The following is a 56,404-nucleotide window of genomic DNA, read 5'->3' on the forward strand; positions in this document are numbered from 1 at the left end:
ACCGGGGTGTGCGTCCCCGGGCCTGGCCACGGGTGGTTTCCCGGCCCGGCCCCGGGGCCCCCCGCCCCCCCCCCAACCGGGGCGGGGGGCCCGGCCCGGTCCACGAGGGACGGTCCGGCCACCGCGACGGTGGAGCTGATCGGTCAGGCGGGCAGGCTCGCCGCTCCGCGCGGCAGGAACCGCTTACCGGTGACCCGCTCGGAGGTGCCGGTGCGGTCCAGGTACGGCGTGACGCCGCCCAGGTGGAACGGCCAGCCGGCGCCCAGGATCATGCACAGGTCGATGTCCTGTGCCTCGGCGACCACACCCTCGTCCAGCATGAGCCGAATCTCCTGCGCGAGCGCGTCGAGGGCGTTCTGCCGTACCTGCTCGGCGGTCAACGGCTCATCGCCCACCACCAGCAGCTTGGCGACCTCCTCGTTGACCTGGTCGTCGACCACGAGCGGCTGACCCGAGTCGGCGATGCGCTTGAGGTTCTCGCTGACGCTGTACCGGTCCGGGTACGCCGCGTGCAGGGTGCCGCCCACGTGGTACGCCACGGCCGGCCCGACGAGCTGGAGCAGCGCGAGCGGCCGCATCGGCAGGCCCAGCGGGTCCAGGGCGCTGTCCGCGACGTCCAGCGGGGTGCCGGCGTCCACGGCGGCGAAGACGGTGCCCAGGAAGCGGGTGAGCAGCCGGTTCACCACGAACGCCGGGGCGTCCTTGACGAGCACGCTCGACTTCTTGAGCTGCTTGCCCACCGCGAACGCGGTGGCCAGGGTGGCGTCGTCGGTGCGTTCGCCCCGGACGATCTCCAGCAGTGGCAGCACCGCCACCGGGTTGAAGAAGTGGAAGCCGACCACCCGCTCCGGGTGCTCCAGCTCCGCCGCCATCTCGGTGATCGACAGCGAGCTGGTGTTGGTGGCGAGCACCGCCTCCGGGGAGACGATCTTCTCCAGCTCGGCCCACACCTGCTTCTTGACGCCCAGGTCCTCGAAGACCGCCTCGATGACGAAGTCACAGTCAGCGAACGACGTGAGCTGGCCCGGCGTCGACGCCGCGAAGGCCTCTGCCTTCGTCGTGCCGCTGACCAGGCCGTACAGCTTGGCTGCCGTGCCCTTGTCCATCCGGCCCTTGGTGACGGCCTTCTCGATCTGCGTGTGCACGTAGCCGACGCCCTTGTCCACCCGGGCCTGGTCCAGGTCGGTCATGACAACCGGCACCTGGAGGCGGCGGGCGAACAGCAGCGCCAACTGGCTGGCCATCAGGCCGGCCCCGACGATGCCGACCTTGGTGACGGGGCGGGCCAGGCCCTTGTCGGGCGCGCCGGCCGGGCGCTTGGCCCGCCGCTGCACCAGGTCGAAGGCGTACAGGCCGCTGCGCAGCTCCTCGGAGAAGACCAGGTCCGCGAGGGCCTCGTCCTCGGCGGCGGTGCCGGCGGCGAAGTCGCCGTCCTTCGCGGTCTCCAGCAGGTCGAGGGCCTTGTACGCGGCCGGTACCGCGCCGTGCAGCCGCTGGTTCAACGTCTCCCGGGCGAAGTAGAGCACCCCCGCCCACATGTCCTTGTCGACCTCGGGCCGGGTCACCGTGACCTGGCCGCGCACCACACCCGCGGCCCACTCGAGCGAGCGCTCCAGGAAGTCGGCCGGTTCCAGCAGCACGTCCGCGATGCCCAGATCGGCGGCCTGCTTCGGCTTGAGCATCTTGTTCTGCATCAGCGGGTTCTGGATGATCACCTGCGTGGCGGCGGGGATGCCGATCAGGTTCGGCAGCAGTTGCGTGCCGCCCCAGCCGGGCACCAGACCGAGGGAGACCTCGGGCAGGGCCAGCGCGGCCGCGCCGCCGGAGAGCGTCCGGTAGTGGCAGTGCAGCGCCAGCTCCAGGCCGCCACCCATGGCCGCGCCGTTGACGAACGCGAACGTGGGCACGCTGCTGTCCTTGAGCCGGGCGAAGACCCGGTGACCGAGCCGGCCGATCTCCAGCGCCTGCGCGCGGTCGGCGAGCTGCGGCAGGCCGACGATGTCCGCGCCCACGCAGAAGATGTACGGCTTACCGGTGACCGCGATGAACGCCGGGTCGGCGGCGAGCGCGGCGCTGATCGCCTCGTCCAGGCTCGCCAGACCGGCCGGGCCGAAGGTGTTCGGCTTGGTGTGGTCGAAGCCGTTGTCCAGGGTGATCAGGGCGGCGGGACGGTCCAGCCCCGGTACGTTCACCTGACGCAGCAGCGCCTTCGTGACGACCTCGTTCGGCGCCTTCACAGTGCCACCTTCGGTTCGCGGCTGCGGGGCTCGCAGGCCCGGCTCACTCCTCGCGCTCACTTGTCGCCGCCTTCCCAGTTCGGGTTCTCCCAGATGACCGTGCCGCCCATGCCGATGCCGATGCACATCGCGGTCACGCCGTAGCGGACCTCGGGGTGCTCGGCGAACTGGCGGGCCAGCTGCGTCATCAGCCGTACGCCGGACGAGGCGAGCGGGTGGCCGATGGCGATCGCGCCGCCCCACGGGTTGACCCGCGGGTCGTCGTCGGCGATGCCGAAGTGGTCGAGGAAGGCGAGCACCTGTACGGCGAACGCCTCGTTCAGCTCGAACAGGCCGATGTCGTCGATGCTGAGCCCGGCCAGGCGCAGGGCCTTCTCCGTCGACGGGATCGGGCCGACGCCCATCACCTCCGGCTCCACCCCGACGAAGCCGAACGACACCAGCCGCATGGCGACCGGCAGGCCCAGCTCGCGGGCGGTCGCCTCATCGGCGAGCAGGCTCGCGGTGGCGCCGTCGTTCAGGCCGGCCGCGTTGCCCGCGGTGACCTTGCCGTGCGGGCGGAACGGGGTCTTCAGGGTGGCGAGCTTCTCCAGCGAGGTGTCCCGGGGAGCCTCGTCCACCGTAGCCAGGCCCCAGCCGCCCTCGGCGTCGCGGATGGACATCGACACCAGGTCGTCCTGGACCTTGCCGTTGGCGTACGCCTTGGCGGTCTTCTGCTGCGAAGCCAGCGCGAACGCGTCGGTGCGTGCCTTGGTGATGTGCGGGACCAGGTCGTGCAGGTTCTCCGCAGTCGCGCCCATGACGAGCGCGGACGGGTCGACCAGCTTCTCGGCGATGATGCGCGGGTTGGGATCGACGCCCTCACCCATCGGGTGGCGGCCCATGTGCTCGACGCCGCCGGCGATGGCGACGTCGTACGCGCCCATGGCGATGCCGCTGGCCACGGTGGTCACGGCGGTCATCGCGCCGGCGCACATCCGGTCGATGGCGAAGCCGGGGACGGTCTTGGGTAGGCCGGCCAGCAGCGCGGCCGTACGGCCGATGGTGAGGCCCTGGTCGCCGATCTGGGTGGTGGCAGCGATGGCGACCTCTTCGACCCGCTCCGGCGGAAGCTGCGGGTTGCGGCGCAGCAGTTCCCGGATGCAGCGGATCACCAGGTCGTCGGCGCGGGTGTTGGCGTACATGCCACCCGCCTTGCCGAATGGGGTACGGACGCCGTCGACGAAGACGACATCCCGAACTTCACGGGGCACTTGAGCCTCCTAATCGACCACAATTCGGCCTCCGCACCGCTGGGCGGCGCTCCGGACCGAACGAGCGTCGGCCGGGCGGGGCACGTCACCCGGAATGCTACTCGCCAGTAACCAACCCCGTCCCCACGCCCCACTGTGGCCCACCCCACAACCCCCCGCACCCAACCCCATCCACCTCCACCCCGCTTCGCCTCGTTGATCATGAAGTTGTTGTCACGACACGCCGACGGCGATGGCAATAACTTCATGATCAACCAGGTAAAGCAGGGGAGGGGGTGGGTTAGGGGATGGGGTTGGGGGCCAGGGCCTCGGTCAGGTGTGCGTTGAGCAGGGCGATCTGCCACTCGCGGGCGTTGAAGCCCCGGAGTGCCTCTGCCACTGTGGCCTCGGTGATCTCCTCCGGAGGAGTCCAGGCCAGACGACGTACCGAATCCGGGGTGATCAGATTTTCCGGGGGCAGGTTGTGCTCGCCCGCGAGACGGACCACCACCTCCCGGCAGCGGGCCAGGCGTCCGGCCGCCACCGGGTCCCGCTCGGCCCACCGGTGCGGTGGGGGTGGCCCCTCCACCGTCGGGGTGACCGGTAGAGCGTCGTCCGGCAGCTCCCGGGCGTCGTCGAGCGCGGCCAGCCAGGTACGGGCCAGCCGGCGGACCGATCGGCCGCCGAAACCGGGCAGCGTCAGCAGCGTCTTCTCGTCCTTCGGGTCCAGCTCGGCTGCCGCGACGATGGCCGAGTCGGGCAGCACCCGGCCGGGCGCGGCGTCCCGTCGGGAGGCGATCTGGTCCCGGGCGTACCACAGGGAGCGGACCCGGGCCTGGGCCCGCGCCCCTCGCACGCGGTGGATGCCGGACGTGCGCCGCCAGGGTTCGGCGCGCACCCGGGGCGGGCGTGCGCCGGTACGGACCAGGGCGGCGAACTCCTCGGCGGCCCAGGCCGACTTGCCCTGCCGTGCCAGTTCGGCGTCGAGCGCGTCGCGCAGATCGGTGAGCATCTCCACGTCGAGCGCGGCGTAGGTCAGCCACGACTCGGGCAGCGGACGACTCGACCAGTCGGCCGCCGAGTGGTGCTTCTCCAGGGTGTAGCCGAGTAGCTGCTCGGTCAGCGCGGCCAGGCCGACCCGCTCGAACCCGGCCAGCCGTGCGGCCAGTTCCGTGTCGAACAGCCGGCATGGGCGCAGCCCCACCTCGGCCAGACACGGCAGATCCTGGCTGGCCGCGTGGAGCACCCACTCGGCCTCGCCGATCGCCGCTTCCAGCGTGCTGAGGTCGGGCAGCGGCAGCGGGTCGATCAGCGCCGTGCCGGCGCCCGCGCGGCGTAGCTGCACGAGGTACGCGCGTTGGCTGTAGCGGTAGCCCGAGGCGCGTTCGGCATCGAGGGCAACCGGGCCGGTGCCCGCCGCGAAACGGGCCACGACCTCGGCGAGTTCGGCCGGGGTGGCCACCGGTTCGGGGGTGCCGTCGCGCGGTGCGGTCAGCGGAACGGGCCCACCGTCGGTCGGGTCGGGCCCCTCGCCCGCCGGCTGCGGCTGGGCCGACGGCGGGTGCTGGGGTGCGTGTCCCGGAGGTTCTGCGGTGGGCCGACGGCGCAGGGGTGGTTCGTCGGTCACCTGCCAACCCTAGTGCGCGCGCCGATCCCGCGTGCGCAGCCGGTCCGGCGTGTGTCGACCAGGTGTCCGCAAGGTGTCCCTTCGGATGCCGGACATCGGGGGAGACAAAGCCCTTTCGCGCAGGTACGGTCCATCGAGCCGTCGGCCCCGATCAGGTGACATCCGGGATCACGGCCGCACGGGGAGACCACGGGGAAGGGCAAGACGATCATGACGGCTGGTTTCGCCACGGGCGACGGGCGACCGATGGGCGCCGACCCGGACGGCATGAGCGGTTCAGCCGTCGAACGGCCCGGTCCGCTGCCCCCGCGCATCGAACCGCATCCACCGGTTGGCGCCACCTGGTCCGGCATGCCGGGCGGCACCGAGCAACCCATGGCCGTCCCGACACCCCGTACCGGATGGTCGGCGCCGCCCAACAGCGGGCAGTGGGGCCAGGGTCCGGTTCCGGCCGGCCCGCCGGGACAAGCGCCGCCGGGACAAGCGCCCTACCCGCCGGGACAAGCGCCCTACCCGCCGGGACAAGCGCCCTACCCGCCGGGACAAGCGCCCTACCCGGCAGGGCCCGCGCCGTACGCCCCGGTCGCTCCCGCGTCGTACGGCGGCGGCTACCCGCCCGCCGGTGACCTGGCCAGCGCGCCGCCGTACCCCGCTGGCCAGCCCGGCTGGCCGGGCGTCACCCCGCCGCCGGTGCGACCCACCCGACGCCGCTGGCCGGTCGTGCTGGCCACGGTGCTCGTCGTCGCGTTGGCCGCCGTGGTCGGTGTGCAGGCGTACCAGCTCGACCGCCTCGGTGACCGGCTCGCCGCCACCGACGGCCGGCTGGCGCAGGCCCAGGACGGCGACGGCACCCGCCTCGACGGCCTGGAGAAGCGCGCGGACGCCCTGGAGAAGCAGGCCGGCGCCGCGTTCAACCCGGAGGCGGTGGCCAGCGCCGTGCTGCCCAGCGTGTTCCGGGTACGGGCCGGCCAGTTCACCGGCAGCGCGTTCGCGGTGGGCAAGCCGGCGGCCGGCGGCGGCACCAACCTGTTCACCAACTTCCACGTGGTCGAATCGGTGTGGGAGGGCGGCGGACGCGAGGTCTTCCTGGAGCGCACGGACCAGCGCTTCCCGGCGACCATCGTCAAGGTCGACAAGACCAACGACGTGGCGCACCTGCGTACCACCGGCAAGTTCACCGGCCTGGTCACCGCGCCCACCGCCGTGAAGTCCGGTCAGCAGATCGTCGTCGTCGGCGCTCCGCTCGGCCTGGAGGACAGCGTCACCACCGGTGTGGTGAGCGCGTTGCGCGCCGCCCAGGGTGGCTCCGGCCCGGCCATCCAGTTCGACGCGCCGATCAACCCCGGCAACTCCGGCGGCCCGGTGATCAACGGCAGCAAGCAGGTGGTCGGCATCGCCACCGCCAAGGCGCGCGACGCCGAGGGCATTGGACTGGCCGTACCGATCAAGGTCGCCTGCGACGGTTTCAAGATCTGCTGACCCGCGGCCTCGGCCGCTCGCGCCACCCCACGGCCCTCCCGGCCGTCCCCAACCCCGTCCGGGTCTTCGGCCCTGGACGATCCCGACGCTGCATCCGGTCCGTCGCGCCCACCGGCGGAGGACCCGCTCACCTGGAGGAAGAAACATGTCCCAGCCACCGACCGGCCCGGAGGGCACCCCGCCCGCCGCGCCGACGCCGCCGGCCGCCACCCCGCCGGCCGGTGCGCCCGACGCCGACGCGACGGTGCCGCACGCGGCGGTGCCCCAGCCGACCGGCACCGAATCGACCGCGCAGTTCCCGACCGGTCAGCCCGCCCCGCAGCAGTACGCCCCGGGCCAGGCGATGCCGCCGCAGCAGTACGCCCCGGGGCAGGCGATGCCGCCGCAGCAGTACGCCCCGGGGCAGGCCGCCCCGCAGTACGGTGCCGGCCAGACGGCCGCCTACCCGGCCAGCGCCCCGCCGTACGCCGGGCAGCCCATGTCGGCGCCCCCGGTCTCCGGCCCGGCGTACGGGCAGCCCATGTCGGCGCCGCCGGTCTCCGGTCCCGCGTACGGGCAGCCCATGTCGGGCCCGCCCGGGATGGCGCCGTACGGCGCTGCGCCGGCCCCTCGACGGAGCCGTGCCGTGCTGGTGCTGGCTCTGGTGGCCACGCTGCTCTTCCTCGTCAGCGGGGTGATGACCGGGCTGTTCGTGACCAAGAACAATGAGCTGAACCGGACCGAGAAGCGCCTCAACGCCCAGGTCAGTCAGCGCGACGGCACCATCGCGGCCAACACCACCGAGATCGGCAAGCTCAAGACCGAGCTTCAGGTCATGCAGGACAAGCTCGACAACACCGAGCAGGATCTGACCGGTACCCGGAACGACCGTGACGAGCAGGCCCGGCAGAAGAAGGTCATCGCCAGTTGCCTGGACAAGCTGACCACGGCGCTGGGCGCGGCGGCGGCCGGCAACAAGAGCAAGTACGACGCGGCGATGAAGGGCCTCGACAAGGTCTGCGACGAGGCGGAGAACTACCTCTGATCCGCCGCGCCGCCCGCCGCCACCCCCGCCCTCAGGCGGTGGCGGCCGGGCGGCGGTCGGCGAGCGTGGTGACCCCGGGCGGGGGCAGGCCGGCCGTCGAGGCGAGCAGCGTGCACCACCCGAGCAGGTGGGGGGCCAGGTTGTCGTCGACGGGTGTCCAGGAGGCGCGGATCTCGATGTCGCCGGCCGTCGGTGGGCCGGCCAGGTCACCGAACCGGGTCGACATGGTCTGGGTGACCGTTCCGCCGATCGCGCGGTGACGGGCGTCCTGGGTGTCGAGGGCGTCGGTCAGCCACGTCCAGCCGACCCCGGGTAGCAGCGGGTCGGCGGCGAGGTCGACCTCCAACTCGGCCGTCACGTAGGTGACCAACCGCAGGGTGCCCTGCCACGCCTCGTGCCCGGCGGGATCGTGCAGCAGGATCAGCCGACCGGTGGCCACCTCGTCGCCGTCGCGCAGCACCGTCGCGGAGAGCGCGAACGTGTACGGCGCGAGTCGTTGGGGCGCGCCGACCTCCTCCAGGGTGATCTCCGGCCGGGGCGCCGGCGACCGCAGCCCGGCGACCGCGCGGGCGAAGGTCTCCGGGAGCGCGATCGGGGGGGCCATGTCGGCAGCCTATGCCGCCGCGTGGTCGCCCGCTTCGACGGCGCGCCGACACTCGCGAGAGGCGTCCGGGTGTGGAACGTGCCCTTCCTCTCACCCCCACCCGGTCCGGGGCGGGCGGCGTGGCACGATTGCGGCGATGACCACGGATACCACGGGCACTGCCGCCCGAGACGGACACCCGCGCCCCGGCGGCCCGGCCGACTCGCCCTTCATCCGGGCGTGCCGGCGTCGGCCCGGCCCGCACACGCCGGTCTGGTTCATGCGCCAGGCGGGACGCTCCCTTCCGGAGTACCGGGAGATCCGGGCCAACGTGCCGATGCTGGAGTCGTGCCGCCGCCCGGAGCTGGTCACCGAGATCACCCTCCAGCCGGTGCGCCGGCACGGGGTGGACGCGGCCATCCTGTTCAGCGACATCGTGGTGCCCGTCGCCGCGGCCGGGATCGACCTGGACATCGTGCCGGGCACCGGCCCGGTGGTCGCCGAGCCGATCCGTACCGCCGGCGACGTCGAGCGGATCCGCCCGATCAGCCGCGACGACGTCCCATACGTGGACGAGGCCGTCCGGCAACTCGTGGTCGAGCTGGGCGACACCCCGTTGATCGGCTTCGCCGGGGCGCCGTTCACGCTGGCCAGCTACCTCGTCGAGGGCGGTCCGTCGCGGACCCACGCCAAGACCAAGGCCCTGATGTACGGCGACCCCGAGCTGTGGCACGCGCTCTGCGCCCGGCTGGTCGAGGTGACCCTGGCCTTCCTGCGGGTGCAGATCGAGGCCGGGGTGTCCGCCGTGCAGCTCTTCGACTCGTGGGCCGGCGCGCTCTCCGAGGCCGACTACCGCCGCTACGTGCTGCCGCACTCGACGGAGGTGCTCAGCGGGTTGGCGGACGCCGGTGTGCCGCGCATCCACTTCGGGGTGGGCACCGCCGAGCTGCTGGGCGCGATGGGCGAGGCCGGCGCGGACGTGGTCGGCGTCGACTGGCGTACGCCACTGGACGTGGCCACCGGTCGGATCGGGCCGGACAAGGCGGTGCAGGGCAACCTGGACCCGGCCGTGCTGCTCTCGCCGTGGCCGGTGGTCGAGGCCGAGGTGCGCCGCATCCTGGAGCAGGGCCGGGCCGCCCCCGGGCACGTGTTCAACCTTGGCCACGGTGTGCTGCCGGAGACCGACCCGGACGTGCTGACCCGGGTGGTCGCGCTGGTGCACGAGGTGTCCAGCCGCCGGGCCGACCAGGGCTGACAAGGCGATGCGGCAGCCCTGGCGGGTGGCGGTGGTCGGCGGCGGGATCGCCGGGTTGGCCGCCGCGGTCCGCTTGCGCGACCACGCGCCCGAGGGCACCGAAATCACCGTGTACGAGCAGTCCGGCGCGCTGGGCGGCAAGCTGCGCACCGGAACGCTGGCCGGTGGACCGGTGGAGTTCGGCGCCGAGTCGTTCCTGATGCGCGACCCGACCGGGGCCGAGAGCGCGGCGGTGGCGCTGGCCCGCCGGCTCGGGCTGGCCGAGGAGATCGTGCACCCCACCGTCGGGCAGGCCGCGTTGGTGGTCGACGGAGGGCTGCGCCCCATCCCGGGCGGGACGCTGGTGGGCGTACCCGGGGATCTTGATCAGGTGGCGGCGGTCGCCCGCCCGGCGGCGGACGCCGACCTCGACGGCGGTCGGCCGCTGGTCGGGCCCGACGCGGACGTCTCGGTGGGCGCGCTGGTCCGCTCCCGCTTCGGTGACGAGGTGGTCGACCGGCTGGTCGACCCGATGCTCGGCGGCGTGTACGCGGGCCGCGCCGACGATCTCTCCCTGGTCACCACGATGCCGGCGCTGGCCCGCACGGCGTGGGTGGAGCACACCCTGGTCGGCGCGGTCCGGGCCGCGCAGGCCGCCGCCCCGCGCGCGCCCGGCGCCCCGGTCTTCGGCACCCTGGCCGGCGGCCTGGGCACCCTCATCGAGGCGGCGGCGACGGCCAGCGGCGCGACGATCCGACGGGACGCCGCCGTGCGCGAGGTGACCCGGACCGACAGTGGCTGGCGGCTCACCGTCGGCCCGACCCGCGACCCGCAGAGCGTCGACGTGGACGCCGTGGTGCTGGCGGTGCCGGCCCGCCCGGCAGCCCGCCTGCTCGCCGGCCCGGCCCCGCAGGCCGCGTCGGTCGTCGGCGAGCTGGACTACGCGAGCGTCGCGCTGGTCACCCTGGCGCTGCCACAGCCGCCGCTGCCCGAGCTGTCCGGCTTCCTGGTGCCGAGCACCGAAGGGCTGCTGATCAAGGCGGTGACGTTCTTCACCACGAAGTGGGGGCACCTGCGGCGGCCGGACGGGCTGGCGCTCGTGCGCGCCTCGGTGGGCCGCTACGGCGAGGAGGCGCAGCTCCAGCGCCCGGACGCCGACCTGGCCGCGACGGTGCACCGGGAGTTGTCGGCGGTGCTCGACACTCCGCTGCCCGCTCCGGTCGACGGGCACGTGCAGCGGTGGGGCGGCGCGCTGCCGCAGTACACCCCGGGGCACGCCGACCGGGTCGCCGCCGCGCGGACGGCGCTGCGGGCCGCGTACCCCACCCTGGTCCTCGCCGGCGCCGGCTACGACGGTGTCGGCATACCGGTCTGCGTCCGCTCCGGCGAGACGGCGGCCGACGAGATCATCACAGCACTGGGAGGATCGGCGAGATGACCGAGCAGACCAACGCGGCCCGGCTACGGGAGCTGAACGACAGCATCCGCTACACGATGTGGTCGGTGTTCCGGGCCAGCGCCCCGCTGCCGTCGCTGCGGGACAACGTCACCGGCGAGGTCGAATCCCTCTTCGAGGAGCTGGCCGGCAAGGACGTGGTGATCCGGGGCGTGTACGACGTGGCCGGCCTGCGCGCCGACGCGGACGTGATGATCTGGTGGCACTCGGCGTCGAGCGACGCCCTCCAGGACGCGTACCTGCGGTTCCGGCGCACGACGCTGGGCCGGGCGCTGACCCCGGTGTGGTCGCAGATGGCGCTGCACCGGCCGGCCGAGTTCAACAAGAGCCACATCCCGGCGTTCCTGGCCGGCGAGGAGGCCCGCGGATACCTGTGCGTCTACCCGTTCGTGCGCTCGTACGAGTGGTACCTGCTGCCCGACGCCGAGCGGCGTGAGCTGCTGGCCGAGCACGGGAAGATGGCGCGCGGCTACCCGGACGTACGGGCCAACACGGTCGCCTCGTTCGCGCTGGGCGACTACGAGTGGATGCTCGCCTTCGAGGCCGACGAGCTGCACCGCATCGTGGACCTGATGCGGGACCTGCGCGCCTCCGGGGCCCGCCGGCACGTCCGCGAGGAGGTCCCGTTCTACACGGGCCGCCGCCGCTCAGTAGCCGAGATCGTCAACTGCCTGGTCTAACCCCCACCGCGCCGCCGCCCCGGGTGCGGCCCGCCCCGCTGCGGCCCCCGCCCTGCCCCTGCCCCCGCCCGGATGCGCCCCGCCCCCGCCCCCGCCCTCGCGATCTTGTACTTTCTGTGCCGACGAAAGGGGCATAGGCCGCGATCTGGCAACCGAAAGTGCAAGATCGCCGCACTGGCTGCCCGACCTCGTCGATCATGGAGTAGTGGTGCCTGGTTTGCCCGTCTGTGGGTGCTTTGTCGACCACCACAACTCCATGATCGACGAGGCGCCGCGGGGGTGGCGCGGGGGTGGCGGGGTGGTGCGGGGTCGACGGGGCGCCGCGGGGGTGGCGGGGCGGCGCGGGGGTGACGGGGTGGTGCGGGGGTGGCGACGCCGGGTGGGTCAGTCGTTGGGGTGAGCTTCAGGATGTCGATCATGCGGAGGTGGTGCCCGGACGGATCGCCGGGCACCACCGCATTCCCGCCGTCCGGCGCCGCGCCCCCGCCCGGGTGCGGCGCCGGACGGGGATCAACTGGTCGCCGTGCAGGAGACCAGCGGAACCGGGTTGCTGCCGTTCCAGGAGCCGAGCAGACCGAATGTCGTACTCGCTCCGGCAGCCAGCGTGCCGTTGTAGTTGACGTTGCGGGCGGTGACCAGCGTGCCGTTCGTGGTGACGGTGGCGCTCCACGACGAGGCGACCTGCTGGCCGTTGTTGTAGTTCCAGCTCACCGACCAGCCCTTGGTGGGTGAGCCACCGGCGGTGACCTTCACCTCGGCCTGGAAGCCTCCGCTCCACTGACCCGTGACCTGGTACGTCGCCGTGCAGGCGCCGGCCGGCGGCGGGGTGCTCGGCGGGGGAGTCGTGGGCGGGGGCGTGGTGGGCGGCGGCGTCGTCGGCGGGGGCGTGGTGGGCGGCGGCGTCGTCGGCGGTGTGGTGGGCGGCGGCGGCGTGGATCCGCCACCGAAGTCCACGTCACTGCACAGGTAGTACGACTGGTCCAGGTGGCTCGCCTGCCAGATGGTGTAGACGATGTGCCGCCCGGTCCGTCCCGTCGCGTTGACCGGGATCTGGATGGAGACGCCGCCGGTGTCCTTGTCCCACTGCGACGCCGGGGTGTTGCCGATCTGACCGGCCAACTCCAGGTCGTTCCAGCCCAGCGGCTGGGTGGCCGAGTTGAAGCCCTGCTTCGTCACGTACACCCGGATGTAGTCGGCGCCGTGGCTGGCCTGGTCGAAGAAGCGCAGCCGGAAGTTGTTCGCCACCGACGTGGTCTTCCAGGCGCCGACCGTGTCCATGGCGTTGTAACGGCCGTTCTGGGTCCGTCCGCCGCTGCACAGTTGGCCGTTCGGGATCGCGCCCTGGTGGTTGCCGGCCACACCCTCCCGGAACAGGCCGTTCCAGTTCCACATGGCCTGCGGGTCGGCCTGCCAGGCCTGCCAGCACATCGGGTCCTCGGTGGCCATGCGCGGGTTCTGGAAGTCACCACCCCAGCGCTGCCAGCAGCTGTAGCTGCGCGAGGGTGGGTCGACGACCGAGCCGTGCGCGGAGGCGGATGGGACCAGCGAGACGCTCAGCGCCGTGGTTAACAGGAGCGTGGCGGCTGCCGCGATGGCGAGCGGCCGGAGCACGCGTGGTGTTCGGGCGATTGTGGACATGGAGCCCCCGGGGGGATGAGGTCGGACGTCGACACCCGGACTGCCGGGAGTTGCCCGCTCCCGTGCCTATTCGCTGGCTCCCGCGATGGCTCTACCCGGCACGATGCCAGGTTGATCGTCGGACGTCAATGGCTGCCGGTCGCGCGTCTCGGCGCATCGGGGTGTGCAGGATGCCGTCCTCGACGTACTCCGGGCCGCTGACCGTGAAGCCGTGTCGGGCGTAGAACGGGACGAGGTGCGACTGGGCCTCCAGCACGCACGGCCGGTCGCCGACCAGGTCGAGCGCCGCCGCCATCAGCCGGCCGGCGTGCCCGCCACCACGGGCCGCCGGGGCCACCACCACCCGGCCGATCCGGGCGACGTCGTCCGGGTCGGCCAGGATCCGCAGGTACGCCATCGGAGAGCCGCCGTCGGTCAGCCAGACGTGCCGGGTACCCGGTTCCACGTCCCGTCCGTCGAGTTCGGGGAACGGGCAGTTCTGCTCCACCACGAACACGTCGATGCGCAGTTTGAGCAGGTCGTGGAAGGTGCGGGTGTCCAGGTCGGCGAAGAGAGCGGTTCGGATCTCGGCGGTCTGCTGGGGCATCCACCGATCCTAGGTCGGGGTGGTTCACCCGGTGTTCGCCCGCTCGGGTGCGAGGTACGTGGCGGCCACGGCGGTGAGCAGCAGAACACCGCCGATGATCACCGGCAGGGAGAGCGGTTCGTGCAGCAGCGCCACCGACAGGGCGGCGGCGGTGAGCGGTTCGAGCAGGGTCAGCACGGCCGCGACGCTGCCCGGCGTGGTGCGCAGCCCGGCGTAGAACAACGCGTACGCGACCGCGGTGGTGACCACGCCGAGGTGCAGCAGCAGTGCCACGGTGTCGAGGCGTACCGGCACGCTGACCCCGGCGACCAGGGCCGACGGTGCCAGGGTCAGCGCGCCGACCACGGTGGAGATGGTGGTGAGTGTCATCGGCGCGGTGTGCTGTGACATCTGGCGGCTGATCAGGGTGGTCACCGCGTACCCGAGGCCGGAGCCGGCCGCCGCGAGCAGGCCGAGCAGTGGGGCGGCCGCTGCCGCGCCGGGCTGCCCGGTGGCGGCGGTGATCAGGACGAGGCCGGCCACCGCCGCGACAAGCTTCCCGAGTCGCAGCGGGCCGGGGAGCCGACGGGCGTGCACCGACTCCCAGGCCGCGGCGAGGACCGGGGCCAGGCCCAGGCTGACGATGGTGGCCACGCTGACCCCGGCCCAGGCCACGGCGGCGAAGTAGAGCGCCTGGTAGACGCCGAGGCCGATGCCGGTGAGCAGCAGCGGTACGGGTGCGGCGCGCACTGCGGACACGATCGTGCGGAGCCGGCCGGCGGCGCAGGCCAGCAGCACGAGCGCGGCGATGGCGAGGCGGTGGAAGCCGATGCTCACCGGGCTGAGCCCGGTGCCCTCGCGCAGGAGTTGCACCGCCACGCCGGTGGTGCCCCACAGCACGCCGGTGACGGTGATCTGGAGCAGGCCGCTGCGGGCGGCGTGGCGGGCGGCCGAGGCGGCCGGCAACGGGGTACGGGTGGTGGACACGGGGGCGCTCCGAAGGGTGAGCCGTTGACGGGGACGACGTCGACGGAGCGCGTACGACAAAAGTGGCCGAGCGGGGTCAGGTCACCCGGTCGGCGAGAGGTGCGGCGCTCCGATCAGGAGCGCGGCGGGGGCAGGACGCCCAGGAATGGCCGCATGGCGACGACCGTACCCCAGCTTGACGGTCCGGTTGGCCCACGGCCGGGCCGACTCGATCAGGCCGACCCGGTCAGGCCGGGCGGGCGCCGACGGCGTCGCGGATCTCGGCGCCCTCGGCGCCCTCGACCGAGCGGGCGCAGTGCCCGCAGCAGAAGAACCGGCCGTTGACCTCGACGCCGTGTCCGACGATCTTGACCTGGCAGTGTTCGCAGATGGGCGCCATGCGGTGGATCGCGCACTCGAAGGAGTCGAAGGTGTGCACGTCACCGCTGACGGTGTGCACCTCGAACGCCATCCAGTAGTCGTTGCCGCAGACCTCGCACGTTGCCACAGGAACCCCCCGTATCAGGACATGTGCTACCACACTGCCTCACCGTGGGCGGCGAGGGGCGAATTACCGCCAGCCGGCCCCGCTGGACGGCGTGTCGGCCTCGGCGTGTCCTGCGTTAGGCCAGGTGAACCGCCGTGACCCCCGGAGGATCGCCATGATCAAACGCAACAAGCTCTTCGGCAGCCAGACCCGGGTGACCTTCTGCCTACCGCGGGACGCGCCGCCCGGTCCGGTGAGCGTCGTGGGTTCGTTCAACGGCTGGGAGCCCGGTCGGCACGAGTTGGTGGCCCGCCGCGACGGCACCCGGACGGTGACCGTGCGGCTCGGCCCGGGGGGGTACCGCTTCCGCTACCTCGCCGCCGGTGGCGTCTGGCTCGACGACGAGACCGCCGACGGCGTCGATGGCAACGGCAGCCTGCTGCGACTGTGAGAGGTCAACTCGTCACCATCGATGTATTTATCGACGACGCTCTTTACTGTTAATAAAGTTTAAATTACCTTGGGGGCACCTCACCGCACCTGCAGAAGGAGCTGCCCCCATGCGCCGAAGAATCACCGTCCCGCTGGTGGCGGCGGGCGCTGTCGCCGCCACCCTCACCGTCGCCGCGCCCGCACAGGCGCACGGCTACGTCTCCGCCCCGCCCAGCCGGCAGGCGCTCTGCGCGCAGGGCAAGGTGCCCGACTGCGGGCAGATCAAGTACGAGCCGCAGAGCGTCGAAGGGCCCAAGGGCCTCAAGAGCTGCAACGCCGGCATCACCCAGTTCGCCGTCCTCAACGACGACAGCCGGGGCTGGCCGGCCACGTCGGTCGGTAGCTCGCTGACCTTCACCTGGTTCAACACGGCCCGGCACGCCACCAGCAACTGGGAGTACTGGATCGGCAACACCCGCGTCGGCGTGGTCAACGGCAACGGGCAGCAGCCCGGCGCGACGGTCTCGCACACCGTCAACCTGGGCGGTTTCTTCGGGCGGCAGAAGATCCTCGCCGTGTGGAACATCTCCGACACCGCGAACGCCTTCTACTCCTGCATCGACGTGCAGATCGGCGGCGGCGGGTCGACGCCCACCCCGACGCCGACCACCTCACCCACACCGCGACCCACGACCAGCCCCACCGCCGCGCCGACGACCCCGCCCCCGGCGGGTGGCAGTTGGACGGCCGGCCGGGCGTACCAGGTCGGCGACCAGGTCACCTACGGCGGGCTCACGTACCGCTGCCGGCAGGCCCACACCGCCATCGCCGGCTGGGAGCCGCCGAACGTACCGGCGCTCTGGCAACAGGTCTGACCGCGCGGGTGCGGTCCCGGCCGCACCCGCGTCGCCACCCCCACCCCGATCGGAGCCCCGGCATGGCCCGCGCAACCCACCTGGCGTGGTTGGTCGCCGCGTCGCTGCTCGCCGGCTGCGCCGGGCCGTCCCTGCGCCCACCGGTACCCGCGTCCCCGGTGGTGGCCGACTCCGCGCCGGCCGCCGCCGAGCTGAGCGGCATCGACGTGGTGTTCCTGAGCACCATGGCCGGGCACAGCGAGCGCACCCTCCAGATCGTCCGGCTCGCCCGGGATCGGCTGCGCGACGATGCGCTGAAGACACTGGCCGCCGCCATCGAGGTGACCGAGGCCGACGAGCTGTCGACCATGCGCGGGTGGCTGCCGACGACCGGACCGGGCGTCAGCGCCGCCGCCGGGCACGACCACGCCGGACACGGCGACGACGCGGCGCTCGACCGGCTGCGGGCCGCGTCGGACGCCGACGTCGACCGGGTGCTGCGCGAGGTCCTCGCCGACCACCAGCGAGCCGCCGCCGACCTGGCCCGGGCCCAGGTCGGCGTCGGCCGTGACGAGCGGGTCCGCGACCTGGCCCGGCGGATCGAACAGTCGCGGTCCGCCGAGGTCGAGCTGCTCAGCGGGTACGACGATCAGGTCAGCGGGGTTCCAGGCGCACCGAGATCGAGTTGACGCAGTGCCGGGTGTCCTTCGGCGTGAAACCCTCGCCGTGGAACACGTGCCCGAGGTGACTGTCGCAGCGGGCGCAGCGGATCTCCGTACGGGCCATGCCGAGGCTGCGGTCCTCGATCTCCTTGACCCGGCCCGGGATGGCGTCGTCGAAGCTCGGCCACCCGCAGTGCGAGTCGAACTTCGTGTCGCTGGAGAAGAGTTCCAGACCGCAGGCCCGGCAGTGGTAGACGCCCGACGTCTTGGTGTCCACGTACTCGCCGGTCCAGGGGCGTTCCGTTCCGTGCTCCCGCAGGACGTGGAACTCCTCCGGGGTCAGGCGGACGCGCCACTCGTCCTCGGTCTTGGGCAGGTTGTTGTCGTCAAGACTCACCCGTCAACGGTACGTCGAACGTCGGGGGCGTGGCATAAGGTCGCGGGATGGGTGGCACCAAGGCAGCGGTCGCCGAGGTCGAGGTGGCCGGGCACACCGTACGACTCAGCAGCCCCGACCGGGTGATCTTTCCTGAGCGGGGCTTCACCAAGGCCGACGTCTTCCACTACTACCTCGCCGTCGGCGACGGGATCATGCGTGCCCTGCGGGACCGGCCCACCACGCTGCAACGCTTCCCCGAGGGCGTGGAGGGCGAGGCGTTCTTCCAGAAGCGGGTGCCCACCCGGGGCGTGCCGCCCTGGATCACCACCGCCGAGATCACCTTTCCGAGCGGTCGCGGCGCGGCCGAGCTGTGCCCGGCCGACCTGGCACACGTGGCCTGGGCGGCGCAGATGGGCACGATCGTGTTCCACCCGTGGCCGGTGCGCGCCGCCGACACCGACCGCCCCGACGAACTGCGCATCGACCTCGACCCGCAGCCCGGCACCGATTTCGCCGACGCGGGCCGGGCCGCCGCCGAGGTGCGCGCTGTCCTCGACGAGCTGGGCGCGATCGGCTGGCCGAAGACCTCCGGCGGGCGCGGCGTGCACGTCTACCTGCGCATCCAACCCCGCTGGACGTTCACCGAGGTCCGTCGCGCCACCATCGCCCTGGCCCGCGAGGTCGAACGCCGCAACCCCGACCTGGTGACCACCGCCTGGTGGAAGGAGGAGCGCGGCAGCCGGGTCTTCGTCGACTACAACCAGATGGCCCGGGACCGGACGATCGCCTGCGCGTACTCGCTGCGCGCCAACGCCCGGGCCACCGTCTCCACCCCGGTCACCTGGGACGAGCTGCCCGACGTCGACCCGGACGACTTCGACCTGCGGACCGTGCCGGCCCGGCTCGCCGACAGCGGCGACCCGCACGCCGGCATCGACGACGCCCCGTGGGACATCACGCCCCTGCTGGAGTGGGCCGACCGCGACGCCGCCGCCGGCCAGGGCGACCTGCCGTACCCGCCGGACCACCCGAAAATGCCCGGCGAACCCAAGCGCGTCCAGCCCAGCCGCGCCAAGCGCACCCCCTAGATCCGTTCTCCTGAGGGCGGTCGAGCCGTCCATGCCACGAACCTCTCAAACAACTCCCGAGCGTCGGGTACCGCGTCCGGGTTCAGCTTGAGCAGGTCGGCCGTCGCCTCGAACAACTGGCTCGCCAGGTAGACCGACAACCCCACCCGATCCCGCCGGTACTGCATCGTCAGCAGCAGGCGGGCCGGCGGGCACGGCCAGGCGGCCGCGCAGACGCGGCACAACCACAGCGGGCGCATTGGAGTGTGCGGGCGGATCGCTCTCCGCTGGTGGTGATGGGCTGGCGACCCGTTCGACGTAGACATGCCCCTTACGGTGACCGGTAAGTTGACCCGGGTCAAGGAGTCAGGTCAACTGTTTACCGTCCGCCATATGGATCTGGTGGGCGCTGCGGAGATTCGCGCGATGCTTGGTGGCATCAGTAAGCAGCGTGTTTACGTGATCACCAGCCACCGAAACTTCCCCGAGCCGGTGGCTGATCTGGTGCAGGGCAAGGTCTGGCGCAAGTCGGACGTGATGGCCTGGATTCGAGAGCATCGCCCGGAGTTGGCCGAGGATTGATTGCCTCGGTTCAGGGCTCCGGTGCGGCCGGTTCTTGTCGTACACCTGTTCTAGAATTTGTCTGTGATCGATGAGTTGGCACGGGCGGACCAGGCGGTGGCGGCGTGCGCCGATACCGCCGTCTGGGCCCTCGCCGAGCACGATCTGATCGCGGCGTTGGACGCCACCCACCGGCTTGCGCAGCGCCTGGCGGCCGCGCAGTTGGCGCTGGTGCGCGAGCTGGACGGGCGTGGCGTCGCGGTGGCGCAGGGCGCGTCCTCGACGGCGGTGTGGCTGCGTGGGCGGCTGCGACTCGACGTCGGCGCCGCGCGTCGGCTGGTCGCCCTCGCGGCCTCGGTCGACGCCGCGCCACCGGGCGTGCGTGAGGCGTTGGCGGACGGCACGGTCAGCGTGGAGCAGGCCCGGGTCATCGCCGACACAGCCGCCACGGTGTCAGCCGTCGCGGGTGCGGAGGTGGCCGACAAGGCGGTCGGGGTGCTCGTCGAGTGGGCGGCGCAGTTCGACCCGATGCTGCTGCGGCAGATGGGCACCCGCATCCTCGATCACGTCGCTCCCGATCTTGCCGACGCCGCCGACGCGGCGGCCCTGGCTGCCGAGGACGCCCGGGCGGCCCGCGACCGGCATGTCACCGTCTCCGAGCAGACCGGTGGGCGGCTCCGGCTCAGCGGCATCCTCGACGTCGAGACCGCCGCGCTGTTCCGCGCCGCCATCGATCCGCTGAGCGCGCCCTCCGGGCCGGACGACAGCCGCTGCGCCGGCCAGCGTCGCCACGACGCCCTGGCGGACGTGTGCCGGCTGGCGCTGCGCACCGGCGAGCTGCCCGAGACCGGCGGTGATCCGGCGCAGCTCGTCGTCACCGCCAGCTTCGACGGGCTGACCCGGCAGTTGGGCGCCGGGACTCTCGACGTCGGCCTGCGACTCACCCCCGAGACGGTGCGCCGACTCGCCTGCGATGCCACCGTCCTGCCCGCCGTGCTCGGTGGCGCCGGTCAGGTCCTCGACGTGGGCCGGCAACGCCGCCTCGTCACCGGGCCGCTGCGCCGGGCGCTGGTGCTGCGCGACGGGGGCTGCGCCTTTCCAGGCTGCGACCGGCCGCCGCGCTGGTGCGCCGCCCACCACATCCGCCACTGGGCCGACGGTGGTCCCACCAGCCTCGACAACGCCGTCCTGCTCTGCGGCCACCACCACCGGCACGTCCACCAAACCGACTGGGTGGTGCGACTCGGCGACGACGGCCAGCCGGAGTTCGTACCGCCGGCCTGGCTCGACCCGGCCCAGCTCCCGCGCCGCAACGAATTCCACCGGCGGACGTAGGCCGGTCGGCTGCTGGATGGGATCCGCGCCGGCCGGGGCCGAGGACGACGTACCCGCGGGGTGGAGCGTCACCGACGGCCTCGACGACCTGGCGTTGCAGCCCTACGGTCAACGGCTCCTCGACGAGCTGCTCGGCAGCATGCCCCGGCCCACGATGGCGATCAGCGGTGGCCCGGAGATCCTGCGGGCCGGCGGGCAGGAGATCGATTCCGCGCTGTTGCCCACCACGGAATCCGGCGCGTGGCAGGTGGTCTCGGCCCGGATCAGCCTCTGGAACGTCGACTGTGGCCTGCTGTGCGTCACGTACCAACTGCCGGACGGCATCGTCAGCGGCGCCGGCGAGGTGGTTGCCGAGGTCGCCCCGCCGGTGCAGCGGATGCTGCCCGCGGTGACGCGGCTCCTGCGCGCTGTCCTGCCGGCGCCGGCCGGTACGGACGAGGTGTTCGTCCTCTGGGCCAACACCACCTTCGCTGTCCGGGTCGATCCGGACTGCGCTCCGGCACGCCGGCGGACCATCGCCGAGCAGTTCACCCCGGACGGCGTGGACTGCACGCCCGACGGCATCTCCGACGGTGTTCTGCGGGTCGGCTCGCACACCACGGCCGTGGTCAGTGACTTCGGGTCGCGCCCGGCCCTGCTGCTGGCGCGGCTGACCGGGGTGCATCACGTCTGCTGGGCTGCGGCCCTGCGCTACGACGCGGTGCTCTCGGCGGAGCTGTCCCAGATCGACCCCGGGCGTGGCGGTCTGTCCATGAGCGCTCTCGAAGACCAGGCCAAGCGCATTCTCAGTGGTTACCACCGCATCCGCCTGTTCCGGCTCGGCTATTCGTCGGTGGAGGCGCACCTCGACGCGGCCGGCGGCACCGTGTGGAACGCGCTGGAGCAGCAGTGGAAGTTCCGGCTCGTTCTCACCACGCTGGACGAGCGGCTCGACTTCGTCCGGACGCTGCACCAGCAACTGGTCGGTCGCCTCCAGGACCGACGGTCCCGCCTCCTCAACGAACTGGTGCTGGCCTTCACCTTCCTGAACATCTTCGCCATCGTGCTCGCCGCACTGACCTTCGTGGCGCTGCCGAGCCTCGACGTCGGGCTCCTGGCCTCGGCGATCGGAGTGGTGATGCTGCTGGCGAACCTGACCGCGTACCTCGCGCTCCGTCGCCAGATGAACGACCCGGGTCGGGCCTCTGGCGCGTGACCCGGCGGTCGGCCTGAACAGGGGTGCATGGGGCGCGCGATCATCGATAGCATCGCCGCCATGGCGACGCGGCTTGTGCAGATCAACATGAAGGCTCGGGACGAGGTGGCGCTCGGCGAGTTCTGGGCCGAGGTGCTCGGCTGGGAGATGTCCAGCGAGGGGCCCGGTGTGACCAACCTCGAACCGAAGGGCTTCAGCTATCCCGATCCGGTCGCCGTCTGCATCGACATCGTCGTGACCGACGAGCCCAAGACGGGAAAGAACCCGGTGCACCTCGACCTGGCCACCACTTCGGCAGCGCACCAGGCCGAGGTCGTCGCGCGCCTGAAGGATCTCGGCGCGACGCCCGTCGACGTGGGTCAGGGGGACGTGTCGTGGATCGTCATGGCCGACCCGGAGGGCAACGAGTTCTGCGTGCTGGACTGGCACGACTCGAACCAGGACACCGGGCCGATCGCCTCCGTGGTGGTCGACTGCGCGGACCCGAGGGGCATGGTTCGTTTCTGGGGCGAGGCGATGGACTGGACCGTGCACAAGGTGACCGACGACAGCGCGGTCCTGCGCTCGTCCCGGGGCGTCGGTCCGTACCTGCAGTTTCTGCGGACGCCCGACGTGAAGACGGGGTGGAACCGTGTCCACCTCGACGTGCGCCCGTACCCGGGGGACGGCATGGAGGCCGAGGCCGCGCGACTGCAGGCTCTCGGCGCGACCCCGATCGACCTGGGCGACAGCACGATCCCGTGGAAGGTCTTCGCCGATCCGGAGGGCAACGAGTTCTGTCTCCTCACCCCGAAGTGATCCGCGCTGCCCGGACACGCACACCACGGTTACGGCCGTACCGATTGACTTTCGATAGGTAGCGAGCGAAACTCGATGCATGTTTGTTGAACGTCGAGCGGTGTCCGCTCTCCGAGTGTTCCTCCTGGTGCTGTTCGGGGTCCTGGTCGTCTTCCAGACCCTCTCGCTGCCGGGGCAGTTCGCGTACATGGCGCAGGAGTCGCCACAGGACGCGTACCTCCGGTGGCCGGCGACGATCGTGACGGTCTTCTGGGTGCTCTGCGTCCAGGTGGTGATCGTCGCGACGTGGCAGCTGCTCAGCCTGGTCAAGAACGACCGCATCTTCACCGAGGCTTCGCTGAAGTGGGTGGACGCCATCGTCTGGGCCATCGCCGCCGCGTGGCTGGTGCTGGTGGGCGTCTTCCTCTACGTCGGGTTCAACGCCGACGACCCCGGCCTGCCGCTCCTGCTGTTCCTGCTGACGGTGGGCGTCACCGTGCTGGGGCTCCTCATGGTGGTCATGCGCGCCCTGCTGCGGCAGGCCACCACGCTCCGGACCGACATGGAAGCGGTGATCTGATGCCCATCGTCGTCCGGATCGACGTCGAGTTGGCCAAGCGCAAGATGAGCGTCGGCGAGTTCGCCGAGCGCGTCGGGCTCACCCCGGCGAACGTGGCGGTGCTCAAGAACGGCCGCGCCAAGGCCGTCCGCTTCAGCACCCTCGAAGCGATGTGCCGGGTGCTCGAATGCCAGCCCGGAGACCTCCTCGAATGGGTCGAGGAGGAGACCGCATGAGGTACGTCGGCGCGTTGCTCGTCGTGGGCGCGATCGCCTTCGCCGTACGGGCGGCCCGACGCGGCGCGTGACCGCGCCGACCGTTCTCGTAATAACGATCATGTAACGGGCGCGAACCTTTCCCCCTAGGTGACCTGTCTTGAAGGTCGTCGGCCCACCAGGGCCAGGGGAGGCGTCGGATGAAGCTGGTGTGGAGGCGGGCCCGCGAGGCGCGGGGACTGCTGTTTGCCGCGGTGCTCGCCGCCTTGGTCGCCGTAGCGTTGGTCACCGGCCTGTCGGACTACAACCGACGCGCGGTGGACGCCGGACAACGCGCGTTGGTCGCGGCGTCGCCGGTCGAGGAACGCGGCCTGTTGGTCAGTGGGTCTGGTGGCCGCGACGCCGCCGAGTTCGCCAAACGTGACGGGGCGGCGCGGGCCCAGTTCGCCGACGGGCTCGCCGGGGTGCCGGTCGCCGTCTCCGCCGCGCGGTACGGCACCGGCCGGGAACTGACCGGCGATCTCGGCTCGGTGCCGCGCAAAGGCACCGATCCCATCTTCGCGAACCTGGCCACCCTCGAGGGCCTGACCGCGCACGCCGAGCTGACCAACGGGGCCTGGCCCCGCGCTGGGGCGAAGCCGGCCCAGGTGAGCCTGCCGGAGCGGGTCGCCACGACACTCGGCCTGACCGTCGGCGCGCGGGTTCCGCTGCGGGACCGCGCCACCGAGAAGGCCAGCGAGGTGGTGCTCGCCGGCACCTGGCGGCCCCGCGACCCGACCGAGGCGTACTGGCTGCTGGCCCCCGGTGTGGGTACGGGCAGCATCGGGTCGGCCACCTCGTACGGGCCGTTCGTGCTGGACCCGGCCGACTTCACCACCCTCTTCACGGGCTCGGTGACGGCGTCCTGGCTGGCCGAACCGGACCTCGGTGGTGTCGACGCCGCCGACCTGCCCGCCGTACGGGCCGCCGTGAGCGCGGCCGCGGTCGCGGTGCCCGAGGCCGCCGAACTGGGCAGCTCGGGACAGGTCACGACGAAGATCGACCAACTGCTGGACCGGATCGCCCGGGCCGACCTGGTGGGCCGCTCGGCGTTGGCTACCCCGCTGCTGCTCATCCTGGTGCTCGGCGGTTACGCGCTGGTGCTGGTCGCCGCGCTCCTGCACGAGGACCGTCGTCCGCAGACCGCGCTGCTGCGCGCCCGTGGCGCCGCCCGCCGCCAACTGGCCGGCCTGGCCGCCCGGGAAGCGACCCTGGTGGTGGCGCCGGCCGCCCTGCTCGGGCCGGTGATCGCCGGAGAGGCGCTGCGGTTCGTCCGGCCCGGTGGCGCGGCGGAACTGTCCACCGCCGGCGGTAACACCACCCTGATCTGGGCCGCGGCCGCCGCGACGGCGGCCGGCTGCCTGGTCGCCATGGTCGCGCCGACGCTGCGGGGCTCCGGCACGTACGTGGCCGACATGGCCGCCCGGTCCCGCCCGAACCGGTCGGCGAGCATCCAGCGCGCGAGCGTCGACCTGGTGCTCGTGGCGCTCGCCGTGCTCGCCTGGGTGCAGCTCCGCCGGTACGCCTCGCCGCTCGCCGGCTCGAACGGCCGACTCGGACTGGACCCGCTGCTGGTCGCCGCCCCTACCCTGGGTGTGCTGGCCGGGGCGGTGCTGGCGCTGCGGGTGCTCCCGCCGCTCACCCGGTTCGCCGAACGGTTCGTCGACCGGCGACCGTGGACCGCCACCATGCTGGGCATGTGGCAGGCCGGCCGGCGTCCGCACGCCGGGCCGGTGCTGCTGCTCGCCCTCGCCGTCGGCGGCAGCACGCTCGCCTGGTCCCTGGTCAGCACCGGGGAACGGTCCCAGGTCGAGCAGGCCGGCCACACGGTCGGCGCGGACCTGCGGGTGACCGAGCGCGGTGGCGCCGCCCCGGTGACCCGGGCCGGTGAGCTCGCCGCGATGCCGGGCGTACGCCGGGCGCTGCCGGTGTGGCGCGACGAGATGCGGGTCGGTCGCGGGGACCTGCCCGTCACTGTGATCGGCTTCGACGCGGCCGGCGCGGGGGGCGTCGTCCGGCTCGCCGACCGGCTGAGCGCCGATCCGGCGTCGACGCAGTACCAGCGGATGATCGCGGCCCGGGGCGCTCCCGGCGGCCTCGAACTGCCCGCCGGCACCCGAGCGATCACCGGTACGGCTCGCACGCCCGTCAACGGGCTCTCCCGCCCGTTGAAGGTCAGCGTGTCGCTGCTGGTCACGAGCAGCGACGGGTCGGCCTTCCGGCTGCCGGCCGTCGACGCCACCAGCGACGGACGCGAGACGCCGTTCACCGTGCGGCTACCGGACGTGGGAGGCGCGCGACTGCGACTGGCCGGATTCGAGGCCGACGGCGGTGCGGACGCCGGAAACTCGTACCGGCTCCAGGTGGACGGGTTGACGTTGGTCGGCGCGGACGGCGCCAAACGGCCCGCCGAGCTGACCGGGGCCTGGAACACCACCGCCGGCGGTAACCCGCCCGTCCCGGCGCGGTCCAGCGCACGGGGCGTCGTCGCCGACTATCCGGTGGACTCGATTCCCGATGGGCAGTACGCCTTCCATCCGCCCACCCGGTTCGCCATCGTGCCCGCCGGGCAGATCGCGCCCGTTCCGGTCCTCATGACGCCCGCTGTGCGCGACGCGATGAGCCTGCACACCGGTGACACCTTCACCCTGTCCCTCGCCGGCGCGTCCGTGCCGGCCCGGCTGATCGGCGAGCTGAGCTCCGTGCCGACCACCTCGGGGGAGGGTGTACTGCTCGACCTGCCCGCAGCGGTCGAGGCGCTGGTCCGCGGTGGTGGAACCGTCCGGAACACACCCGAGTGGTGGATCGGCGCCGACGACCCGGCGGCCGCCACCCGCGCCGCCGGTGAACTGACCGGCGTCACCGTCCTCGACCGGCGCGCCGAGATCGCGGCCGCCGCCGACGACCCGTACTGGCGGGGCTCACGCACCGGGATGCTCGCCGCCGCGCTCGGCGCGGTACTGCTCGCCCTGGTCGGCCTCATGGTCGACGTGTGGGCCACCGCACGGCGTCGGCTTAGCGAGTTCGCGGTGCTGACCACCCTCGGTGCGACACCCCGGCTGCTGGCCCGGGCGCTGCTGGCCGAGCAGACCTTCCTGGCCGGTATCGGCGTCGGCGTCGGGCTGCTGCTCGGCGCCGTGGTCGGGGCCACCATGGCTCCGCTGGTCATCCTCACTCCGGCCGCCGGCCGGCCGGTGCCCCCGGCGGCGTTCGCGCTGCCCTGGGTGCCCATCGGCCTGACCGCGGTCGGCCTGCTGCTGGCGGCGCTCGCCTTCAGCGCGTTCATCGCCACCGGCATCCGTCAGCGGGTGGCGGCGGTGCAGCTGCGAATCGGGGGAGAACGATGAGCGTCGGCGCGGCCGCCCGCCGGGTCCGGGCGTACGGCGGGCAGTTCCTGCTTCTGGCGGTGCTGACCCTGGTGGTCACGCTGCTGGTCAGCGGGGTGCCCCGACTGGTCAACCAACTCGCCGAAGAGGGCCTGCGGGCGCAGCTCAACAGCGAGTCGGCTGACCGCCGGGATCTCAACTTCGCCACCGGGGAGGTCGACACTGCCGCGGCGCCGGTCATGCCCGGAGCACGCAAGCAGTTCGACAGCCTGGTCGAGGAGATGCCACCGCAGGTACGGTCCGCCGTCACCGAGCGCTGGTTCAGCGTGGACGCAACGCCGAACCGGGTGGTCGGTCCCGACCTCAAGGCTCGCAACCTGCTGGTCCACCTCGGTCTGCGCGCCATGCCCGGCATCCAGCAGGAGAGCACCCTCGTCGAGGGCGCCTGGCCGAACGAGACCTTCGTCGCCGGCCGGCCCATCGAGCTGGCTCTCGACGCGGACGTGGCGCGCAAGCTCAACCTGCGCGTCGGTAGCCGACTCGACCTGGGTCAGCCCGGCGACGGTGCCAAGCCGAGCCCCATGGTGGTGGTCGGGCTGTTCCGACCGATCGACCGCGCGAGCGGCGCCTGGGGTGGTTTGCCGCAGGTGCTCCAGGTCGTCGAACCGGAGGGCGACGGCCAGCCGTTCACCGGCGTCGGTGTGGTCGCGCCGGTGGTCCTCGACAAGGGGGCCGCGGCAGGCTGGCCGGTGCGCACGCAGTGGCGTTACCGGCTCGGCGTGGACCGGATCAACGCGCGCCAGCTCGACCAAATGATCGAGGGCCTGCAACAGTTGCAGCGACACGTTCCGCCCGGTCTCACGTTGACGCAGGCGGTCGACATCCCGCTGCGCGCGTTCGCCGCCCAGGTGAACTCCGCCCGGACCCTGCTCGCGGTGGTCGGGGCGGGCGTACTGGCCACCCTTGCTGGGCTGATCCTGCTCGCCGCGACCCTGTCCACCCGCCGACGCCGCTCGGAGTTCGCGCTCATCCGGGCCCGTGGCGGCGCGGCCACCGCCGGCGCGCGCCGCAGCCTCGCGGAGTCACTGCTGGTGGTGCCGGTCGCCGCGGCGGTCGGCTGGTGGTTGGGCACCCTCTTCCCCGGTACGCCCGACCCGACCGCGCCGTACGCCGCCGTGGTGACCCTGCTGGTCACCCTGGCCCTGCCGCTGGCGACGCTGACGGTGCAGGGCGTCGGCGCGGCCCGCCGGGACCTGGTCCGGATGCGTCCGTCGACTCGCCGGCTGACCGTCGAGGTCTTCCTGCTGTTGCTGGCCGGGCTCGCCGCCGTGCTGCTGCGCCGGCGCGGGCTCACCCTCGGCGAGGTCGACCCGCTGCTCGTGTCGGTGCCGGTGCTGCTCGCGGTCGCCGCGGCGGTGCTCGCGCTGCGTGCGTACCCGTGGCCGTTGTTGCTGGTCAGTCGGCTCGCCGCACGTACCCGCGGCAGCGTGACCTTCCTCGGCACCGCTCGGGCCGGCCGATCGGCGGTCGCCGCGCCGCTGGTCGTCGTGGTGCTGGCGATCGGCACGGCGGCCTTCTGCGCGGTCGTCGCCGGCGGCGTCGACGCGAGCCGGGGCCGGGCCGCCGAACAGGTCGTTCCCGCCGACGCGCTGATCCGGGGGGAACGCTTCGCCCCGGACACGGTCGACGCGCTGAAGGGTCTGCCCGGCGTCCAGGCCGCCACACCGGTGCTCATCGAGCCGGACCAGCGGCTGGCGGCCGACGACGTCGGCACCGACGCGCGGATCGGCCAGACCACCGTGCTGCTCGTCGACGGTCCCGGTCTGGCCACAGTGACCGGCGAGTCCGGGGTGAACGTGCAGGTGCCGGAGGCGTTGCGCACCGCCCACGCCGAGGAGGGGGCGCTGCCCGCGATCGTGTCACCCGCCGTCGCCGCCGACCTGGCGCGGACGAACCTGCGGAACTCGGCGTTCGTCTCGGTGCAGGGCCAGCGGTACGAGTTCCGGGTGGCCGGCGCGCAGGACGGTTTCCCCCTGCTGCCGGCGAGCACCAGCCGGTTCGTCATCCTGCCCTGGCAGGCGCTGCCGCCGCGGGCCACCCAACCGGCGCCGACCAGCCTGCTCGTCGCCGGTGATCGGCTCGACGCGGAGGCGCTGCGGCAGGCCGGTGACGAGGGTCAGTTGCGCTTCCAGCAGCAGGGGGCGGTCACCGGTCGGGCACGGCCACTGGGAGTCACCGTCGACACCCGGGCGGGCGTACGACACCAGCTCGCCGACGGTGGCGCGAACGGCGTCCTGGCCTTCGGGTTCGTGGGCGGTGCCGTCGGCGGGACGGTCCTGGGCCTGCTGGCCATCGCGTTCACCGTGCTGGCCGGAGCACGGGCCCGGGGGCAGGTGCTGTCCCGGCTGCGCACCCTCGGGCTGTCCCGCCGGCAGTGGCGAGGGCTGCTGCTGGTCGAGCTGACCCCGCTGGTCGGGGTGTCGGTGCTGACCGGCGCGCTGGTCGGCGCGCTGCTCCCCCTGGTGCTCAATCCGGTGCTCGGCCTGTCCGCGTTCACCGGCGGAGTGCCGGTCCGGGTGGCGTTCGAACCCGGGCTGGTCGTCGCGGTGGTCGCGCTCGGCGCGATCGCCCTTGGCTTCGCGGTCGCCGTCGAGGCTTTGAACAACCGCCGGTTGCGCCTCGGCGAGGTGCTCCGGCTCGGAGAGGAGAGCTGAGATGACCGTTACCGCCCAGAGTGCCCTGGTGCCCGATCTGGCTTCCCTGCAGCGGCGGGCCGCGCAACGCGCCGCCGAGCGGGCCGGCGGGCAGGACCGGCTGCGTGGCCACATCGTCTGCGACGGCCTGGTGCGCATCTTCAAGACCGAGGGGGTGGAGGTGGTCGCCCTCCAGGGGCTCGACCTGGTCATCGACCGGGGCGAGCTGGTGGCGATCGTCGGCGCGTCCGGCTCCGGCAAGTCGACCCTGCTCAACATCCTCTCCGGCCTCGACACGCCGACCGCCGGCATCGCCCGGGTGGCCGACTACGACCTGCTCTCGCTCTCCGCGAAGCGTCGGTTGAGCTACCGGCGGCAGTTGGTCGGGTTCGTCTGGCAGCAGACCGGCCGGAACCTGCTGCCGTACCTCACCGCGCTGGAGAACGTCGAACTGCCGATGCAGTTGGCGGGTAAGCGTTCGGCGCGGGCCCGCCGGGAACGGGCGCGGGAACTGCTCGACCTGGTCGGAGTGGGCTACGGCGCGGAGCGGCGGCCCGGTCAGCTCAGCGGCGGCGAGCAGCAGCGGGTAGCGGTGGCGGTGGCCGTGGCCAACGATCCCGAGGTGCTCTTCGCCGACGAGCCGACCGGTGAGCTGGACGAGGCCACCGGCGCGGAGGTCTTCGGGGCGCTGCGCACGATCAACGCGGAATTGGGCGTGACCATCGTGGTCGTCACCCACGACCACGCCGTCGCCACGCAGGTCCGCCGGACCGTCGCGATCCGCGACGGTCGAACCGCTTCCGAGGTACGCCGGACCGCGCGCGTCGACGCGGACGGCAACACCGAACTGGTCAGCGAGGAGTACGCGGTGCTGGACCGCAACGGCCGGATGCAACTGCCGGCCGCGTTCGTCGACGCGCTCTCGCTGAAGGAGCGGGTCCGGCTCGATCTGGAGCCCGACCATGTGCAGGTACGGCCCGGTGACCGGGTCTCGGAGGAGCGGGAGGCACGGGCGTGAACTATCAGGACATGGCGGTCGCGGGAGCGGCCTCGACGTCTGGCGGGCCGGGTGCGCCGCCCGCCGAGGTGGTCCGCGTCAGCGGGGTGAGCCGCACCTTCGGCCGTGGCGAGCACGCCGTGCACGCGGTGCGGGACGTCTCGTTCACCGCCAACCGCGGGGAGCTGATCGCCATCCGCGGTCGCTCCGGTGCCGGCAAGACCACGTTGCTGAACCTCATCGGCGGACTGGACCGGCCGGACAGCGGCCAGGTGGTGGTGGCCGGGCACGAGGTGACCTCGGCCGGGGAGGCCGAGTTGCTGCGGCTGCGCCGGGGCACGGTCGGGTTCGTCTTCCAGACCTTCGGGCTGGTGCCGATCCTCTCCGCCGCCGAGAACGTCGGCGTGCCGTTGCGGCTGGCGCAGGTGCCGGCCGCCGAGCGCGAGGAACGCGTCGCGGTGCTGCTCGAGCTGGTGGGTCTGGGTGCGCACGCGGCCCAGCGCCCGTACGAGCTCTCCGGCGGCCAGCAGCAGCGGGTCGCCCTCGCCCGTGCGCTCGCCAACGAACCGGACCTGCTCATCGCCGACGAACCCACCGGTCAACTCGACTCGGAGACGGGAAGGTCCATCATGGACCTGCTCCGCGCGGTGGTGCACGCGCGAGGCATGACGGCCCTGGTCGCCACGCACGACCCGGCCCTGATCGACCTCGCCGACCGGATCCTCGTCCTGCGCGACGGCCGCCTCGTCGACGGCTGACCGGTGCCCGCCGTCTGCGTTGGTGCGCGGCGGCCGGTGGGCGGTGCGCGGCGGCGGGGGCGGTGCGCGGCGGCGGGGGCGGTGCGCGGCGGCGGGGGCGGTGCGCGGCGGCGGGGGCGGTGCGCGGCGGGTCCGTGGGCGGCGCGCGGCGGGGCGGGTTGGTAGCGGGGCGGCCCTCGGGTCGTCGCGACGGCGAGTGTGCCCCGCGCGTCCTTTGGAGCTGATGTCGTCAACGGATCGGGATGGTGATTCGCCGGTGACATCAGCTCCAAAGGATCCGAACGAGGCGGGTCGTGTGCGGCCCGGTCCTGGAACGGCGAGGCGCGGTCAGAGCGGAAGCTTCATGCCCTCGTGGCTGGCCCTGAAGCCGAGGCTCAGATAGAAGCGGTGCGCGTCGGCACGGGACTTGTCGGTGGTGAGCTGGACGAGGGCGCAGCCCCGCCGCCGGGCCTGGTCGATGACCCAGGCCATCATCTGCCGGCCGAGCCCTTGCCCGCGCCGGTCGGAGCGCACCCGGACCGCCTCGATGAGGGAGCGCTCGGCACCGTGCCGGCCCAGCCCCGGAATGTAGGTGATCTGTAGGCACCCGACCAGGTCGCCGTCCTGCTCGGCGACGATCAGGAAGTTGCGCGGGTCGGCGCTGATCTCGGCGAACGCCCGTTCGTACGCCTCGTCGACCTGGGCGAAGTCACGGGCCCTACCCAGGACGTCGTCGGCGAGCAGGGCGATGACGGCGGGCAGGTCCGCGCGGACAGCCTCCCGGAAGATCATGTCGCTCATGTCGGTCAGCCTGGCACAACGTCACGTGGCCGGGCAGCGCAGGCCCTCGCGGGGAACGGTCAGGTCGAGCAGGTACGCGTCGACGGCCTGGGTGATGCAGGAGGTCTGCGGGTACGCGGTGTGCCCCTCGCCCTCCCACGTGAGCACCCGGCCCACGCCCAGCATCGAGGCGAGGCGGCCGGTCTGCTCGTACGGCGTCGCGGGGTCGCCGGTCGTGCCGACCACCACGATCGGTGGCGCGCCGTTGGCCGGCCCGGTCGGGTACGGGTCCCGGCCGCCCGGCCACTCGACGCAGCTCAGCATGCCGACGGCGAGCGCCGGACCGAACAGCGGGTACTTCGCGCGCCACTGCGACTGCAACTGGCGGATCTGCTCCCGGCTCGGCTTCTCGGTCTCGTCGGCGCAGTTGATGGCGAGGTTGGCGTCGAACAGGTTCGAGTAGTGCCCGTCGCTCTCCCGCCCGGCGTACGAGTCGGCGAGGCGGAACACGTCCTTCGGGTCGCCCTCGGCCAGTCGGTCGATGGCCCGGGCCAGCTCCTGCCAGCCGGACTCCGTGTAGAGGGACGAGATGACCGCGTAGAAGACCCAGCCCGCGGTGGCCTCCCGCCCGTCGTCGCCCCGGACGGGGGAGACCTTGGCCTTGTCGATGGCCGAGGTGACGGCGGCGCGGGCGTCGGGAGCGATCGGGCAGCGCGGGGCGTTGGCGGCGCACCATCGGGTGAAGTTGTCGAACGCTCGCTCGAACCCGCGGGCCTGGCTCTCCGAGCCGGCCACCAACCGCTGCTGCGGGTCGACGGCGCCGTCGAGCACCAACGCGCGTACCCGCTGCGGGTAGAGCTGGGCGTAGATGGCGCCGAGCAGCGTGCCGTAGGAGTAACCCAGGTAGGTCAGCTTGTCGTCACCGACGGCGGCGCGGACGGCGTCCATGTCCCGGGCGGCCTGCTCACTGCCGTACAGGGGCAACTGGTCGCCGTAGCGGTCCCCGCAGCCACGCCCGATCCGCTTGCTCAACCCGGCGAAGCCGTCGAACGACGCCTGGCTCTGCGGGTCGGGGTCGTAGCCGAAGCTCGTGTCCAGGTCGGCGTCGGAGATGCACTTGACCGGACTGGAGCGGGAAACGCCGCGCGGGTCGAAGCCGACGATGTCGAAGCGCTCGGTGATCGAGGTGGGCAGCCCACCGAACTGGGTGCCGAACGAGAGGTAGACGGCGGTGTCCACACCGGAGCCGCCCGGGCCGCCGGGGTTGACCACCAGTGAGCCGATGCGGTCATGTTGCTGGGTGGACCGGGCCCGCAGCAGAGCGATCTCGAAGGTCTGCCCGGCGCCGGGTCCGGCGGTGGCCCCGCTGCCGGTGCCCCAGTCCCGGGGAACGGCGATCCGCGCGCATTCGTAGCGCATGTCCGGTGCGCCCCGCCCCACCAGATCCTCGGCCACCTCCGGGCACGGCCGCCAGGTGGCCGACGAGCCGGCCGGGGCCGCCTCACCCTGCACCTCGGTACGCGGCGCGAACGCCGGCAACGTGCAGCCCGCGGTGAGCAGGGCCGCCACGGCGAAGGCGACGAAACGGTGACGGACCCGGCGACCGGGTGTCATCCGAGGGTGGTCGGCGGTGCGGCTCACGTGATCCTCCGGAGTCGGGTCGACGGCCAGGCTACGCGGGACCGGTGGCGGCCCGATCCAGGGTGACCGCCGGATCGCCGCGCAGCACCTGGTCCACGTCGAAGCGGATCGGACGGTCGAGCTGGTCGTAGCGGCAGGAGCGGGGATCGCGGTCGGGTCGCCACCGGACGAACTGGGCGGTGTGCCGGAAGCGCTCGCCCTCCATCGCGTCGTAGCCCACCTCGACGACCAGCTCCGGGCGCAGCGGCTCCCACTCCAGGTTCTTGGTGCCGGTCCACCGGCTCACCCCGCCCGGGATGCGCTGACCGCGTTCGTGGTCGCCGTGCACCCACGGGTGCTCGCCGCCGGTGTCCCGGTAGGGGGCCAACTCGTCGAGCAACTCGGCACGGCGGGCCATGCTGAACGACGCGCTCACCCCGACGTGGTGCAGGACGCCCTCGTCGTCGTAGAGGCCGAGCAGCAGCGAGCCGACCACCGGGCCGGACTTGTGCCAGCGGAAGCCGGCGACCACCGCGTCGGCGGTGCGGGCGTGCTTGACCTTGAACATCAACCGCTTGCCCGGCTCGTACGTCAGGTCGGCCGGTTTGACGATCAGCCCGTCCAGCCCCGCGCCCTCGAAGACGTCGAACCAGCGGCGCGCGGTCTCCGGGTCGGTGGTGACCTGGGTGACGTGCACCGGCGGGCGCACCTCGGCCAGGGCCTGCACCAGCCGCTCCCGGCGGCGCGGGTACGGCTGGTCGAGCAACGCCTCGTCACCGACGGCCAGCAGGTCGAAGGCGACGAAGTCGGCGGGCGTGGTCTCGGCCAGCAGCTTGACCCGCGACGCCGCCGGGTGGATGCGCTGGGCCAGCAGCTCGAAGTCCAGCCTCGGCTGACCGGACGGCCCGTCCCGCCGGATCACGATCAGCTCACCGTCGACCGCGCACCGCTCGGGCAGTTGCCGGCGGGCCTGCTCGACCACCTCGGGGAAGTAGCGGGTCATCGACTTGCCGCCCCGGCTGGACAGCTCGACCTCGTCGCCGTCGCGGAACACGATGCACCGGAACCCGTCCCACTTGGGCTCGTACGTCACGCCGGGCGTGGTGGGCAGCTTGGCGATGCTCTTGGCCAGCATCGGCTCGACCGGAGGGTTGATCGGCAGGTCCACGGCGACCAGTCAATCAGACGGCACCGACAGCCGTGAGGCAGATCACCGCTGGTGCGGCGGCGGCGTGACCGCCCGCGCGCCCCTCGTCCCCCACGGGCGAATCAGATAACCGCAGGTCAGAGCTAGTTTCGCGGGATGGCCGAGTGGGTCTGTGACTGCTGCGGGCGGTGGCGGGTCAGCGTCGAGCTGGTCCGGGGCCGCTACCGCTACCGGCTGACCCGTCGATATCCGCAGCGATTCGGTGGTGGCCGGGACGTGCTCGGCGAGGTCGCCTCGGTCTCCGAGCTGGAAGAGCTGCTTCGGCGTCGTACCCCCTTGAGCCTGGCGGACCTGCGCGAGGCCGCCTGACCCCGCGCGGCCGGCGGACCCACGGCCCGATCGATGATCGGACCGGCCGGTGGATGCCGCGGTGGCGATCCGCCGGGCAGCGTCGTCGGCAGTAGGTGGCGGTGCCGGACGGCGCCGCCGGGGGAGGGGACGCGATGCGGTTCGAAGCGGACACCGAGATCGGTGCGGACGCCGAGCGGGTCTGGGCGGTGCTGGTGGACGTGGAGCGCTGGCCGGAATGGACCGCCTCGGTGACCCGGGCCGAGCGGGGTGAGCCGGGGCCCCTCACGGTCGGCGCGACCGCCCGCCTGACCCAGCCGAAACTACGCCCGGCGGTGTGGCGGGTCGTCGAGCTGACCGAGGGGCGGGAATTCACCTGGGTCTCCGACGTCCCGGGCGTGCACACCCGTGGCGAGCACCGGTTGGTGCCGTTGCCCGACGGACGTACCCAGGTCGACGTGGCCATCGACCAGACCGGACCGCTGGCCGGTCTGATCGGCCGGCTGTACGGCGGCCTGCTGCGCCGCTACGTCAGGCTGGAGGCCGACGGGCTCAGGCGTCGCTGCGAGCGGAGCTGACGGCCGGTTTCTCCAGCACGGCCAACGGGGTGCCGTTCGGGTCCGGGCGGTGCGCCACGATCCGGTAGCCGTACCGCTGGTACAGCGCGAGGGTGCGGGCGCTGTCCGCGCCGGTGAAGAGGGCGAACCGGGCCGCGCGGCCGGCGCAGGCCTCCTCGATCGCGGTGAGCAGTCGCGCTCCGACACCCCGCCCCTGCTGGTCGGGAGCGACCGCGAGGCGTCCGACATGTGCGGTGTCGCCGACCAGGTGGGCGCGCACCGAGCCGACCAGCCGGTGCCCCGAGCGGGCGACGAGCACGATGTCCGGGCCAGCCAGCACGGCCCCGACCTCGTCCAGGGTCTCAGTCAACGGCGGCAGGAAGGGCTCACGATAGTGCTGCGCCTCGCTCAGGTAGCCGGCGCGCTGGACGGTCAGGATCTCGCCGGCGTCCGCGACGACCGCCGGAACGATGCTCAGCTCGACGCTCATCGGGGCAGCACACCACAGCCGCCGTCGCCGAACCCGGGCGGCCCGGCCGCTGCCCGGCAGCCGGGAACGCTCAGAAGCGGGCGAACGAGCGGATCGGCGCGCGCGGGCCGTACTTCGGCGCCTGGATACCGGCGGTCTCCAGCAGCACACACACCCGACCCCGATGCCCCCGGAACGGCTCCAGCAGGGTCAGCATCCGCGCGTCGTCGCCCCTCGGCTCGCCGGCCAACGCCCAGGACACGGTGTTCGGGATGTGGTAGTCGCCGACGCTCACCGCGTCCGGGTCGCCGTACGCGATCCGGACCACCTCGGCCGCGGTCCACGGCCCGATGCCCGCGATGGCGGTCAGCCGTCGGGTCGCCTCCGCGGCGTCGACGCAGCGCTCCAGACGATCGGCCAGCGCCGCGGCCCGGCGCAGCGTGTCGGCCCGGCGCTGCTCCACGCCGAACGGGTGGAACACCCAGTACGGGGTGGCGGCCACCGCCGCCGCCTCGGGCGGCAGCAGCAGCGGCTGAAGCGGGCCGGGAGCCGGCTCGCGGAAATGCCGCACGGTCGCCGCGTACGCCCGGTACGCCTCCTTGCCGGTGACCTTCTGCTCGAAGACCGCCCGCAGCAGTCGGGGGAAGACCTGCCCAGTGGTGGGCATGCGCAGTCCCCGGTGCTCCCGGGCCAGCCGGGCGACGAGCGGGTGCGCCGCCGCCAGCTCGGCGAAGCCGCTCAGGTCGTCGCGCAGCCCGGCGATCCCGTCGGCATGTGCCACGACGTGCTCGGCGCCCGGCCCGTACCCCTCGGCGAGCAGATCACCGCCCGCCGGTCGCAGAGCGAGGGTGGCCGGTCCCTGCGGGGTGCGGGTCGCCCACCAGAAGGTGCCGGCGGCGATGCGCGCGCAGGGATCGTACGGGCTGAAGGTCAGCGCGCGGACCGACGCGGCCAGCCGGTATCCGACCGGCGGGTGCAGCACCCTGGTCGCGGCGGGTTCGGTCTCGGTCACCCTGCCACTCTGCCAGGTCATGCGGCGGTGCCGGTCGCCGCCGTCCGCCGACGCGCTTGAGGGTACGACGGTGGCCGGTCGCGCCATCCCCGGCTGCGACCGGCCACCGTCGTACCCTGGCGGAACCGGGATCAGTACGAGTAGCCCGAGCCTCCGGCGTCGCTCGACCCGCTGTCGGCCGGCGGCGCGACGGCCTTCGGCGTCGAGGTGGGCAGGCAGGTGAGGTTCTTCTTGCCGTTCTGGTCGACCACGAACCAGGTGCCGCCGACGGCCTGACCCTTCCACTGGCCGGGCTTCTTGTCGCCGATATAGCGGTAGACCGGCCAGCCGCCGATGGTGAGCTGGCGGGTGCCGTCCTGGCGGGTGACGCTGCCGACCTTGTCGTCGGAGAGGCCGGTGAGCTGGGGGTTCCCGTCGGTCAGCGCGGGCGGCCACACCTGCGCGCACTTGTCGATGCAGTTCGACGCGGGCGGGTCGGCGGTGTCCTTGTCGAAGCGGTACAGGACCCAGCCGTCCTGGTCCGTCACGACGTTGCCCATCCGGGCGATCTTCTTGCCGATCAACTGCTCGGTCAGGTCGACGTCCGCGGCCGGCGGCGCGTCGGCGACCGGCGCCTCCGCGGATGCCGACGCCTCGGGCTCCGCCGACGCGCTGGGCTCGGCCGCGGCGACGGCGACCGGCTCGGCCGCGCTCGAGTTCGCCCCGTCGTAACCCGCGGGAGCGCAGGCCGTTAGTGCGACCATCGCGCTCGCGACGATGACGGTCCGCTTCATCTGTGCCACGTGCCCTCCTCATTCTTGGCAGTTCACCCATAGGTACGGGGAGTGGGCTGTCAAGGTTGAAGAAGTAACAGTGGTCAATTTCACGGGTTTTGATTGAACCGTAGCGAACGATGATGCGTACGCCCCCGCGCGAGAATGCTCGACGGAAACAAAAATCGACGCCGGCCATTGAACAATGGCCGGCGTCGACGATGGTACGCGACCCTACATGGGTACCGTGACCAGCGGGCTGGCCACACCGTTACGGTCCACCGACTGCACCTGGAGCTGTTTGATGTCACTCGTCAACGCCGACGTCGACGCGCTCAGCTCAAGACCCTGCGGACGGCTGTTGGTTCCGTAACCACCCTCGGGCACCGACCACGTCGAAATCACCTCCGTGGTGGCGTTGTCACGCACCACCACCAGTCGGCAGGTACGCGGGCCGGGCAGTTTCCGCAAGCTGAAGTTGATGCGGGTGCCGTACTCCCGCTCAAGGAGGAACATCGTCGTCTGGACGCCGGTCGTCGGGTCCGTGGCGTCGACCTGGTCGCCCTCCTCCTCGGTGCCGCCGACGCCCGGTCCGCTCGGCGGCGCGGTCGGCGCGCTCGTCGGCGGGTCGTTGACGCCGGTGCTCGCCGTCGGCTCCGCGAGAGTTCCGGGCGAGTCGTCCCCGGCCACGCTGACGAAGCCGTAACCCGTCAACCCGCCGAAGACCACCACGGCCGCGGCGGTCGCGAGCATCTGACGAAACCTGGTGCGCCGCCGGTCGGCCCGGACCGCGACCAATGTCCGGTCCAGCAGCGCCGGATCAGTGGCGGTCTGCTCCAGGGCCATCATCGTCTCGCCGTCGATGCCGGAGAGCAGGCCCACCACCGGCACCATCGTCTCCAGCTCGGCCGCGCACGCCCAGCAAGAGGCGAGATGCTCCTCGAACCGCTCGGTGTCCTGCTCGTCAAGCACGCCGAGCGCGTACGCGGCGACGTCCATGTGGTCAGGCCGGCTCATTCTGTCACCCCCCGCTCCTGAAGAGCCGTGCGCAAGGCGCGCAGCGCGTAGTAGACCCGCGACTTGGCGGTGCCCAACGGGAGCCCCAGCTCCTCCGCCGCCTCCGGCACCGTCCGCCCCCGGAAGTACGTCGCGATCAGGATCTCCCGATGCGACTGACTCAGCGTACGCAGCGCGTCCGCCACCGTCATCGTGCGTAGCACCCGGTCGGTGCTGTCCGCCTCGGCGAACGCCGTCAGGTCCCGGTCGTACGTCTCCGGCGGCCGGGCCTCCTGGCTGCGGTGCTCGTCGATCGCGATCCGACGCGCCACGGTGACCAGCCACGGCCGCAGGGAACCCTGCCCCTGTGCGCCGAGTCGGTGCGCGTTGCGCCAGGCCCGCAGCAGCGTCTCCTGGACGATGTCCTCCGCGCGCTGCCGGTCCCCCCCGGTGAGCCGCATGACGAACATCAGCAACGGGCCGGCGTGCTCGGCGTAGAGCAGCCGGATCAACTGGTCGGAGTGGCTGGCCTCGGTTGTCGTCGCCTGATGGCGCCCGGGCGCCGGTCGGGGCGTCACCGGACCATTTTGGCGAGACGTGGCTCGGGCGTCGACCCCCCGGGCAGACGAGGTCGACCGTGACGACGACCGCGCGGACAACCAAGCCGCGCCAACCGCGTCGCCATGCCAACCGGCCGCCACCGCATGCATGCAGACCTCCGGGATGTCCGTGACCAACGCCGGCCCACGAGGCGGGCCGCCCGGTGGTACGCAGCCACGCCCCGAGCGGATCAACAAACCGCGGAAAAATTTCCGGCGGCACGGTCCCCGGTCCCGGGTTGCCGGTCAGCGGCGGACGGAAAACAGCCCCGGCGGTGGTGGATCCGAGCCGGTGGCATCGGCGTCGCGCACCACCGCCGCCCCGCCAGCGAAGCGGTCCAACTCGTCATCGGCCACCACCCGGCCGGGAAACCAGTCGCCGGCCGCCCGCCGGGTCAAACCGGGCACCGGGGGAGTGGTCCGCCCGGCGATCAGCACCAGATTGCCGTACCGGCGACCGCGCAGCACCCCCGCGTCGCCGACCAGGCACGCCTGCGGCAGCACCGAACGCACCGTGGCGACCTGGCTGCGGGCGTACCGCAGCGGCGGGCCGTCGGCCAGGTTCGCCAACAACCAGCCCGCCGGGCGGAGCACCCGCGCGACCTCGGCGGCGTACTCGACCGACGTCAGGTGCGCCGGTGTGCGGGCACCGGCGAAGACGTCGGCGACCACCACGTCGTAGCTGGCGTCACGCGTCGAGGTCAGCACGGCCCGCGCGTCCTGCACGCGGACCCGCAGCCGCGCGTCCGCAGGCCAGGGCAGCACGCGCCGCACCAGCTCCACCAGGGCACCGTCCACCTCGGACACCCGCTGGGTCGAGCCGGGCCGGGTCGCCGACACGTACCGGGGCAGGGTCAGCGCGCCGCCGCCCAGGTGCAGCACCCGCAGCGGCTCGCCCGGGGGCGCGATCAGGTCCAGCGCGGCGGCCAGCCGTCGGACGTACTCGAACTCCAGGTGGGTGGGATCGCTCAGGTCGACGTGCGACTGCGGCGCTCCGTCCAACAGCAGCGTCCACGAACCGGGCCGGTCCGCCGACGGCACCAGCTCGGCCAGCCCGGTGTCCACCCGCTCGACCACCCGGTCACCCGCTCGTTTACGTCCCACCGCGACCCGCCCGCTCAGCGACCGACACGTGCCGCGGCGGTCAACGCGCGGTGCAGCAGCCGGGAATCGCCGAGCAGCGCGCGTAGGCGGCGCTCCAGGCCGGCGATCGGGATGAGGTTCTGCGGCGCCCGAGGGTCCTTGTACGGTGTCGAGGCGAACCGGGGCAACGTGACCAGCGACAGGTCGGCCAGGTCGATCGCCGCCTCGACGGGCAACTCGGTGGAGCACTCCACCCGGACGATGCCGGCCCACGGCGCGCCCACGGCCACCGGCAGCCGCAGATACCACGACCAGCCGCCCCAGGGCGTGCCGAGCCGGAACACCGGCGACCGCTCGCCCGGCGCCAGGCCCGTCACCACCGCCGTCAGCCGGGCGTCCAGGTACTGGCTGTGCTGGGTCTTGATGTAGCCGAGCGTGCGCGGCAGATGGCGCCGACTGCGCAGCGGACCGTCCACCACCAACAGATCGCCGTCGACCCGGGCGGCGTCGGACACCGCCACCTCCAACGCGGTCAACGGGCCCTGCACGGCCGCCGGCAGCTTCGCCAGCTCGCCGGTGCCGCCCACCCGGTGCACCGGATAGCGGATCGCGCCCGCCACCACGTCCCGCGCCGACGGGCTCGCCGTGAACAGAGCCCGGCCCACCTGCGTGCCGGCCAACTGCGCCGCGCCCCGACCCAGGTCGCAACGCACCACTCCGGCCGCGTACGACGCCGCCAGCCCCGGAAACGTCCCGCCGTCCTCCTCCGCGGTCCAGATGCTCGCGTCGATCCGGCGGACCCCGTCGACCAGGAGCACCACGTCCGGCGCCCGCACGTCGGCGCGTACGCCGATCGCCCGCCAGTCGACGGCCGGCAACTCCACGTCGACCTCGACCTGGGTGCTGCTCGGGGTGGCCGGCCCGGAGGCGGACGCTTCGAACGACGCCCCGTACGACGGGTCCCACGAGTCGACGAAGAACGCCGCGTCGCTCACCGGCCGGACCTTTCGTTCGCGACCGCGCTCACCGGCCGGTCCGTTCGACGCGCGCCGAGCGGGCGTCCTTGCGTACCTCGAAGCGGACCGGGATCCGCTCGGCCAGCGCCGCGACGTGGGTGACCACGCCGACCATCCGGTCACCCCGGGCGGCTAGGTTCTCCAGCGTGGCGGCCACCGTGTCCAGGGTGGCCGCGTCCAGCGTGCCGAAACCCTCGTCCAGGACGATCGACTCCAGACTCGCCGCCGTCGTCGACATGCCGGCCAATTGCTCGGAGAGCGCCAACGCCAACGCCAGCGACGCCTGGAACGTCTCGCCGCCGGAGAGCGTCCGTACGCCCCGGCGCAGCCCGGCGTCGTGGTGGTCGACCACGAAGAACTCGCCCTTGTCGTGCACCAGCTCGTACTGACCCGAGGACAGCTCCCGCAGGATCCCGGACGCGCCGTCGACCAGCAGGTCCAACGCCTCCGCCAGCAGCCACCGCTCGAAGTTGTTGGCCCGCAGATGCCCCGAGAGGGCCCGCGCCACCTGCGCCTCGCGCTCGTGCCCGGCCCGCTGCTCGCGCAACGTGCCGGCCTGTTCGCGGCGCTCGGCCAGCCGGCGTCGGTCGGCCTCGGCCCGCTCGACGGCCACCGTCGCGGCGTGCACCGGATCGTCGCCGACCGGCACGTCGGCGGCGGCGAAGATGTCGGCGATCCGCCGCTGCACCTCGTCGGCCGCCGCCTCGGCCTCGGCGACGACGGTGACCCGGCCGGCCCGATCAGCACAACGACGCTCCGCCTCGGCCGTCGCCCAGTCGGTCAACGCTGCCCAGGAGGCCGCCACGTCGTCCCGGTCGGCGGCCGGCGGCCCGAACCGGGCCAGCCCGTCCCGGGCGGTGTCGAAGCCCCGCCAGGTCGCCCGCAGCCGCTCCTGCGCCGCGTCGACACCGGCGCGGGCCTGGCGGGCGCTGTCCCGGCCCGCCCTTACGGCGGTCGCCGCCTCGTCCAGGGCCCGACGCAGCCGGGCGTGCTCGGCCAGCTCCCGGCGCAGCACCGCCGGCTCGGCCGCGCCCGCGAGCTGCCCGTCCAGTTCGGCCAGCCGGGCGTCCACCTGCTCCTGCCGGGCGCGGGCCTGCACCAGCAGCCGTTCCAGGTCACGCGCCGCGGCGTCCCGCTGCTGCACCGCCGCCTGCGCCGCCTTGGTGGCGGCCCGCGCCGCCTTGCCGGCCGCCGTCGCGGCGGCCACCGCCGAATCCGCCGGGACGGCCGGCACCCGCGCCACCGGCTGCTCGCACACCGGGCAGGGCCCGCCCGGATGCAGGTGCGCCCGCAGGCCGACCGCCAGATCGGTGGCCTTCGCCTCCTCGTGCGCCCGGAAGGCCGCCTCCAACTCGGCGTCGGCCCGCTCGGCGTCCGCGCGGGCGGCCGCCAGCGCCGCCGCCGCCGTCGTGTGTTCCTCGTCCGCCGTACGCACCGCCGCGCGGACCGTGTCGGCCTCGCCGGTCAGCCGATCCCGATCGTCGTACGCCCGCAGTTGTAGCCGCAGCGCGCTCTCGTCACCGGCGCCGGCCAACTCACCGCGCAGCTTCTCCTCCCGCTCCTCGGCCAGCGACACCGCCGCGGCGGTCGCGTCGGCCTCGGCGCGCGCCTCGGCCACCGCGCGCGCCACCTCGGCCACCCCGCGCGGGGCGCGGACGGCGGACAGCACGCTCAGCTCGTCGTCGAGCGCGGTCAGGGCGGCCGCCGCCTCCCGCGCGCGTCCCCGGGCCGCCGCCAACTCCGGCATGGCCCCGGTCACCGCGCCGGCCAGCTCGACCATCTCCTCGACGAGGGCGTCGGCCTCGGCCACCGCCTCGTCGTCCACCCCGGTCAGGCCGGCGAGCACCTGATCGACCGCGTCCAGCTTGGCCTCCGCCTGCGCCGCGCGGGCCGTGGCCCTCTTCTGCACGTCCTCGTAGACGCCGAGGCCCAGCAGGTTGACCAGGATCTGCTGCCGGGTGGCCGGCTTGGCGTGCAGAAAGTCGGCGAACTGCCCCTGCGGCAGCACCACGCAGCTGGTGAACTGCTCGTACGGCAGCCCGACCGCCTCCAGCACCGCCTGCTCCATCTCGGCGGGCGTACCGGCGACCACCTCGCCCAGGTCGTCCGGGCTCAACCCGGTGTCGAGCTTGGTCACGTCGAAACCGGCCGGCATCACCTGCAACCCGGCGTTCGCCGTCTTGACGTTGCCCCGGCCGTCCCGGCGCACCACCCGGGTCGCCACGTACCGGGCGCCACCGGACTCGAAGACCAGCCGCACCCGGGCCTCGGTCGCCGACGGCGCGAGGGCGTTGGCCAACCCGCGCGTGCCACCCCAACGGGGGACCGTGCCGTAGAGGGCGAAACAGATGGCGTCCAGCACGGTGGACTTGCCCGAGCCGGTCGGCCCGATCAGCGCGAAGAAGTCGGCGTCGGTGAAGTCGACAGTCGTCTCGTCCCGAAAGACCGTGAACCCGGCCATGTCCAGCCGCATCGGCCGCATCAGTGATCGACCTCCTCGAAGAGCTCGTCGAAGAGTTCCCGGACACCCTCGTCGTCGTGCCCCCGGCTGTCCAGGTAGTCGCCGAACAGCTCCCGGGGGGAACGCCCCGACCGCTGCGCGACCCGCGTGCCGCTGCCCGGCGCCGCCAGGAGCTCCGGGTCGATCCGGATCTCCAGCGCGCGGGGGAGCAGCTCCTGGACCTCCTCGCGCAGGCCCGCGCGGGGGTGCTCCCGCACGAACACCCGCAGCCAGGCGTCCGGCGCTTCGGTCTCGGCGAGCTGGGCCAGCGTGCCCCGGACCGTCCGCAGCGCGCTCGCCGCGGTCACCGGCACCTCCCGCACCCGGGCCGCCGTGCTGGCGGTCACCTCGACGACCGTCACCGACGGCACGTTCTCCTGCTCGCCGAAGTCGACGGCGAGCGGACTGCCGCTGTACCGCACCGGGCACGGGCCCTCGACCCGCTGCGCCCGGTGCAGGTGGCCCAGCGCCACGTAGTGCGCCGTCGCCGGAAAGACCGTCGCCGGCACCGCGTAGCCGAGCACCGTGTGCGCGTCCCGCTCGCCGCCGCCCGCCGCCGCGCCGGTCACCGTCAGGTGCGCGGTGACCAGGTGCACCCGGTCCGGTTCGGTGAAGCCCTCGGTGAGCCGGCCCAGCACCCGACCCAGGTGGTCGGCGTACGTCTGGTTGGCCTCGGCGGCGGTCAGCTCGTACATCTCCAGCGCGCGGATGGCGTACCGCTGGGACAGGAACGGCAGCGCGGCGAGCTGCCACCGCTCCCCGCCGGCCGTGGTGCCGTCGATGACGTGTTCGGCCGGATTCTCGCGTACCCCGCCGCGCAGCGTGATGCCCGCGGCCTCGGCCCACGGGCGCAGCGCGTCCAGCGCGGGCCCGTTGTCGTGGTTGCCGCCGATGGCGACCACGTCCGCGCCGGTGCGACGCAACGCGGTCAGCGCCCGGGTGACCAGCCGGGTCGCCTCCGAGGTCGGCGCGGCCGTGTCGTAGAGGTCACCGGCGACGATCACCAGATCCGGCTGTTCGGCGCGGGCGATGTCGATCACCCCGGCCAGTACGGCCTTGTGCTCCTCGGCCCGGGACTGCCCCTTGAGCACCTTGCCCACGTGCCAGTCGGAGGTGTGCAGGATCTTCATAGGTGTGCCGGCCCCCTAGAACGGGATGTCGTCGTCGCTGCCGCCGCCGGAGCCCACCACGGCGAACGGGTCGGCGGACTGGGTGATCGAGCGCAGCGTCTCCGAGGGGGCCCGGCCCGCCTCGGAGACCCGGGTGGCCCACGCCGGGAACGGGAACTCCAGGCAGAGCGGCACCGGGATGTCCGGCTGGTTGACGAACATGGTGCCCGGCTTGGCGAGCAGCGCCCGCTGTCGCTGGGCCGGCGGGAGGAAGCCGTACTCGGGGCGGGACGCCTCGGCCGGGTCGAGCCGGCCGACCACCCGGATCGCCGAGTTGGTGACGATGCGGCGCTCCACCTCGCTCGCCGTCTGCTGGGCGCCGATCAGGATGACCCCGAGCGAGCGGCCGCGCTCGGCGATGTCGAGCAGCACCTCCTTGATGGGGGAGGAGCCCTCCCGGGGGGCGTACTTGTTGAGCTCGTCGAGGACGACGAAGAGCAGCGGCTTGGCCGTGCCGGCCTTCTCCTTGCGCTCGAACTCGCTCTTGAGCGTCACACCCACCACGAACCGCTGCGCCCGGTCCGGGAGGTTGTGCAGGTCGACCACTGTCACCTGCGCCGACTCGCTGGTGTTGATCGAGTGCGGGCGACGGACGGCCAGGTCGCCACGGATCAGCCGGGCCAGGTCCTTCTTGCTGCCGATCAGCCGGCGGGCGAACGCGTTGACGGTGCCCAGGCCGACCGCGCTGCCCGCCCAGTCGGAGCGGGTCTCGTCGTCGTTGAGCGCATCGACGATGTGGTCGACCAGGTCGCCGTAGGACCCGAGCCGCACCCCGTCGATGCTCACGCCCCCGTCTGCGGGCTGGGCGTACCGGGCCAGGTGCGCGGCCACCGAGTGGACCACCATCGTGTACTGCTGGCGCTCGTCGTCGGCGTCGGCGAAGACGTACGGCAGCAGGCGGTCGGAGCAGAACTCGCTCAACGTCCAGTAGAAGGCGTCCACGCCGGTCAGGCGGCTGCTCACGTCCGGCGTGCCGGCCGCGTCACCGACCCGGGGCGGGGCGTAGACCCGCACGTCGGGGAAGGCGCCCGCGCTGAGACCGAGCTTGGCGTACGCCGCCCGGGTCGGCTCGTCGAGGCGCGTGTTGGGATGGTCGAGGAACAGCAGGTCCTCGCCCTTGACGTTGAAGATGAGCGCCTTGCCGTTGACCGCGTCGCCGCCCAGGACGCCGGAGCGGAACACCGAGTAGAGCAGGAAGGTGGCGAAGCTCGTCTTGGTGGCGACCCCGGAGATGCCGGAGATCGAGACGTGCGCGCCCCGGCTGCCGTCGAGGAAGTCGGCGTTCAGGTAGACCGGCACGCCGTCGCGGCCCATCCCCATCGGGATGCGTCGCTCCATCCGGTCGAAGTGCAGCGCGCGGGCCCGCGCGTCGCCCTCGGCCCGGTGCACCACGGCCCCCGGGGTCGGCGGCACGTACAGCTCCGGGTCGACCCGCGTGGTGGTGACCTCGGCCGCCTCTTGCACCTGGGCGGGCAGGGTGCCGTCGGCGATGGCGAAGACGTCCGAGTCGAACTGGGCGCCCTCGTGCCGGGCCCGGACTTGCGTGACCACCCCGGCGATCGTCACCGGCTCGCGGTCGGGCAGCTCACGACGGGTGACCACCACGTCGTCGAGCTGGAGGTAGCTGCCGGGAGCCACCGCCGTCCAGAACTGCAACGGTGTGGCGTCGGCGGTGCCCAGCACCCGGCCGACCAGCTCGCCCGGGCTGTCGAGGTCGGCGTCGGTCATCGGGCGACTCGGGTCGGGGCAGCACGGTCGGGAAGCATGACGTGCATCCTGCCCGAGGAGTACGACAGGTCGCCACGCGACGCGGCGGACGACACCATGGTCGGTCACACCCGCGACGCTGGGTGTGCCACCGGGCGACGGCCCGTCACCCGTCGGTGAGTGGCGGGCCGCTTTCAGGACGCGGGCGTGGGGAGGCCGTCAGTCGCGGGCGTGCCGGAGCATCAGGACGCCGTCGTCGGCGGCGAGCACGTGCCGCAGCGGCAGGTGCGTCGGCCCGGTGGCGTCGCCGGCGGTGATCCGCCCCGGCCCCGGCCCGGCGAGCAGCGGCGCGACCGTGAGGCACAGTTCGTCCACCAGGTCGGCCGCGGTGAGCGCGCCGAGCAGGTGCGGGCCGCCCTCGCAGAGCAGCTGCGTCAGTCCGCGTCCGTGCAGCTCGGCCAGGGCGGCGGCGAGGTCGACCCGGCCGGTACCGCAGCGCAGCAGGTCGGCGACGTCGGTGAGGCCGGGGGGTGGCTCGGCGTCGGAGTGGGTGAGCACGATCGGCCGGACCGGCGCGTCGGCGAACGCGGCCTGCGCCGGGTCCAGGTCGAGGGCGCCGGAGACGACCACCAACGTCGGGTACGCGGCCAGCCCGTTCGCCCTGCGCCAGGCGCGGCGGCCCTCGTCCAGGCGGACGGCCCGGTACCCCTCGTGCCGCAGGGTGCCGGCGGCCACCACGAGGGCGTCGCAGAGCATCCGCAGCAGGCCGAACACCCGCTTGTCCGGCTCGCCCGACAGCCCGGCGGAGTAGCCGTCGACGGTGACTGCGCCGTCCAGGCTGGAGACGAAGTTGACCCGCAGCCGGGGCCGGTCGGCGCGACCGTAGAGGGCGGTCAACGCCGCGTCGTCGACGGGCTCGACGGACGGTTCGGGCCAGAGCCGCCGGATCGGAATTCCGACCGTCATTCGCCGGCCGGACCGGTGACCGGAGGGGTCGGTTCAGCGGTACGGTGCTGGCAGCCGCACCAGTTCCGGCCCGGGCAGTCGTCGTGCCGCCGGGCCCGGCACGCTCGGCAGATCATGCTCGCAGCCTAAGCCGCGGGAGGGTAGGACAGCATGCCGCGTCAGATCTTCCAGCTGAAGATGTCCCTCGCCGGCGTGCGCCCGATCATTTGGCGTCGGGTGCTCGTCCCGGCCGGTTACACGCTGGACCGGCTGCACCGGGTCGCGCAACACGCGATGGGCTGGCGGGACTGCCACCTGCACTCGTTCGAGATCGACACGGTGACCTACGGCGAACCCGACCCGGACGAGGGCCTGGGGCTGCACGACGAGCTGGACGTCCGGCTGGACGCGGTGCTCGGCAAGGGCAGCAGGTTCTCCTACACGTACGACTTCGGCGACTGGTGGGAGCACGACCTGGTCGTCGAGGACGCGTTCACCGCCGACCAGGACGAGCGGTACCCGCTCTGCCTGGACGGGGAGCGTGCCGGCCCGCCGGAGGGAATCGGTGGTCCGCTGGGCTACCAGACGCTGCTGGCGGCCCTGGCCGATCCGGCCCATCCGGAGCGGGCCCTGCTGTCGGGCTGGGTCGCCGACGGCTTCGACCCGGCGTTCTTCGATCCCGCCGTCGCCACCACGCTGCTGCGTCGCTTCTGCTGATCCGGCCGGTCAGGCTGGTGAAAGTCCTCGGTGCGCCGCTCTGAAACAGGGCGGTAACGATCTGGGAACGCTCCCAACAGTCTATTGACACCCTGGTAGCGCCCCGGCAATCTCATGGGAGCGCTCCCGGGGGAGTGGCGGAAATCTCCTTCACCACACTCCCCAGGCGCCCTCGGTCACCGGCCGAGCGGCGCGGGGCGCTACAGCACCCCCCACCACGCACGACACACCAAGCCTCACCACTTGAGAGGGGTCAGGATGAGCGTCACCTCACGTCGCCGTTTTGCGGCGATCGCGCTCGCGTCTGTCGCCGTGCTCGCCGCGGCGACCGCCTGCGGCGACGGCGACTCGTCGTCCGATTCGGACGGCGGCAAGGTCACTCTGGTCGTCGACGTCTTCGGCGACCAGGGCTTCGGCTACGAGGATCTTTACAAGCAGTACCAGACGGAGCACCCGAACGTCACGATCCAGGAGCGCGGCAAGGGCCTCGGCCTCGGTGACTACAACACCCGGCTGACGCAGCAGATCACCGCCGGTGCCGGTGCTGGTGACGTCGTCGCCCTCGAAGAGGGCACGATCGTGCAGTTCTTCGCGCAGGCCGACAAGTTCGTGAACCTGGCCGACCACGGCGCCAACGACCTCAAGGGCAACTTCCTGCCGTGGAAGTGGGAGGGTGGCCTCACCCCGGACGGCAAGGTGCTCGGTCTCGGCACCGACGTCGGCGGCATGGCCGTCTGCTACCGCAGCGACCTCTTCAAGGCCGCCGGCCTGCCGACCGACCGCGAGCAGGTCGGCGCCCTCTGGCCGACGTGGGACGACTTCATCGCGCAGGGCCAGAAGTTCAGCGCCGCCGACAAGAAGCACAAGTTCGTCGACTCGGCGACCAACTTCTACAACATCGTGCTGATGCAGACGGCGGGCGCGGGCAACGGCTACACCTACTTCGACAAGAGCAACAAGCTCGTCGTCGGTGAGAACCCGGACGTGCAGACCGCGTTCCAGCAGACCACCAAGATGATCAGCGCGGGTCTGTCGAACAACCTGCGGAGCTTCTCGAACGAGTGGAACGCCGGCTTCAAGAACGGCAGCTTCGCCACCATCGGCTGCCCGGCCTGGATGACGGGTGTCATCAAGGGTCAGGCCGGCGACGCGGCGGCCGGCAAGTGGGACGTCGCCAAGGCGCCGGGCAACGGCGGCAACTGGGGCGGTTCCTGGCTGGCCGTTCCGAAGTCCAGCAAGCACCAGAAGGAAGCCGCTGAGCTGGCCAAGTTCCTGACCAGCGCCAAGAGCCAGACCGAGGCGTTCAAGAAGGTCGGCAACCTGCCCTCGTCGCCGCAGGCCCTCGAGGACCCGGCCGTGCTCGCCGCCACCAACGAGTACTTCAGCGGCGCGCCGATCGGCAAGATCTTCGCCGCTGGCGCCAAGGAGCTGAAGCCGGTCTACCTCGGCCCGAAGAACCAGGCGGTCCGGGACGCGGTCGAGAACGCGCTGCGCAGCATCGAGCAGGGTAAGGCCGCCGACGCCGCTTGGCAGGACGCGGTGAAGAACGGCCAGGCAGCAGGCAAGTAGCGGCTGCGACGCGCTCACGGGTGGTGCCGCTGCGGCACCACCCGTGAACCCGCGTCAACACGCCCTGCTGCGGCGCCCCACGAGGCGCCGCCGAGTGTGAAGGACCGCTCATGAGCTCCCTGAAGACCCCCGCGCCACCGGACGCGTCGGCCCGCGGGCCGCGCCCGGCGCCACGGCACTCAACGGCGCGCCGCCGGCAGTTGAACCGGCTGGACCTGCGCTTCACCCCGTACGTCTTCGTCCTGCCGTTCTTCGTGCTCTTCGCGATCTTCGGCGTCTACCCGATCGTCTACACGTTCTGGATCGCGATGACCGACCGGTCACCGATGAACGCGACGATCAGCTTCGTCGGTCTGGACAACTTCGTCGAGCTGTTCACGAACGACCCGCAGTTCTGGAACGCGGTGGTGAACACCTTCGGGATGTTCGCGCTCTCCACCATCCCGCAGCTGCTCATCGCGCTGATGCTGGCCAACGCGTTGAACCGCCGCATCCGCGGCCAGATGTTCTTCCGGCTGGCCATCGCGATGCCGATCATCACCTCGACCGCCGTGGTGGCGCTCATCTTCTCGATGATCTACGCCCGGGACTTCGGCCTGATGAACTGGCTGCTCGACCTGGTCGGTCTCGGCCCCATCGACTGGCGGGCCAACCGCTTCGCCTCCTGGGTCGCCATCGCCACGATGGTCGACTGGCGGTGGGTGGGCTACAACGCCCTCATCTACCTCGCCGCGATGCAGTCGATCAGCAAGGACGTGTACGAGGCGGCCGCCCTCGACGGCGCCTCGCAACGCCGCCAGTTCTGGTCGATCACGATCCCGCAGCTGCGCCCCACCATCATCTTCACGCTGATCATCTCGACCATCGGCGGTCTGCAGCTCTTCACCGAGCCGCTGATGTTCACCAGCGGCTCGGGCGCGCTCTCCGGCGGCACGGAGGGGCAGTTCCAGACGATCACGATGTATCTGCTGGACGTCATGAACCAGCGGTTCCGGTGGGGGTACGCGGGCGCCGTCGCCCTGGTGCTGTTCCTGCTGATCGCGTCCGTCTCGTTCATCAACTACCTGCTGGCCCGCCGCATCAGCTCCGACAAGTGAGGGTGGCCCACCCATGACCAGTACCACTCTGCGACCGCCGTCGGTCCGGCCACCGGCCGAACGCAACGGCATCCGCCACAGCGCGGAGAAGCTCTGGACGGCCAGCCCACTCACCTGGTTCGGGCTCGTCCTCGGCGTCATCCTGTCGCTCTTCCCGTTCTACTGGATGATCGTCATCGCCTCGCGGACCAGTGACGCCGCGAACTCCTGGCCCCCGCCGTTCCTGCCGGGCGGCAAGCTGGGCGAGAACATCCAGCGGGTGCTCGACAACGGCGACGCGAACATCGTCAAGGGCCTGATGAACTCGTTCCTGGTGTCGGGCACGATCACGGTGGCGACCGTGTTCTTCGGCTCGCTCGCCGGATTCGCGTTCGCGAAACTGCGTTTCCGTGGCAAGAACGCGCTGCTGCTCATCATCCTGGCCTCGATGATGATTCCCATCCAGCTCGGTGTGCTCCCGCTGTACATCCTCATGGCGAAGCTGGAATGGCTGAACACGATGCCGTCGGTGACGGTTCCGTTCCTGATCGGCGGCTTCGGCATCTTCATGATGCGCCAGTACGCCGAGCAGGCGGTGCCCAACGAGTTGATCGAGGCGGCCCGCGTCGACGGCTGCTCCACCTGGCGTGTCTACTGGCACGTGGTGGTGCCGGCGCTGCGGCCCGCGGCGGCCGTGCTCGGGCTGCTCACCTTCATGGAGCAGTGGAACCAGTTCTTCTGGCCCTTCGTGGTGCTCGCCGACCCAGCCAACCCGACCGTGCAGATCTCGCTGCGCAGTCTGAACACCGCGTACTTTGCGGACAATTCTCAGATTTTCGCGGGTACGCTCATCGCGACCCTTCCGCTGTTCATCGTCTTCGTTCTGTTCGGCCGCCAGATCATTGGCGGGATCATGGAAGGTGCCGTCAAGTCGTGAGCAACGCCGCCAGCCCATCCGCCGTCGACCTCCTCGACGAGCGTTCCGGGCTGACCTTTCCACCCGGCTTCCTGTGGGGAGCCGCGACCGCGGCCTACCAGATCGAGGGGGCGGCGGCCGAGGACGGCCGCACCCCGTCGGTCTGGGACACCTTCAGCCACACCGAGGGCCGCGTGGTCCACGGGCACACCGGCGACGTGGCCTGCGACCACTACCACCGGCTCGGTGACGACGTCGCGTTGATGGCCGAGCTGGGCCTCAAGTCGTACCGTTTCTCGGTCTCCTGGCCCCGGGTGCAGCCCGGCGGCACGGGCGCGGCCAACCCGAAGGGCCTGGACTTCTACCGGCGGCTCGTGGACGAGCTGCTGGCCCACGACATCGAGCCGTGGCTCACCCTCTACCATTGGGACCTTCCCCAGGAGCTGGAGGACGCCGGTGGCTGGCCGTCGCGGGACACCGCCGCCCGCTTCGCCGACTACACGACGCTCGTCGCCGACGCGCTCGGCGACCGGGTGCGCTACTGGACCACCCTCAACGAGCCGTGGTGCTCGGCGTTCCTCGGGTACGGCTCCGGCGTACACGCCCCGGGCCGGTCCAACGGCGCGGACTCGGTGCGCGCCGGACACCACCTGATGCTCGGGCACGGCCTGGCCGTGCAGGCCCTGCGGGCCGCCCGGCCCACGGCCGAGGTGGGCGTGACCGTCAACCTGTACCCGGTCGACGCGGCCACCGACGCTCCCGCCGACGTGGACGCCGCCCGCCGGATCGACGGGCTGGCTAACCGCTTCTTCCTCGACCCGCTGCTGCGTGGGTCGTACCCGGAGGATCTGGTGGCCGACCTGCGCGAGGTCACCGACTTCGACCACGTCCGCGACGGTGACCTGGCGACCATCTCCACGCCGCTGGACCTGGTCGGGATCAACTACTACAGCCGGCACGTGGTCGCCGCGCCGGTTGAGGGCGCCGAGCCCGAGCCGTACTGGCGGGCGCCCTCCTGCTGGCCGGGCAGCGAAGACGTCCGGTTCGTCACCCGGGGCGTCCCGGTGACCGACATGGACTGGGAGATCGACGCCCCGGGCCTGGTGGAGACGCTGCGGCGGGTGCACGAGGAGTACACGGACCTGCCGCTGTACGTCACCGAGAACGGCTCCGCGTTCGTCGACAGCGTCGTCGACGGGCAGGTCGACGACGTCGACCGGCTGGCCTACTTCGACGCGCACCTGCGGGCCTGCCACGAAGCGATCAACGCCGGCGTGCCCCTGCGGGGATACTTCGCCTGGTCACTGATGGATAATTTCGAGTGGGCCTGGGGTTACACCAAGCGCTTCGGCATGATCCACGTCGACTACGACAGCCAGCTTCGCATCCCCAAGTCCAGCGCCAGGTGGTACGCCTCGGTGATCCGACGCAACGGTCTGGCCGCACAATAGGCTCGGGCCAGCCATCAGGGCGGTCCCGGCGTCCCCTCTCGCGTGGCGCCGGGTCCGCCCGCCGTCGGAGGAGCAGACGATGACAACGCAGCGCACCCGCTCGCTCGGGCGCCCGACCCTCGATGCGGTCGCGGCGCGCGCCGGCGTGGGTCGGGGCACGGTCTCGCGCGTGGTCAACGGCTCGCCCCAGGTCAGCCCGGAGGCCCGGGCCGCGGTCCAACAGGCCATCGCCGAGCTGGGGTACGTGCCGAACCGCGCCGCCCGCGCGCTGGTCACCCAGCGGACCGACTCCGTCGCCCTGGTGGTGTCCGAATCCGGGGAGCGGGTCTTCACCGAGCCGTTCTTCGCGGCGATCGTGCGGGGGATCAGCTCCGGCCTGCTGGAGACGCCCATGCAGCTCTGGCTGGCGATGGCCCAGTCGCCGGTCGAGCGGGAGCGCGTCGAGCACCACCTCACCAACCAGCACGTCGACGGCGTACTGCTGCTGTCGTTGCACGACTCCGATCCACTGCCCACCCTGCTGGAGGAGCGCGGCCTGCCCGCGGTGCTCGGTGGCCGACCGGCCCGGATGCTGCAACCCGGGGCCCAGCCGGCGTGGTTCGTCGACGTGGACAACGTTGGCGGCGCACGGCAGGCGGTGGAGTACCTGACCAGCCAGGGGCGGCGGCGCGTCGCCACCATCGCCGGCCCGCAGGACATGGGCGCCGGCCTGGCCCGACTGGCCGGCTACACCGAGGCCGTCAAGGCCACCGGCGTCGGCGTCAACCCCGACCTGATCGCGTACGGCGACTTCAGCGAGAGCAGCGGGGCGACCGCCATGCGCCGGCTGCTGGAAGCCTGCCCGGACCTGGACGCCGTCTTCGTCGCGTCCGACCTGATGGCGTTCGGCGCGTTGCGGACCCTGCGCGACGCCGGCCGGCGTGTTCCGGAGGACGTCGCCGTGATCGGCTTCGACGACGCGCCGATCGCCCGCCAGGCGGAGCCACCCCTGACCTCGGTGTTCCAGCCCGTGGAGGAGATGGGCCGCCAGATGGCCCGGCTGTTGGTCGCCCGCATTCGCGGCGACGACCTACCCGCCCCGCACATCCTCCTGGACACCCAACTGGTCCACCGCGCCAGCGCCTGACCCCCACCCCGCCCGCGCCGCCCATCCGCGCGCCTCGCTCCCGCACGCCTGACCCACCCCGCGCGTATCGCACCCCGCCAACATCCGCGCAACTTCTCGGATGTTGCTGCCTGCGGCGCGCGGGAGGCAGCAACATCCCCGATGTTGCGCGGATCTCCGGTGGGGACGCCGGCGGGTCAGAAAGCGCCACCTCACCGCACCCCCCGGTCGCGTCGATCATGAAGTTATTGCCACGACACGCCGATGGCGGTGGCAATAACTTCATGATCAACCGGGGTCGGGGTCGGGGTCGGGGGTGGGGCGGGTGTTAGGGGAGCCAGCGGCGGAGTTCGCGTTTGGCCAGGGAGTTGCGGTGGACCTCGTCGGGGCCGTCGGCGAGGCGCAGGGTGCGGGTCTGTGCCCAGAGGGCGGCCAGTGGGGTGTCCTGGCTGACGCCCGCGCCGCCGTACCCCTGGATGGCCTTGTCGATCACCCACTCCGCCATCGCCGGCGTGGCGATCTTGATGGCCTGGATCTCGGTGTGCGCGCCCTTGTTGCCGACGGTGTCCATCAGCCAGGCCGTCTTGAGCACCAGTAGGCGGGCCTGTTCGATACGGACCCGCGATTCGGCGATCCACTCCCGCACGACGCCCTGCTCGGCGAGGGGGCGACCGAACGCGACCCGGTCGAGCGCCCGCTTGCAGAGCAGCTCCAATGCCCGCTCAGCCATTCCGATCAATCGCATGCAGTGGTGGATGCGGCCCGGGCCGAGTCGTGCCTGGGCGATGGCGAAGCCGGTGCCCTCCGCGCCGATCAGATTGGCCGCCGGCACCCGTACGTCGGTGAAGTCGATCTCGGCGTGCCCGCCGTGCGTGCCGTCGGAGTAGCCGAAGACGTGCATGCCGCGGCGGACGGTCACGCCCGGCGTATCCCGGGGTACGAGCACCATGCTCTGCTGGCGGTGCCGGTCGGCGTCCGGGTCGGTCTTGCCCATCACGATGAGGATCTCGCAGCGCGGGTCCATGGCGCCGGACGACCACCACTTGCGGCCGTTGACGACGTACTCGTCGCCGTCGCGGGTGATCCGGGTGGCGATGTTGGTCGCGTCGGACGAGGCGACCTCCGGCTCGGTCATGCAGAAGGCCGAGCGGATCTCGCCCTCCAGCAGCGGCACGAGCCAGCGCTCGCGCTGGGCGTCCGAGCCGAACTCGGCCAGCAGCTCCATGTTGCCCGTGTCCGGCGCCGCGCAGTTGACGGCCTCGGGCGCCAGGTGCGGGCTGCGCCCGGTCAGCTCGGCGAGCGGCGCGTACTGGAGGTTGGTCAGGCCGGCGCCGTAGCGCGGATCGGGCAGGAACAGGTTCCACAGGCCGCGCTTGCGGGCCTCGGCCTTCAGTTCGGCCAGCACCGGGGTACGCGACCACTCCTCGCCGGTGGCCGCCTGCTCGGCGTGCACCGGCTCGGCCGGGTAGACGTGCTCGGTCAGGAACCGGGTCAGCTCGTCGCGCAGCTCCTCGGTCCGGGCGTCGTACGCGAATTCCATCACCGCTCCCTGGCGGCGGTCAGTCCGTGCGCGACCAGCGGTGCCACCATGTCGCCGATCCGGTCGAAGCCCTCGCCGAGCGTCTGCCCGAGCGTGTGACGGTAGTGGATGCCCTCGCAGATGACGGCGAGCTTGAAGCAGCCCAGCGCCACGTGCCAGTGCAGCGGCCCGACGTCGACGTCGCTGCGCCCGGCGTACCTGTCGATCAGCTCGGCGCCGGTGGGGAAGCCGGCGCGCGGGCCGAGGCCGTCGGCGACGGGGTTGCCGGCGGCGCTGTCGCTGTCGCCCAGCACG

At 72.5% G+C, this 56,404-nt stretch carries 53 protein-coding genes (1 of these 53 only partly in view); 27 read left to right on the forward strand and 26 right to left on the reverse strand.

Annotated elements, in window-relative coordinates; all coding sequences use genetic code 11:
* Positions 1-143 precede the first annotated feature (143 nt).
* The 3 genes from ACLQ25_RS21125 to ACLQ25_RS21135 all read right to left on the reverse strand — a co-directional run bounded on the left by ACLQ25_RS21125 (position 144) and on the right by ACLQ25_RS21135 (position 5,096).
* Positions 144-2,273: a 3-hydroxyacyl-CoA dehydrogenase NAD-binding domain-containing protein gene (locus ACLQ25_RS21125; protein ID WP_425732581.1), complete on the reverse strand. Its 2,130-nt coding sequence runs from the start codon at positions 2,271-2,273 to the stop codon at positions 144-146.
* Between the two features lie 20 nt (positions 2,274-2,293).
* The gene (locus ACLQ25_RS21130) at positions 2,294-3,490 is read right to left on the reverse strand and encodes a thiolase family protein (protein ID WP_425732528.1); all 1,197 of its coding nucleotides are present in this window, start codon (positions 3,488-3,490) and stop codon (positions 2,294-2,296) included.
* A gap of 280 nt (positions 3,491-3,770) precedes the next feature.
* The gene (locus ACLQ25_RS21135) at positions 3,771-5,096 is read right to left on the reverse strand and encodes a ribonuclease D (RefSeq protein WP_425732529.1); all 1,326 of its coding nucleotides are present in this window, start codon (positions 5,094-5,096) and stop codon (positions 3,771-3,773) included.
* 246 nt (positions 5,097-5,342) lie between these two features.
* Here ACLQ25_RS21135 and ACLQ25_RS21140 point away from each other — a divergent pair, with 246 nt between their 5' ends.
* Both ACLQ25_RS21140 and ACLQ25_RS21145 read left to right on the forward strand, forming a co-directional pair.
* Complete coding sequence (locus tag ACLQ25_RS21140; protein WP_425732582.1) at positions 5,343-6,575, forward strand: trypsin-like peptidase domain-containing protein; 1,233 nt, start codon at positions 5,343-5,345, stop codon at positions 6,573-6,575.
* Between the two features lie 145 nt (positions 6,576-6,720).
* Positions 6,721-7,599: a hypothetical protein gene (locus ACLQ25_RS21145; protein ID WP_425732530.1), complete on the forward strand. Its 879-nt coding sequence runs from the start codon at positions 6,721-6,723 to the stop codon at positions 7,597-7,599.
* Between the two features lie 31 nt (positions 7,600-7,630).
* Here ACLQ25_RS21145 and ACLQ25_RS21150 read toward each other — a convergent pair whose 3' ends face one another.
* Positions 7,631-8,203, reverse strand: coding sequence for a DUF3000 domain-containing protein (locus ACLQ25_RS21150; RefSeq protein WP_425732531.1), 573 nt, complete (start codon positions 8,201-8,203; stop codon positions 7,631-7,633).
* A gap of 136 nt (positions 8,204-8,339) precedes the next feature.
* Here ACLQ25_RS21150 and hemE point away from each other — a divergent pair, with 136 nt between their 5' ends.
* From hemE to hemQ, 3 genes are read left to right on the forward strand one after another with little or no spacing between them, the layout of a single operon-like run.
* Positions 8,340-9,437 carry a uroporphyrinogen decarboxylase gene (hemE, locus tag ACLQ25_RS21155; protein WP_425732532.1) on the forward strand — a complete coding sequence of 366 codons (1,098 nt, stop codon included), beginning with the start codon at positions 8,340-8,342 and terminating at the stop codon, positions 9,435-9,437.
* A 7-nt stretch (positions 9,438-9,444) separates the two neighbouring features.
* Positions 9,445-10,854, forward strand: a complete 1,410-nt coding sequence (gene hemG / locus ACLQ25_RS21160; RefSeq protein ID WP_425732533.1) for a protoporphyrinogen oxidase — start codon at positions 9,445-9,447, stop codon at positions 10,852-10,854.
* The gene (gene hemQ, locus ACLQ25_RS21165; RefSeq protein WP_425732534.1) at positions 10,851-11,552 is read left to right on the forward strand and encodes a hydrogen peroxide-dependent heme synthase; all 702 of its coding nucleotides are present in this window, start codon (positions 10,851-10,853) and stop codon (positions 11,550-11,552) included. The genes hemG and hemQ overlap by 4 nt, the downstream gene beginning before the upstream one ends.
* A gap of 510 nt (positions 11,553-12,062) precedes the next feature.
* On the opposite strand, the gene ACLQ25_RS21170 is transcribed toward hemQ, so the two are convergent.
* The 4 genes from ACLQ25_RS21170 to ACLQ25_RS21185 all read right to left on the reverse strand — a co-directional run bounded on the left by ACLQ25_RS21170 (position 12,063) and on the right by ACLQ25_RS21185 (position 15,229).
* On the reverse strand, positions 12,063-13,190 hold the full coding sequence (locus tag ACLQ25_RS21170) for a lytic polysaccharide monooxygenase auxiliary activity family 9 protein (protein ID WP_425732535.1): 1,128 nt from the start codon (positions 13,188-13,190) through the stop codon (positions 12,063-12,065).
* Positions 13,191-13,281: 91 nt separating this feature from the next.
* Entirely contained in the window at positions 13,282-13,776 is a 495-nt protein-coding gene (locus ACLQ25_RS21175; RefSeq protein ID WP_425732536.1) for a GNAT family N-acetyltransferase, read from the reverse strand.
* 24 nt (positions 13,777-13,800) lie between these two features.
* Positions 13,801-14,742: a DMT family transporter gene (locus ACLQ25_RS21180; protein ID WP_425732537.1), complete on the reverse strand. Its 942-nt coding sequence runs from the start codon at positions 14,740-14,742 to the stop codon at positions 13,801-13,803.
* A gap of 226 nt (positions 14,743-14,968) precedes the next feature.
* A complete protein-coding gene (locus ACLQ25_RS21185) occupies positions 14,969-15,229 on the reverse strand; it encodes a Prokaryotic metallothionein (RefSeq protein ID WP_425732538.1) in 261 nt (86 codons plus the stop codon).
* Between the two features lie 154 nt (positions 15,230-15,383).
* Here ACLQ25_RS21185 and ACLQ25_RS21190 point away from each other — a divergent pair, with 154 nt between their 5' ends.
* The 3 genes from ACLQ25_RS21190 (at position 15,384) to ACLQ25_RS21200 (ending at position 17,183) form a co-directional block, all read left to right on the forward strand.
* Positions 15,384-15,659: an isoamylase early set domain-containing protein gene (locus ACLQ25_RS21190; protein WP_425732539.1), complete on the forward strand. Its 276-nt coding sequence runs from the start codon at positions 15,384-15,386 to the stop codon at positions 15,657-15,659.
* Between the two features lie 109 nt (positions 15,660-15,768).
* Entirely contained in the window at positions 15,769-16,515 is a 747-nt protein-coding gene (locus ACLQ25_RS21195; RefSeq protein ID WP_425732540.1) for a lytic polysaccharide monooxygenase, read from the forward strand.
* Positions 16,516-16,577: 62 nt separating this feature from the next.
* On the forward strand, positions 16,578-17,183 hold the full coding sequence (locus ACLQ25_RS21200; RefSeq protein ID WP_425732541.1) for a DUF305 domain-containing protein: 606 nt from the start codon (positions 16,578-16,580) through the stop codon (positions 17,181-17,183).
* On the opposite strand, the gene msrB is transcribed toward ACLQ25_RS21200, so the two are convergent.
* Positions 17,149-17,553: a peptide-methionine (R)-S-oxide reductase MsrB gene (msrB, locus tag ACLQ25_RS21205; RefSeq protein ID WP_355051724.1), complete on the reverse strand. Its 405-nt coding sequence runs from the start codon at positions 17,551-17,553 to the stop codon at positions 17,149-17,151. The genes ACLQ25_RS21200 and msrB overlap by 35 nt on opposite strands.
* Before the next feature lie 47 nt (positions 17,554-17,600).
* On the opposite strand from msrB, the gene ligD reads away from it, so the two are divergent.
* On the forward strand, positions 17,601-18,623 hold the full coding sequence (gene ligD, locus ACLQ25_RS21210; RefSeq protein ID WP_425732542.1) for a non-homologous end-joining DNA ligase: 1,023 nt from the start codon (positions 17,601-17,603) through the stop codon (positions 18,621-18,623).
* Here ligD and ACLQ25_RS21215 read toward each other — a convergent pair.
* Positions 18,620-18,862, reverse strand: a complete 243-nt coding sequence (locus ACLQ25_RS21215; protein WP_425732543.1) for a hypothetical protein — start codon at positions 18,860-18,862, stop codon at positions 18,620-18,622. The two genes, ligD and ACLQ25_RS21215, sit on opposite strands and share 4 nt — an antisense overlap.
* Positions 18,863-18,938: 76 nt before the next feature.
* Between ACLQ25_RS21215 and ACLQ25_RS21220 the strand changes: the two genes are divergently transcribed.
* The 10 genes from ACLQ25_RS21220 to ACLQ25_RS21265 all read left to right on the forward strand — a co-directional run bounded on the left by ACLQ25_RS21220 (position 18,939) and on the right by ACLQ25_RS21265 (position 31,057).
* Positions 18,939-19,184 (forward strand): helix-turn-helix transcriptional regulator, encoded by a 246-nt coding sequence (locus tag ACLQ25_RS21220; RefSeq protein ID WP_425732544.1) that lies wholly within the window; start codon positions 18,939-18,941, stop codon positions 19,182-19,184.
* Between the two features lie 63 nt (positions 19,185-19,247).
* On the forward strand, positions 19,248-20,498 hold the full coding sequence (locus ACLQ25_RS21225; RefSeq protein ID WP_425732545.1) for a DUF222 domain-containing protein: 1,251 nt from the start codon (positions 19,248-19,250) through the stop codon (positions 20,496-20,498).
* 16 nt (positions 20,499-20,514) lie between these two features.
* Positions 20,515-21,693: a hypothetical protein gene (locus tag ACLQ25_RS21230; RefSeq protein ID WP_425732546.1), complete on the forward strand. Its 1,179-nt coding sequence runs from the start codon at positions 20,515-20,517 to the stop codon at positions 21,691-21,693.
* A 60-nt stretch (positions 21,694-21,753) separates the two neighbouring features.
* Positions 21,754-22,491 (forward strand): VOC family protein, encoded by a 738-nt coding sequence (locus ACLQ25_RS21235; RefSeq protein ID WP_425732547.1) that lies wholly within the window; start codon positions 21,754-21,756, stop codon positions 22,489-22,491.
* A 100-nt stretch (positions 22,492-22,591) separates the two neighbouring features.
* The gene (locus ACLQ25_RS21240; protein WP_425732548.1) at positions 22,592-23,050 is read left to right on the forward strand and encodes a DUF2975 domain-containing protein; all 459 of its coding nucleotides are present in this window, start codon (positions 22,592-22,594) and stop codon (positions 23,048-23,050) included.
* A complete protein-coding gene (locus ACLQ25_RS21245) occupies positions 23,050-23,265 on the forward strand; it encodes a helix-turn-helix domain-containing protein (RefSeq protein WP_355051732.1) in 216 nt (71 codons plus the stop codon). Before ACLQ25_RS21240 ends, ACLQ25_RS21245 begins: the two co-directional genes overlap by 1 nt.
* A gap of 179 nt (positions 23,266-23,444) precedes the next feature.
* Entirely contained in the window at positions 23,445-26,630 is a 3,186-nt protein-coding gene (locus ACLQ25_RS21250) for an FtsX-like permease family protein (RefSeq protein ID WP_425732549.1), read from the forward strand.
* Positions 26,627-29,323, forward strand: coding sequence for an FtsX-like permease family protein (locus ACLQ25_RS21255; protein WP_425732550.1), 2,697 nt, complete (start codon positions 26,627-26,629; stop codon positions 29,321-29,323). Before ACLQ25_RS21250 ends, ACLQ25_RS21255 begins: the two co-directional genes overlap by 4 nt.
* Position 29,324: 1 nt before the next feature.
* Positions 29,325-30,320 carry an ABC transporter ATP-binding protein gene (locus tag ACLQ25_RS21260; RefSeq protein ID WP_425732551.1) on the forward strand — a complete coding sequence of 332 codons (996 nt, stop codon included), beginning with the start codon at positions 29,325-29,327 and terminating at the stop codon, positions 30,318-30,320.
* Positions 30,321-30,331: 11 nt separating this feature from the next.
* Positions 30,332-31,057, forward strand: coding sequence for an ABC transporter ATP-binding protein (locus ACLQ25_RS21265; RefSeq protein ID WP_425732583.1), 726 nt, complete (start codon positions 30,332-30,334; stop codon positions 31,055-31,057).
* A 327-nt stretch (positions 31,058-31,384) separates the two neighbouring features.
* On the opposite strand, the gene ACLQ25_RS21270 is transcribed toward ACLQ25_RS21265, so the two are convergent.
* Genes ACLQ25_RS21270 through ACLQ25_RS21280 form a run of 3 tightly spaced genes read right to left on the reverse strand, consistent with a single transcriptional unit; the run spans position 31,385 to position 34,604 of the window.
* Positions 31,385-31,837, reverse strand: a complete 453-nt coding sequence (locus tag ACLQ25_RS21270; RefSeq protein WP_425732552.1) for a GNAT family N-acetyltransferase — start codon at positions 31,835-31,837, stop codon at positions 31,385-31,387.
* 21 nt (positions 31,838-31,858) lie between these two features.
* Complete coding sequence (locus ACLQ25_RS21275) at positions 31,859-33,430, reverse strand: alpha/beta hydrolase (RefSeq protein WP_425732584.1); 1,572 nt, start codon at positions 33,428-33,430, stop codon at positions 31,859-31,861.
* A gap of 58 nt (positions 33,431-33,488) precedes the next feature.
* Positions 33,489-34,604 (reverse strand): ATP-dependent DNA ligase, encoded by a 1,116-nt coding sequence (locus ACLQ25_RS21280; protein WP_425732553.1) that lies wholly within the window; start codon positions 34,602-34,604, stop codon positions 33,489-33,491.
* Between the two features lie 135 nt (positions 34,605-34,739).
* Here ACLQ25_RS21280 and ACLQ25_RS21285 point away from each other — a divergent pair, with 135 nt between their 5' ends.
* Together ACLQ25_RS21285 and ACLQ25_RS21290 are read left to right on the forward strand one after the other, a co-directional pair.
* Positions 34,740-34,952 (forward strand): hypothetical protein, encoded by a 213-nt coding sequence (locus tag ACLQ25_RS21285; RefSeq protein WP_425732554.1) that lies wholly within the window; start codon positions 34,740-34,742, stop codon positions 34,950-34,952.
* Positions 34,953-35,086: 134 nt separating this feature from the next.
* Complete coding sequence (locus ACLQ25_RS21290) at positions 35,087-35,509, forward strand: SRPBCC family protein (protein ID WP_425732555.1); 423 nt, start codon at positions 35,087-35,089, stop codon at positions 35,507-35,509.
* On the opposite strand, the gene ACLQ25_RS21295 is transcribed toward ACLQ25_RS21290, so the two are convergent.
* From ACLQ25_RS21295 to ACLQ25_RS21345, 11 genes are all read right to left on the reverse strand, one after another.
* A complete protein-coding gene (locus ACLQ25_RS21295; RefSeq protein ID WP_425732556.1) occupies positions 35,484-35,978 on the reverse strand; it encodes a GNAT family N-acetyltransferase in 495 nt (164 codons plus the stop codon). The two genes, ACLQ25_RS21290 and ACLQ25_RS21295, sit on opposite strands and share 26 nt — an antisense overlap.
* Before the next feature lie 70 nt (positions 35,979-36,048).
* On the reverse strand, positions 36,049-36,969 hold the full coding sequence (locus tag ACLQ25_RS21300) for a DNA-3-methyladenine glycosylase family protein (RefSeq protein ID WP_425732557.1): 921 nt from the start codon (positions 36,967-36,969) through the stop codon (positions 36,049-36,051).
* A gap of 131 nt (positions 36,970-37,100) precedes the next feature.
* A complete protein-coding gene (locus ACLQ25_RS21305; RefSeq protein ID WP_425732558.1) occupies positions 37,101-37,751 on the reverse strand; it encodes a COG4315 family predicted lipoprotein in 651 nt (216 codons plus the stop codon).
* A 204-nt stretch (positions 37,752-37,955) separates the two neighbouring features.
* Positions 37,956-38,738: an anti-sigma factor family protein gene (locus ACLQ25_RS21310; RefSeq protein WP_425732559.1), complete on the reverse strand. Its 783-nt coding sequence runs from the start codon at positions 38,736-38,738 to the stop codon at positions 37,956-37,958.
* Entirely contained in the window at positions 38,735-39,427 is a 693-nt protein-coding gene (locus ACLQ25_RS21315; protein WP_425732560.1) for a sigma-70 family RNA polymerase sigma factor, read from the reverse strand. Before ACLQ25_RS21315 ends, ACLQ25_RS21310 begins: the two co-directional genes overlap by 4 nt.
* Positions 39,428-39,562: 135 nt before the next feature.
* Complete coding sequence (locus tag ACLQ25_RS21320) at positions 39,563-40,420, reverse strand: spermidine synthase (RefSeq protein WP_425732561.1); 858 nt, start codon at positions 40,418-40,420, stop codon at positions 39,563-39,565.
* A gap of 14 nt (positions 40,421-40,434) precedes the next feature.
* Positions 40,435-41,394 carry a hypothetical protein gene (locus tag ACLQ25_RS21325; protein ID WP_425732562.1) on the reverse strand — a complete coding sequence of 320 codons (960 nt, stop codon included), beginning with the start codon at positions 41,392-41,394 and terminating at the stop codon, positions 40,435-40,437.
* 28 nt (positions 41,395-41,422) lie between these two features.
* Complete coding sequence (locus ACLQ25_RS21330) at positions 41,423-43,897, reverse strand: AAA family ATPase (protein ID WP_425732563.1); 2,475 nt, start codon at positions 43,895-43,897, stop codon at positions 41,423-41,425.
* A complete protein-coding gene (locus tag ACLQ25_RS21335) occupies positions 43,897-45,045 on the reverse strand; it encodes an exonuclease SbcCD subunit D (RefSeq protein WP_425732564.1) in 1,149 nt (382 codons plus the stop codon). The genes ACLQ25_RS21330 and ACLQ25_RS21335 overlap by 1 nt, the downstream gene beginning before the upstream one ends.
* A 15-nt stretch (positions 45,046-45,060) precedes the next feature.
* Complete coding sequence (locus ACLQ25_RS21340) at positions 45,061-46,812, reverse strand: ATP-binding protein (protein ID WP_396802630.1); 1,752 nt, start codon at positions 46,810-46,812, stop codon at positions 45,061-45,063.
* A gap of 198 nt (positions 46,813-47,010) precedes the next feature.
* Positions 47,011-47,757: a pyrimidine reductase family protein gene (locus ACLQ25_RS21345; protein ID WP_425732565.1), complete on the reverse strand. Its 747-nt coding sequence runs from the start codon at positions 47,755-47,757 to the stop codon at positions 47,011-47,013.
* Positions 47,758-47,907: 150 nt separating this feature from the next.
* On the opposite strand from ACLQ25_RS21345, the gene ACLQ25_RS21350 reads away from it, so the two are divergent.
* The 6 genes from ACLQ25_RS21350 (at position 47,908) to ACLQ25_RS21375 (ending at position 54,591) form a co-directional block, all read left to right on the forward strand.
* Positions 47,908-48,453: a plasmid pRiA4b ORF-3 family protein gene (locus ACLQ25_RS21350; protein ID WP_425732566.1), complete on the forward strand. Its 546-nt coding sequence runs from the start codon at positions 47,908-47,910 to the stop codon at positions 48,451-48,453.
* Between the two features lie 258 nt (positions 48,454-48,711).
* On the forward strand, positions 48,712-50,022 hold the full coding sequence (locus ACLQ25_RS21355; RefSeq protein ID WP_425732567.1) for an ABC transporter substrate-binding protein: 1,311 nt from the start codon (positions 48,712-48,714) through the stop codon (positions 50,020-50,022).
* Between the two features lie 110 nt (positions 50,023-50,132).
* A complete protein-coding gene (locus ACLQ25_RS21360; RefSeq protein WP_357122894.1) occupies positions 50,133-51,119 on the forward strand; it encodes a carbohydrate ABC transporter permease in 987 nt (328 codons plus the stop codon).
* A 70-nt stretch (positions 51,120-51,189) separates the two neighbouring features.
* Positions 51,190-52,035: a carbohydrate ABC transporter permease gene (locus ACLQ25_RS21365; RefSeq protein ID WP_355051884.1), complete on the forward strand. Its 846-nt coding sequence runs from the start codon at positions 51,190-51,192 to the stop codon at positions 52,033-52,035.
* Positions 52,032-53,465: a GH1 family beta-glucosidase gene (locus tag ACLQ25_RS21370; protein ID WP_425732568.1), complete on the forward strand. Its 1,434-nt coding sequence runs from the start codon at positions 52,032-52,034 to the stop codon at positions 53,463-53,465. Before ACLQ25_RS21365 ends, ACLQ25_RS21370 begins: the two co-directional genes overlap by 4 nt.
* Before the next feature lie 79 nt (positions 53,466-53,544).
* A complete protein-coding gene (locus tag ACLQ25_RS21375) occupies positions 53,545-54,591 on the forward strand; it encodes a LacI family DNA-binding transcriptional regulator (RefSeq protein WP_425732569.1) in 1,047 nt (348 codons plus the stop codon).
* A gap of 307 nt (positions 54,592-54,898) precedes the next feature.
* Here ACLQ25_RS21375 and ACLQ25_RS21380 read toward each other — a convergent pair whose 3' ends face one another.
* Positions 54,899-56,110 carry an acyl-CoA dehydrogenase family protein gene (locus ACLQ25_RS21380; RefSeq protein ID WP_425732570.1) on the reverse strand — a complete coding sequence of 404 codons (1,212 nt, stop codon included), beginning with the start codon at positions 56,108-56,110 and terminating at the stop codon, positions 54,899-54,901.
* Positions 56,110-56,404, reverse strand: partial view of a phosphotransferase family protein gene (locus ACLQ25_RS21385; protein ID WP_425732571.1) — the 3' end only. The gene runs 785 nt beyond the window's last position; the window shows 295 of its 1,080 coding nt (coding positions 786-1,080); the start codon falls outside the window, past its right edge — the gene reads right to left on this strand; it ends in the stop codon at positions 56,110-56,112. The genes ACLQ25_RS21380 and ACLQ25_RS21385 overlap by 1 nt, the downstream gene beginning before the upstream one ends.

Source organism: Micromonospora sp. DT44 (assembly GCF_049841635.1).
In the GTDB taxonomy this organism is placed as follows: Bacteria; Actinomycetota; Actinomycetes; order Mycobacteriales; family Micromonosporaceae; genus Micromonospora.

Coding starts and splice junctions, on each gene's coding strand:
- ACLQ25_RS21140 (WP_425732582.1), top strand. CDS start 5,343: ATGGGCGCCGACCCGGACGGCATGAGCGGTTCAGCCGTCGAACGGCCC.
- ACLQ25_RS21145 (WP_425732530.1), top strand. CDS start 6,721: ATGTCCCAGCCACCGACCGGCCCGGAGGGCACCCCGCCCGCCGCGCCG.
- ACLQ25_RS21150 (WP_425732531.1), bottom strand. CDS start 8,203: ATGGCCCCCCCGATCGCGCTCCCGGAGACCTTCGCCCGCGCGGTCGCC.
- hemE (WP_425732532.1), top strand. CDS start 8,340: ATGACCACGGATACCACGGGCACTGCCGCCCGAGACGGACACCCGCGC.
- hemG (WP_425732533.1), top strand. CDS start 9,445: ATGCGGCAGCCCTGGCGGGTGGCGGTGGTCGGCGGCGGGATCGCCGGG.
- hemQ (WP_425732534.1), top strand. CDS start 10,851: ATGACCGAGCAGACCAACGCGGCCCGGCTACGGGAGCTGAACGACAGC.
- ACLQ25_RS21170 (WP_425732535.1), bottom strand. CDS start 13,190: ATGTCCACAATCGCCCGAACACCACGCGTGCTCCGGCCGCTCGCCATC.
- ACLQ25_RS21175 (WP_425732536.1), bottom strand. CDS start 13,776: ATGCCCCAGCAGACCGCCGAGATCCGAACCGCTCTCTTCGCCGACCTG.
- ACLQ25_RS21190 (WP_425732539.1), top strand. CDS start 15,384: ATGATCAAACGCAACAAGCTCTTCGGCAGCCAGACCCGGGTGACCTTC.
- ACLQ25_RS21195 (WP_425732540.1), top strand. CDS start 15,769: ATGCGCCGAAGAATCACCGTCCCGCTGGTGGCGGCGGGCGCTGTCGCC.
- ACLQ25_RS21200 (WP_425732541.1), top strand. CDS start 16,578: ATGGCCCGCGCAACCCACCTGGCGTGGTTGGTCGCCGCGTCGCTGCTC.
- ligD (WP_425732542.1), top strand. CDS start 17,601: ATGGGTGGCACCAAGGCAGCGGTCGCCGAGGTCGAGGTGGCCGGGCAC.
- ACLQ25_RS21215 (WP_425732543.1), bottom strand. CDS start 18,862: ATGCGCCCGCTGTGGTTGTGCCGCGTCTGCGCGGCCGCCTGGCCGTGC.
- ACLQ25_RS21230 (WP_425732546.1), top strand. CDS start 20,515: ATGGGATCCGCGCCGGCCGGGGCCGAGGACGACGTACCCGCGGGGTGG.
- ACLQ25_RS21235 (WP_425732547.1), top strand. CDS start 21,754: ATGGCGACGCGGCTTGTGCAGATCAACATGAAGGCTCGGGACGAGGTG.
- ACLQ25_RS21245 (WP_355051732.1), top strand. CDS start 23,050: ATGCCCATCGTCGTCCGGATCGACGTCGAGTTGGCCAAGCGCAAGATG.
- ACLQ25_RS21250 (WP_425732549.1), top strand. CDS start 23,445: ATGAAGCTGGTGTGGAGGCGGGCCCGCGAGGCGCGGGGACTGCTGTTT.
- ACLQ25_RS21255 (WP_425732550.1), top strand. CDS start 26,627: ATGAGCGTCGGCGCGGCCGCCCGCCGGGTCCGGGCGTACGGCGGGCAG.
- ACLQ25_RS21260 (WP_425732551.1), top strand. CDS start 29,325: ATGACCGTTACCGCCCAGAGTGCCCTGGTGCCCGATCTGGCTTCCCTG.
- ACLQ25_RS21265 (WP_425732583.1), top strand. CDS start 30,332: ATGGCGGTCGCGGGAGCGGCCTCGACGTCTGGCGGGCCGGGTGCGCCG.
- ACLQ25_RS21270 (WP_425732552.1), bottom strand. CDS start 31,837: ATGAGCGACATGATCTTCCGGGAGGCTGTCCGCGCGGACCTGCCCGCC.
- ACLQ25_RS21275 (WP_425732584.1), bottom strand. CDS start 33,430: ATGACACCCGGTCGCCGGGTCCGTCACCGTTTCGTCGCCTTCGCCGTG.
- ACLQ25_RS21285 (WP_425732554.1), top strand. CDS start 34,740: ATGGCCGAGTGGGTCTGTGACTGCTGCGGGCGGTGGCGGGTCAGCGTC.
- ACLQ25_RS21290 (WP_425732555.1), top strand. CDS start 35,087: ATGCGGTTCGAAGCGGACACCGAGATCGGTGCGGACGCCGAGCGGGTC.
- ACLQ25_RS21295 (WP_425732556.1), bottom strand. CDS start 35,978: ATGAGCGTCGAGCTGAGCATCGTTCCGGCGGTCGTCGCGGACGCCGGC.
- ACLQ25_RS21310 (WP_425732559.1), bottom strand. CDS start 38,738: ATGAGCCGGCCTGACCACATGGACGTCGCCGCGTACGCGCTCGGCGTG.
- ACLQ25_RS21315 (WP_425732560.1), bottom strand. CDS start 39,427: ATGCATGCGGTGGCGGCCGGTTGGCATGGCGACGCGGTTGGCGCGGCT.
- ACLQ25_RS21330 (WP_425732563.1), bottom strand. CDS start 43,897: ATGCGGCCGATGCGGCTGGACATGGCCGGGTTCACGGTCTTTCGGGAC.
- ACLQ25_RS21335 (WP_425732564.1), bottom strand. CDS start 45,045: ATGAAGATCCTGCACACCTCCGACTGGCACGTGGGCAAGGTGCTCAAG.
- ACLQ25_RS21340 (WP_396802630.1), bottom strand. CDS start 46,812: ATGACCGACGCCGACCTCGACAGCCCGGGCGAGCTGGTCGGCCGGGTG.
- ACLQ25_RS21345 (WP_425732565.1), bottom strand. CDS start 47,757: ATGACGGTCGGAATTCCGATCCGGCGGCTCTGGCCCGAACCGTCCGTC.
- ACLQ25_RS21350 (WP_425732566.1), top strand. CDS start 47,908: ATGCCGCGTCAGATCTTCCAGCTGAAGATGTCCCTCGCCGGCGTGCGC.
- ACLQ25_RS21355 (WP_425732567.1), top strand. CDS start 48,712: ATGAGCGTCACCTCACGTCGCCGTTTTGCGGCGATCGCGCTCGCGTCT.
- ACLQ25_RS21360 (WP_357122894.1), top strand. CDS start 50,133: ATGAGCTCCCTGAAGACCCCCGCGCCACCGGACGCGTCGGCCCGCGGG.
- ACLQ25_RS21375 (WP_425732569.1), top strand. CDS start 53,545: ATGACAACGCAGCGCACCCGCTCGCTCGGGCGCCCGACCCTCGATGCG.
- ACLQ25_RS21380 (WP_425732570.1), bottom strand. CDS start 56,110: ATGGAATTCGCGTACGACGCCCGGACCGAGGAGCTGCGCGACGAGCTG.